The sequence below is a fragment of the Streptomyces sp. NPDC058001 genome, assembly GCF_042886315.1.
Lineage (GTDB): Bacteria > Actinomycetota > Actinomycetes > Streptomycetales > Streptomycetaceae > Streptomyces.
Genome location: NZ_JBHVQT010000004.1, coordinates 56,790 through 114,460, shown reverse-complemented (window position 1 = coordinate 114,460; position 57,671 = coordinate 56,790). Strand labels below are relative to the sequence as shown.

At 70.5% G+C, this 57,671-nt stretch carries 45 protein-coding genes and 1 tRNA gene (2 of these 46 cut by a window edge); 26 read left to right on the top strand and 20 right to left on the bottom strand.

Features of this window, described 5'->3' with window-relative positions:
- On the top strand, positions 1-645 hold the 3' portion of the coding sequence (locus ACFVT5_RS10260; protein ID WP_389883888.1) for a ubiquitin-like domain-containing protein. The gene continues 588 nt to the left of window position 1, outside the view; 645 of the gene's 1,233 nt are visible here — the last part of the coding sequence; its start codon lies beyond the left edge, outside the window; it ends in the stop codon at positions 643-645.
- Positions 646-724: 79 nt separating this feature from the next.
- Here the strand turns inward: ACFVT5_RS10260 and ACFVT5_RS10255 are convergent, their stop codons facing one another.
- Positions 725-1,618, bottom strand: coding sequence for a 4-(cytidine 5'-diphospho)-2-C-methyl-D-erythritol kinase (locus ACFVT5_RS10255; RefSeq protein ID WP_389883885.1), 894 nt, complete (start codon positions 1,616-1,618; stop codon positions 725-727).
- Positions 1,615-2,484, bottom strand: a complete 870-nt coding sequence (rsmA, locus tag ACFVT5_RS10250; protein ID WP_389883882.1) for a 16S rRNA (adenine(1518)-N(6)/adenine(1519)-N(6))-dimethyltransferase RsmA — start codon at positions 2,482-2,484, stop codon at positions 1,615-1,617. Before rsmA ends, ACFVT5_RS10255 begins: the two co-directional genes overlap by 4 nt.
- A gap of 691 nt (positions 2,485-3,175) precedes the next feature.
- Here rsmA and ACFVT5_RS10245 point away from each other — a divergent pair.
- The 7 genes from ACFVT5_RS10245 (at position 3,176) to galK (ending at position 13,528) form a co-directional block, all read left to right on the top strand.
- Complete coding sequence (locus tag ACFVT5_RS10245; protein ID WP_389883879.1) at positions 3,176-4,978, top strand: ABC-F family ATP-binding cassette domain-containing protein; 1,803 nt, start codon at positions 3,176-3,178, stop codon at positions 4,976-4,978.
- A gap of 266 nt (positions 4,979-5,244) precedes the next feature.
- Positions 5,245-7,113 carry a PQQ-binding-like beta-propeller repeat protein gene (locus ACFVT5_RS10240; protein WP_389883876.1) on the top strand — a complete coding sequence of 623 codons (1,869 nt, stop codon included), beginning with the start codon at positions 5,245-5,247 and terminating at the stop codon, positions 7,111-7,113.
- Positions 7,114-7,189: 76 nt separating this feature from the next.
- Positions 7,190-9,115: a PQQ-binding-like beta-propeller repeat protein gene (locus tag ACFVT5_RS10235; protein ID WP_389883873.1), complete on the top strand. Its 1,926-nt coding sequence runs from the start codon at positions 7,190-7,192 to the stop codon at positions 9,113-9,115.
- Between the two features lie 251 nt (positions 9,116-9,366).
- On the top strand, positions 9,367-10,068 hold the full coding sequence (locus ACFVT5_RS10230; protein WP_389883871.1) for a LuxR C-terminal-related transcriptional regulator: 702 nt from the start codon (positions 9,367-9,369) through the stop codon (positions 10,066-10,068).
- Between the two features lie 208 nt (positions 10,069-10,276).
- Positions 10,277-11,317 carry a galactose-1-phosphate uridylyltransferase gene (galT, locus tag ACFVT5_RS10225; protein WP_389883868.1) on the top strand — a complete coding sequence of 347 codons (1,041 nt, stop codon included), beginning with the start codon at positions 10,277-10,279 and terminating at the stop codon, positions 11,315-11,317.
- Entirely contained in the window at positions 11,314-12,270 is a 957-nt protein-coding gene (galE, locus tag ACFVT5_RS10220; protein WP_389883866.1) for a UDP-glucose 4-epimerase GalE, read from the top strand. Before galT ends, galE begins: the two co-directional genes overlap by 4 nt.
- Before the next feature lie 109 nt (positions 12,271-12,379).
- Positions 12,380-13,528 carry a galactokinase gene (gene galK / locus ACFVT5_RS10215; protein ID WP_389885214.1) on the top strand — a complete coding sequence of 383 codons (1,149 nt, stop codon included), beginning with the start codon at positions 12,380-12,382 and terminating at the stop codon, positions 13,526-13,528.
- Here the strand turns inward: galK and ACFVT5_RS10210 are convergent.
- Positions 13,512-13,967: a GNAT family N-acetyltransferase gene (locus ACFVT5_RS10210; protein WP_389883863.1), complete on the bottom strand. Its 456-nt coding sequence runs from the start codon at positions 13,965-13,967 to the stop codon at positions 13,512-13,514. The genes galK and ACFVT5_RS10210 overlap by 17 nt on opposite strands.
- A gap of 262 nt (positions 13,968-14,229) precedes the next feature.
- On the opposite strand from ACFVT5_RS10210, the gene ACFVT5_RS10205 reads away from it, so the two are divergent.
- Positions 14,230-14,985, top strand: coding sequence for a LuxR C-terminal-related transcriptional regulator (locus tag ACFVT5_RS10205; RefSeq protein WP_389883860.1), 756 nt, complete (start codon positions 14,230-14,232; stop codon positions 14,983-14,985).
- Positions 14,986-15,186: 201 nt separating this feature from the next.
- Here ACFVT5_RS10205 and ACFVT5_RS10200 read toward each other — a convergent pair whose 3' ends face one another.
- A complete protein-coding gene (locus ACFVT5_RS10200) occupies positions 15,187-15,684 on the bottom strand; it encodes a MarR family winged helix-turn-helix transcriptional regulator (protein WP_389883858.1) in 498 nt (165 codons plus the stop codon).
- A gap of 202 nt (positions 15,685-15,886) precedes the next feature.
- Here ACFVT5_RS10200 and ACFVT5_RS10195 point away from each other — a divergent pair, with 202 nt between their 5' ends.
- Positions 15,887-16,720 (top strand): trans-aconitate 2-methyltransferase, encoded by an 834-nt coding sequence (locus ACFVT5_RS10195; protein WP_389883855.1) that lies wholly within the window; start codon positions 15,887-15,889, stop codon positions 16,718-16,720.
- 32 nt (positions 16,721-16,752) lie between these two features.
- Here the strand turns inward: ACFVT5_RS10195 and ACFVT5_RS10190 are convergent, their stop codons facing one another.
- Entirely contained in the window at positions 16,753-17,673 is a 921-nt protein-coding gene (locus ACFVT5_RS10190) for a LysR family transcriptional regulator (protein WP_389883852.1), read from the bottom strand.
- A 100-nt stretch (positions 17,674-17,773) separates the two neighbouring features.
- On the opposite strand from ACFVT5_RS10190, the gene ACFVT5_RS10185 reads away from it, so the two are divergent.
- On the top strand, positions 17,774-18,775 hold the full coding sequence (locus ACFVT5_RS10185) for an NADP-dependent oxidoreductase (protein WP_389883849.1): 1,002 nt from the start codon (positions 17,774-17,776) through the stop codon (positions 18,773-18,775).
- Here ACFVT5_RS10185 and cutA read toward each other — a convergent pair whose 3' ends face one another.
- Entirely contained in the window at positions 18,776-19,120 is a 345-nt protein-coding gene (cutA, locus tag ACFVT5_RS10180) for a divalent-cation tolerance protein CutA (protein WP_389883847.1), read from the bottom strand.
- Between cutA and ACFVT5_RS10175 the strand changes: the two genes are divergently transcribed.
- The 3 genes from ACFVT5_RS10175 (at position 19,100) to ACFVT5_RS10165 (ending at position 22,445) form a co-directional block, all read left to right on the top strand.
- A complete protein-coding gene (locus ACFVT5_RS10175) occupies positions 19,100-19,264 on the top strand; it encodes a hypothetical protein (protein ID WP_389883845.1) in 165 nt (54 codons plus the stop codon). The two genes, cutA and ACFVT5_RS10175, sit on opposite strands and share 21 nt — an antisense overlap.
- A 152-nt stretch (positions 19,265-19,416) precedes the next feature.
- On the top strand, positions 19,417-20,316 hold the full coding sequence (locus ACFVT5_RS10170) for a hypothetical protein (RefSeq protein WP_389883842.1): 900 nt from the start codon (positions 19,417-19,419) through the stop codon (positions 20,314-20,316).
- The gene (locus ACFVT5_RS10165; RefSeq protein ID WP_389883839.1) at positions 20,313-22,445 is read left to right on the top strand and encodes a DNA methyltransferase; all 2,133 of its coding nucleotides are present in this window, start codon (positions 20,313-20,315) and stop codon (positions 22,443-22,445) included. Before ACFVT5_RS10170 ends, ACFVT5_RS10165 begins: the two co-directional genes overlap by 4 nt.
- A 321-nt stretch (positions 22,446-22,766) precedes the next feature.
- Here the strand turns inward: ACFVT5_RS10165 and ACFVT5_RS10160 are convergent, their stop codons facing one another.
- Together ACFVT5_RS10160 and ACFVT5_RS10155 are read right to left on the bottom strand one after the other, a co-directional pair.
- Positions 22,767-23,441: a TetR family transcriptional regulator gene (locus tag ACFVT5_RS10160; RefSeq protein ID WP_389883837.1), complete on the bottom strand. Its 675-nt coding sequence runs from the start codon at positions 23,439-23,441 to the stop codon at positions 22,767-22,769.
- Complete coding sequence (locus ACFVT5_RS10155) at positions 23,438-24,418, bottom strand: acyl-CoA desaturase (protein ID WP_389883835.1); 981 nt, start codon at positions 24,416-24,418, stop codon at positions 23,438-23,440. The genes ACFVT5_RS10160 and ACFVT5_RS10155 overlap by 4 nt, the downstream gene beginning before the upstream one ends.
- 286 nt (positions 24,419-24,704) lie before the next feature.
- Here ACFVT5_RS10155 and ppc point away from each other — a divergent pair, with 286 nt between their 5' ends.
- Complete coding sequence (ppc, locus tag ACFVT5_RS10150; RefSeq protein ID WP_389883832.1) at positions 24,705-27,437, top strand: phosphoenolpyruvate carboxylase; 2,733 nt, start codon at positions 24,705-24,707, stop codon at positions 27,435-27,437.
- 25 nt (positions 27,438-27,462) lie between these two features.
- Here the strand turns inward: ppc and ACFVT5_RS10145 are convergent, their stop codons facing one another.
- The 6 genes from ACFVT5_RS10145 to ACFVT5_RS10120 all read right to left on the bottom strand — a co-directional run bounded on the left by ACFVT5_RS10145 (position 27,463) and on the right by ACFVT5_RS10120 (position 32,353).
- The gene (locus ACFVT5_RS10145) at positions 27,463-27,960 is read right to left on the bottom strand and encodes a hypothetical protein (RefSeq protein ID WP_389883829.1); all 498 of its coding nucleotides are present in this window, start codon (positions 27,958-27,960) and stop codon (positions 27,463-27,465) included.
- A gap of 124 nt (positions 27,961-28,084) precedes the next feature.
- The gene (pth, locus tag ACFVT5_RS10140) at positions 28,085-28,699 is read right to left on the bottom strand and encodes an aminoacyl-tRNA hydrolase (protein WP_389883826.1); all 615 of its coding nucleotides are present in this window, start codon (positions 28,697-28,699) and stop codon (positions 28,085-28,087) included.
- A gap of 98 nt (positions 28,700-28,797) precedes the next feature.
- A complete protein-coding gene (locus ACFVT5_RS10135; protein ID WP_389883823.1) occupies positions 28,798-29,391 on the bottom strand; it encodes a 50S ribosomal protein L25/general stress protein Ctc in 594 nt (197 codons plus the stop codon).
- 214 nt (positions 29,392-29,605) lie between these two features.
- On the bottom strand, positions 29,606-30,580 hold the full coding sequence (locus ACFVT5_RS10130) for a ribose-phosphate diphosphokinase (RefSeq protein ID WP_389883820.1): 975 nt from the start codon (positions 30,578-30,580) through the stop codon (positions 29,606-29,608).
- Positions 30,581-30,717: 137 nt separating this feature from the next.
- On the bottom strand, positions 30,718-32,163 hold the full coding sequence (glmU, locus tag ACFVT5_RS10125) for a bifunctional UDP-N-acetylglucosamine diphosphorylase/glucosamine-1-phosphate N-acetyltransferase GlmU (protein WP_389883817.1): 1,446 nt from the start codon (positions 32,161-32,163) through the stop codon (positions 30,718-30,720).
- A 118-nt stretch (positions 32,164-32,281) separates the two neighbouring features.
- Positions 32,282-32,353, bottom strand: a tRNA-Gln gene (locus ACFVT5_RS10120).
- A gap of 311 nt (positions 32,354-32,664) precedes the next feature.
- Here ACFVT5_RS10120 and ACFVT5_RS10115 point away from each other — a divergent pair.
- On the top strand, positions 32,665-34,008 hold the full coding sequence (locus tag ACFVT5_RS10115; protein WP_389883814.1) for a sensor histidine kinase: 1,344 nt from the start codon (positions 32,665-32,667) through the stop codon (positions 34,006-34,008).
- Positions 34,009-34,079: 71 nt separating this feature from the next.
- Here ACFVT5_RS10115 and ACFVT5_RS10110 read toward each other — a convergent pair whose 3' ends face one another.
- Both ACFVT5_RS10110 and ACFVT5_RS10105 read right to left on the bottom strand, forming a co-directional pair.
- The gene (locus ACFVT5_RS10110; protein ID WP_389883811.1) at positions 34,080-34,655 is read right to left on the bottom strand and encodes an SUKH-3 domain-containing protein; all 576 of its coding nucleotides are present in this window, start codon (positions 34,653-34,655) and stop codon (positions 34,080-34,082) included.
- 65 nt (positions 34,656-34,720) lie between these two features.
- On the bottom strand, positions 34,721-35,221 hold the full coding sequence (locus tag ACFVT5_RS10105; RefSeq protein WP_389883809.1) for a YwqJ-related putative deaminase: 501 nt from the start codon (positions 35,219-35,221) through the stop codon (positions 34,721-34,723).
- Between the two features lie 298 nt (positions 35,222-35,519).
- Between ACFVT5_RS10105 and ACFVT5_RS10100 the strand changes: the two genes are divergently transcribed.
- The 3 genes from ACFVT5_RS10100 (at position 35,520) to ACFVT5_RS10090 (ending at position 40,260) form a co-directional block, all read left to right on the top strand.
- On the top strand, positions 35,520-36,506 hold the full coding sequence (locus ACFVT5_RS10100; protein WP_389883806.1) for an SMI1/KNR4 family protein: 987 nt from the start codon (positions 35,520-35,522) through the stop codon (positions 36,504-36,506).
- A gap of 7 nt (positions 36,507-36,513) precedes the next feature.
- A complete protein-coding gene (locus ACFVT5_RS10095) occupies positions 36,514-39,177 on the top strand; it encodes an SUKH-4 family immunity protein (RefSeq protein WP_389883803.1) in 2,664 nt (887 codons plus the stop codon).
- 198 nt (positions 39,178-39,375) lie between these two features.
- The gene (locus ACFVT5_RS10090) at positions 39,376-40,260 is read left to right on the top strand and encodes a cellulose-binding protein (RefSeq protein WP_389883800.1); all 885 of its coding nucleotides are present in this window, start codon (positions 39,376-39,378) and stop codon (positions 40,258-40,260) included.
- On the opposite strand, the gene ACFVT5_RS10085 is transcribed toward ACFVT5_RS10090, so the two are convergent.
- Positions 40,257-41,951, bottom strand: coding sequence for a cation acetate symporter (locus ACFVT5_RS10085; RefSeq protein ID WP_389883797.1), 1,695 nt, complete (start codon positions 41,949-41,951; stop codon positions 40,257-40,259). The two genes, ACFVT5_RS10090 and ACFVT5_RS10085, sit on opposite strands and share 4 nt — an antisense overlap.
- Positions 41,948-42,457: a DUF485 domain-containing protein gene (locus ACFVT5_RS10080; RefSeq protein ID WP_389883795.1), complete on the bottom strand. Its 510-nt coding sequence runs from the start codon at positions 42,455-42,457 to the stop codon at positions 41,948-41,950. Before ACFVT5_RS10080 ends, ACFVT5_RS10085 begins: the two co-directional genes overlap by 4 nt.
- 569 nt (positions 42,458-43,026) lie before the next feature.
- On the opposite strand from ACFVT5_RS10080, the gene ACFVT5_RS10075 reads away from it, so the two are divergent.
- The 4 genes from ACFVT5_RS10075 (at position 43,027) to ACFVT5_RS10060 (ending at position 51,197) form a co-directional block, all read left to right on the top strand.
- Positions 43,027-43,815, top strand: coding sequence for an ABC transporter ATP-binding protein (locus ACFVT5_RS10075; protein WP_389883792.1), 789 nt, complete (start codon positions 43,027-43,029; stop codon positions 43,813-43,815).
- Positions 43,812-46,379, top strand: coding sequence for an ABC transporter permease (locus ACFVT5_RS10070; RefSeq protein ID WP_389883789.1), 2,568 nt, complete (start codon positions 43,812-43,814; stop codon positions 46,377-46,379). Before ACFVT5_RS10075 ends, ACFVT5_RS10070 begins: the two co-directional genes overlap by 4 nt.
- Positions 46,380-46,752: 373 nt before the next feature.
- Positions 46,753-50,361, top strand: coding sequence for a transcription-repair coupling factor (gene mfd, locus ACFVT5_RS10065; RefSeq protein WP_389883786.1), 3,609 nt, complete (start codon positions 46,753-46,755; stop codon positions 50,359-50,361).
- Positions 50,362-50,435: 74 nt separating this feature from the next.
- Positions 50,436-51,197 (top strand): HNH endonuclease family protein, encoded by a 762-nt coding sequence (locus ACFVT5_RS10060; RefSeq protein WP_389883783.1) that lies wholly within the window; start codon positions 50,436-50,438, stop codon positions 51,195-51,197.
- Positions 51,198-51,319: 122 nt separating this feature from the next.
- Here ACFVT5_RS10060 and ACFVT5_RS10055 read toward each other — a convergent pair whose 3' ends face one another.
- Positions 51,320-52,108 carry a hypothetical protein gene (locus ACFVT5_RS10055; protein WP_389883780.1) on the bottom strand — a complete coding sequence of 263 codons (789 nt, stop codon included), beginning with the start codon at positions 52,106-52,108 and terminating at the stop codon, positions 51,320-51,322.
- Between the two features lie 198 nt (positions 52,109-52,306).
- Complete coding sequence (locus ACFVT5_RS10050) at positions 52,307-52,783, bottom strand: hypothetical protein (RefSeq protein ID WP_389883777.1); 477 nt, start codon at positions 52,781-52,783, stop codon at positions 52,307-52,309.
- A 218-nt stretch (positions 52,784-53,001) separates the two neighbouring features.
- Here ACFVT5_RS10050 and ACFVT5_RS10045 point away from each other — a divergent pair, with 218 nt between their 5' ends.
- From ACFVT5_RS10045 to ACFVT5_RS10035, 3 genes are all read left to right on the top strand, one after another.
- On the top strand, positions 53,002-55,236 hold the full coding sequence (locus ACFVT5_RS10045) for an N-6 DNA methylase (RefSeq protein WP_389883774.1): 2,235 nt from the start codon (positions 53,002-53,004) through the stop codon (positions 55,234-55,236).
- 265 nt (positions 55,237-55,501) lie between these two features.
- A complete protein-coding gene (locus ACFVT5_RS10040) occupies positions 55,502-56,209 on the top strand; it encodes a hypothetical protein (RefSeq protein ID WP_389883772.1) in 708 nt (235 codons plus the stop codon).
- A gap of 29 nt (positions 56,210-56,238) precedes the next feature.
- Positions 56,239-57,671, top strand: partial view of a protein kinase gene (locus tag ACFVT5_RS10035; protein WP_389885211.1) — the 5' portion only. 79 nt of this gene lie beyond the right edge of the window; only the first 1,433 of its 1,512 coding nucleotides appear in the window; the start codon lies at positions 56,239-56,241; the stop codon falls past the right edge of the window.

Genomic DNA, 57,671 nt, shown 5'->3' with positions numbered 1-57,671 from the left:
GTGATGGCGGACGGCCGGGAGCGCACCGTCCGCACCAACGCGGCGACGGTGGGCGAGGCCGTCGACGAGGCCGGGGTCGCGCTGCACGGCCAGGACACGACGTCCGTACCGGCGGACAGCTTCCCGCGCGACGGCCAGACCGTCACCGTGCTGCGCATCAAGGGCAGCCGTGAGGTTCGCGACGAGCCGATCCCGTTCGCGGTGACCCGCACCCAGGACCCGACGCTTTTCCGGGGCACGGAGGTCGTGGAGCGGCCGGGACGGCCGGGGATGCGCCGGGTCACCTACGCGCTGCGCACGGTCAACGGGGTACGGGACAAGCCCCGGCGAATCGGCAGCGAGATGGTCCGGGCACCCGACGCGGAGGTGGTGAAGGTCGGCACGAAGCCGTTGCCGGAGGGGGCCGACGGGTTGAACTGGAGGGCGTTGGCGGCGTGCGAGTCCGGGGGACGGCCGGGGGCGGTGGACCCCTCCGGCACGTACGGGGGTCTGTACCAGTTCGATACGCGTACGTGGCAGAGCCTCGGGGGACGGGGGCGCCCGCAGGACGCGAGCGCGGCGGAACAGACGTACCGGGCGAAGAAGCTGTACGTGAGCCGGGGCGCCGCACCTTGGCCCCATTGCGGAGCCCGACTGCACAGCTGACCGGTACTTGGGGTTGTGCCCACCCGTTCCGCCGTGCGGAACGCCTGCCCACAACGGGGACGGGGTGCGGGGCGGCCGGCTACAGGATCGTGGCCCCGGGGGCGGGGGACACGGTGGTGCGGGCGGTGCGGCAGGTGCCGGATGCCGTCAGGGCTTCGGCCACCGATTCCGCCGCGTCGGCGTCCCGTACCAGGAAGGCCGTCGTGGGGCCCGAGCCCGAGACCAGGGCGGCCAGTGCTCCCGCCGACCGGCCGGTGGCCAGGGTGTCGGCGAGCGCCGGGTACAGGGACACCGCCGCCGGCTGAAGGTCGTTGCTGAGGGAACCGGCCAGTGCCTCCGGGTCACCCTTGCGCAGGGCGGTCAGCAGGTCGGCGGACGCCGTCGGCTCCGGCACCGACCGGCCCTCGTGCAGCCGGTCGAACTCCCGGTACACGGCCGGCGTCGAGAGCCCCCCGTCCGCGAGGGCGAACACCCAGTGAAAGGTCCCCCCGGTCTCCAGCGGCTGAAGCTTCTCGCCCCGCCCGGTACCGAGCGCCGCCCCACCGACCAGAGCGAAGGGCACATCGCTGCCCAACTCGGCGCACAGGTCCAGGAGTTCGCCGCGCGAGGCGCCCGTACCCCACAGCGCGTCGCACGCGACCAGCGCGCCCGCCGCGTCCGCGCTGCCGCCCGCCATGCCCCCGGCCACGGGGATGTCCTTGGCGATATGGACATGGACGTCGGCGGGCCTGCCGTACCGGGCGGCCAGCAGGTCGGCGGCGCGGGCCGCGAGGTTCGTACGGTCCAGCGGGACCTGGTCCGCGCCGGGCCCCGAGCAGGTGACGCGCAGGGCGTCGGCCGGGGTGACCGTGACCTCGTCGTACAGGCCGACGGCGAGGAAGACGTTGGCGAGGTCGTGGAAGCCGTCGGGCCTGGCGGCACCGACGGCGAGCTGGACGTTGACCTTGGCCGGGACCCGTACCGTGACGCTCACGCCGCCGCCCCCTTGTGCTCGGCGATCCGGGCGAACTCCTCGACCGTCAGCGCCTCGCCCCGCGCCTGCGGGGAGACCCCGGCCGCGACCAGGGCGGCCTCGGCGGCGGGGGCGGAGCCCGCCCAGCCGGCGAGTGCGGCGCGCAGCGTCTTGCGGCGCTGGGCGAAGGCCGCGTCCACGACGGCGAAGACCTCCCGGCGGGACGCGGTGGTCTTCGGCGGCTCGGGGCGCCGTACGAGGGATACGAGGCCGCTGTCGACGTTGGGCGCGGGCCAGAAGACGTTGCGGCCGATGGCGCCGGCGCGTTTGACGTCGGCGTACCAGGTGGCCTTCACGGACGGGACGCCGTACACCTTCGAGCCGGGTGGGGCGGCGAGGCGGTCGGCGACCTCGGCCTGCACCATCACCAGGGTGCGTTCGATGGTCGGGAAGGTCTCCAGCATGTGCAGCAGTACGGGGACGGCCACGTTGTACGGGAGGTTCGCGACGAGTGCCGTGGGGGGTGGGCCGGGGAGTTCCGTGACGCGCATCGCGTCGCTGTGGACCAGGGCGAAACGGTCGGCCCGGTCGGGCAGACGCGCGGCGACGGTGGCGGGGAGGGCCGCGGCGAGGGTGTCGTCGATCTCGACGGCCGTGACGCGGGCGGCGGCCTCCAGGAGGGCGAGCGTGAGGGAGCCGAGGCCGGGGCCGACCTCCACGACCGTGTCTTCCGGGCGGACGTCCGCGGTGCGGACGATGCGGCGGACGGTGTTGGCGTCGATGACGAAGTTCTGGCCGCGCTGTTTGGTGGGGCGGACGCCCAGCGCTGCCGCGAGTTCGCGGATGTCGGCGGGCCCTAGGAGCGGGCCTGGATCGGTGCTGCTCACTGTGGCAGCCTATCCGTCACCCTTGTCTTCGAGGCCACCCGGCACCTGGGGCTGTGCCCACCCGTCCCCTGCCGGGCCACCCGGCACCCGGGGCTGTGCCCACCCGTCCCCTTCCGGGCCACCCGGCACCCGGGCCCTTGCCCAACCGCCTCCTTCCGGGGCACCCGGCACCCGGGCTCTGCCCACCCTCCCCCACTCTCGACTTCGCTCGAGCGGGAGGGACCCCCATCGCCCTGCGGGACGCCTGCCCACAGCGGTTGGGGCCTGCCGGGCCGGGCTGCGGGCCTTGCCGGCCCAGCGGTGTGGGCGGCCTGTCCACGGCGGGTGGGGTCTGATGCGCCGGGGCGTGGGCTCTGCCGGCCCAGCGGTGTGGGCGGCCTGCCCACTGCGGGTGGGGCCTGCTGCCCCGGGCTGCGGGCCCTGGCGCCCCGGGCTGTGGGGCCTGGCGTTCCAGCGGTGCGGGCCCTTGCCTCCCCCGCAGGGGGATTCCTGCCGCGGCAGCGGTGCCCCCGGCAGGGGAATCTTCTTCCGTCGCAGCGGTGATCAGCCATCGTGTTGAGGGTTCGGCGGAATTCGTGGTGGCGGAAGGTGTGTCCGGATGGGGGTCGGGGGGCCTCCCCCGTTGTCCGGTCAGGCTGTCCGCCAGGGCCGCGTAGGGTGGGTTGGTCCGATCCTCTCGTCAGGAGTACTGGTGGCCGTCAATCTGGTCAATGTCGAGGCCGTCAGCAAGGTCTATGGGACCCGCGCTCTGCTCGACGGGGTGTCGCTCGGGGTGTCCGAGGGGGATCGGATCGGTGTGGTCGGGCGGAACGGGGACGGCAAGACGACGCTCATCCGGATGCTCGCCAAATTGGAGGACGCCGACACCGGTCGCGTCACCCACAGCGGCGGTCTCCGTCTCGGCGTTCTCACCCAGCACGACTCCCTCGACCCGAAGGCCACCGTCCGGCACGAGGTGATCGGTGACCTGGCGGACCACGAGTGGGCCGGTTCCGCCCGGATCCGCGACGTACTGACCGGTCTCTTCGGCGGTCTCGGACTCCCCGGCTTCGAACACGGCCTGGACACCGTGATCGGCCCCCTCTCCGGCGGTGAACGGCGCCGTATCGCGCTGGCCAAGCTGCTCATCGAGGAGCAGGACCTGCTCGTCCTGGACGAGCCGACGAACCACCTCGACGTCGAGGGCATCGCCTGGCTCGCGGACCATCTGCGCGCCCGCCGCTCCGCACTCGTCTGCGTCACCCACGACCGCTGGTTCCTCGACCAGGTCTGCACCCGCATGTGGGACGTCCAGAAGGGCTCGGTCTTCGAGTACGAGGGCGGCTACTCGGACTACGTCTTCGCGCGCGCCGAGCGGGAGCGGATCGCCGCGACCGAGGAGGTCAAGCGGCAGAACCTGGTCCGCAAGGAGCTGGCCTGGCTGCGCCGCGGCGCCCCGGCCCGTACCTCGAAGCCCCGCTTCCGCGTCGAGGCCGCCAATGAGCTGATCAAGGACGTGCCGCCGCCGCGCGACACCTCCGAGCTGATGAAGTTCGCGTCCAGCCGGCTCGGCAAGACCGTCTTCGAGCTGGAGGACGTCACCGTTCAGGCGGGGCCCAAGCTGCTGCTGCAACATGTGACCTGGCAGCTCGGGCCCGGCGACCGGATCGGTCTCGTCGGGGTCAACGGCGCCGGCAAGACCTCCCTGCTGCGGGCCATGGCCGAGGCCGCCCGCAGCGAGGGCGAGCGGCAGCCCGCGGCCGGCCGGGTCGTCGTCGGCAGGACCGTGAAGCTCGCCTACCTCTCCCAGGAGGTCACCGAACTCGCCCCCGGACTGCGGGTGTTGGAGGCCGTGCAGCAGGTGAGGGAGCGCGTCGACCTCGGCAAGGGCCGGGAGATGACCGCGGGCCAGCTCTGCGAGACCTTCGGGTTCAACAAGGACAAGCAGTGGACGCCCGTCGGCGATCTGTCCGGCGGTGAGCGGCGCCGGCTGCAACTGCTGCGGCTGCTGATGGACGAGCCGAACGTCCTCTTCCTCGACGAGCCCACCAACGACCTCGACATCGAGACCCTGACCCAGCTGGAGGACGTCCTCGACGGCTGGCCCGGCTCGATGGTCGTCATCTCCCACGACCGGTTCTTCGTGGAGCGCACCACGGACCGTGTCTTCGCGCTCCTCGGCGACACCTCGCTCCGGATGCTGCCGCGCGGTATCGACGAGTACCTGGAACGCCGCAGCCGGATGACCGAGGCCACCGCCCCCGCCCCGGCGGCCCCCTCCGCCGCGCCGCGCGCCGCGTCCGCCGCCGACGCCCGCGCCGCCAAGAAGGAACTCCAGAAGCTCGAACGGCAACTGGACCGGCTCGCCGGCCAGGAGACCAAGCTGCACACCCGGATCGCCGAGAACGCCACGGACTTCGCCCAGGTCGCGAAGCTCGACGCCGAGCTGAGGCAACTCGGCGCCGAGCGCGAGGACTTGGAGACCCGCTGGCTGGAACTCGCCGACGACGCCTGAGTGGACGAGCTGACAGGCGCCTGAACACACACCTGCACCGACGCCTCGACAACCGCCCCGCCGGAGGCGCGACCCCTGCTTGCGGAGGACCCGTGAAGGGCCCGTAACAGCGGGATCACGGGCCGGTCCGCCCTTGGGAACAGGCGCTGACCGGCCCGTAACCGTCCCCCGCCCGGGTGATAGAAAGGGCGATCGAGACCAGACGGCGTACGACCACCGCGTACGAGCACGGCGTGGCGAAAATCAGTGATAAGGGGGAGGCGCTGATGACTCAGCCGCCCAACCAGCCGCCGCACGGCGGCTACGGGAGCCCGCAGGATCCACAGCAGGGCGCACCGCAGCCCCCGGGGCAGCCACCCCAGATGCCCGGTCAGCCGCCACAGGCCCCGCCGCCTCCCGCGCAGACCCCGCCGCCGCCCGGCCAGGCCCCGGGGACCCCGCCGGACGCGCAGCCGGGATACGGCTACCCGCAGGCCCCGGGCCCGTACAACCAGCCGCAGCAGCCCGGCCCGTACAACCAGCCGGGCCCCTACGGCCAGTCGCAGCCCGGCCCTTACAGCCAGCCCGGCCCCTACAACCAGCCGGGTCCCTACGGTCAGCCGCAGCAGCCCGGCCCGTACGGGCAGCCGCAGTACGGGTATCCGCCGCAGCAGACCTACCCCGGCGGACCCGGCGCTCCCGGTGGGGCGCCCGGTGGCCGTAACCCCTTCAAGGGCAAGCCCGGACTCGTCATCGCGGCGGCCGTCGCCGGTCTCCTCCTGGTCGGCGGCACCGTGTGGGCCGTCGTCGGCACCGGCGGAGGGGACGACGGCAAGAAGAAGCCCGAGGCCGACAAGTCGACCGACCCCAAGCCCACCGCGTCCGCGCCGGTCAACCCGGGTGACGGCGAGGGTGACGGCACCGCCAAGCCCGAGGACCTCAACGCGGGCCGCCAGGCGGGCGAGTCGAAGGTCCTCTGGTACAAGGAGGCCCCGAAGGTGCCCGGTTCGGGCGCCGACGCACCCGGAATGTGGATCACCGACACGGTCGCGGTGAAGGCCGCGTACAAGGAGATCTCCGGGTACACCATCGAGGGCGGGCAGCCCGCGTGGCCCACCATCAAGCTGCCGCAGAAGATCTGCGCGGCCACCCAGGGGAAGACCTCGGCCGACAAGATCATCGTCGCGTACAAGAGCGGGGTCAGCGACAGCGCCAAGTGCAACCAGGTCGTCGAGATCGACCTCACCACCGGTGAGAAGGGCTGGACGGAAAAGCTCGGTGAGGGCGCCCTGTTCGACAGCGCGCTCACCATCAACCTGTCCCTCGTCGGCGACGACACCCTGGTCATCGGCCGCTCGCTGTCCGGCGTCGCCTACAAGGCGAGCACCGGCGCGGAGATGTTCAAGATCGAGAAGTACGGCAACGCCTGCTTCCCCAGTGCCTTCACCAGCGGCACCAAGCTGCTGTCCGTGGCGTCCTGCGGCGCCGGCACCGACACCGAGCACGACGAGGTGAAGGAGCTGGATCCGGCCACCGGCAAGACCAAGTGGACCAAGAAGATCCCCAAGGGCTGGAAGCTTGCCCGCATCTACTCCCTCGAACCGGTGGTGCTGTACCTCACCAACGAGGAGAAGAAGCAGTGGAACATCAGCACCCTCAAGAACGGTACTGACCAGGTCCGTTCGCAGGTCGACGTGGACGAGAAGTTCGCCCCCGAGTGCGGCTGGGCGATCCTCGACCGCGCCCTCCAGGGCTGCCTCGGCGTCGCGTCCGACATCAACACGCTGTATCTGCCGACCGAGGCGAAGAGCGGCGCCAACGAGATCGTCGCGATCAACCTGGAGACCGGCAAGGAGAAGTGGCGCGCCAAGCCCACCGGCGACCGCACCACGTTGCCGCTGCGGGTGGAGAACGGGCAGCTCATCAGCTACGAGCCCGCCACCTACGACCAGGGCGGCACGGTCACCTCGACCCCCACGGGCTCCGGCGACCACACCCCGAAGAAGCTGCTCCAGAACCCGGCGGGCACCGTGAAGATCGAGCGGGGCTTCTTCTCGAAGGCCGTCGACTACGTGGACGGGCGCTTCTACATCTCCACCACATCGCTGACCAGTTCGTCGGGCCAGTCCAAGCTGATGCTCGCGTTCGGGAAGTGACCGTGCGCCCGCTACTTCGCCCGCCCTTCCCCGAGCCCGCCCGGACTCCAGAGCCCTCCGTAGAGGTAGAGACGTCATGACGCAGCCGCCCCCGCCGCCCAACGAGCCGCCGTCCGGCGGGTTCGGCGCGCCCCAGGACCCGCCGCCCGGTGGTTTCGGCGCACCTCAGGACCCGCCGCCCGGTGGGTTCGGGGCGCCGCAGACGCCACCGCAGGGCCCGCCGCCGGACTTCGGCAAGACCCCGCAACAGCCCCCGCAGCAGCCGGGTTACGGCTACCCGGGTCAGCCGCAGGGGACCCCGCCCGCGCAGCCGTACGGTCAGCCGCCGCAGGCACCTCCGCCGCCCGGGCAGTACCCGGGCACCCCGCCCGCCGGTCAGCCGGGCCCGGGTTACGGCTACCCGGGCGCCCCCGGCCAGCCGCCCCCGCAGCAGCCCGGCTACGGCTATCCGGGCCAGCAGCCCCCGACCCCGCCCTACGGCGCGTACCCGCCGGCCACCGTGCCGTCGGCGCCCAGCGGCGGAGGCGGCGGTTCGGTGTTCAGCAACCCGATCACGCTGATCATCGGCGCCGCGGTCCTCGTCATCGCCCTGATCGTGGGCGCCGGCGTCTGGTACGCGTCCTCCGGCGACGACACCAAGAAGTCGGCGGACTCGTCGGGCGGCAGCAAGGGCGGCTCCGACGACGGCGGTGACGGCGGCGACAAGGACGGCGGCTCGACCGGAGGCGGCGGCGCCAAGGAGAAGGCGCCGTCCAACCCCGCGTCGAAGGTGCTGTTCCAGGTCCCGCAGCCCGAGGTGAAGGACAAGAACGACAGCATCACCGTCGAGGGCTCCTGGCTCACCGACACGGTGTACGCGAAGAGCGGCATCGCCGAGATCGTCGGCTACGACCCGGACACCGGCAAGAAGATCTGGACGACCCCGCTGACCGGACCGGTGTGCGCCACCAGCCGCCACACCACCAAGGACAACCTGACCGCGATCGCCTACCAGCCCGAGATGCCCACCAAGGCGAAGCGCTACACCGGCTGTACCGAGGTCTCGGCGCTCAACCTCGACACGGGCGAGCTGCTCTGGACGAAGTCCGGCAAGTCGGGCGACCAGAAGATCAACGTCAGTGAGGTCACGGTCGCCGCCAACACGGTCGCCACGGGCAGCACCAGCGGCGGCACGGCCTGGAACATCACCGACGGCAAGCTGCTGTGGAACCCGAAGGTGGGGGACACCTGCTACGACTCGGGGTACGCGGGCGGCGACGCACTCGCGGTGGTCCGCAAGTGCGGCAGCTACGACGCACGGCAGCTGGAGATCCAGAGCCTCGACCCGACGACCGGCAAGCCGATCTCCACGTACAAGCTGGCCACCGGCATCGACTACGCGAGCATCGTCTCGACCCGGCCGCTCGTCGTGGCCGCCGATGTCGGTGACTCGGCGGGTGACGGCAGCAGCATCTCCGACTTCTTCTCGATCGACTGGAAGAACGGCAAGCTCCGCTCCAAGATCTCCGCGCCCGGCGACCGGTACGCGGCGCGCTGCGGGGCGACCGAGGTCGAGCAGTGCACGATGCTCGCCGTCGGCAACGACCGTCTCTACATCCCGACCGAGGAGCACGACGGCTCCGAGCAGTTCAAGAACACCAACGAGATCGTCGCGTTCGACCTGGCCACCGGCAAGCTGACCGGCCAGCGCGCCGACGCGGGCGACGGCTACACGCTCACCCCGCTGCGGATGGACGGCGGCAATCTCATCGCCTACAAGTCGCCCCCCTACGACAAGGGCGGCCAGATCGTCAGCATCTCGGGCGACAGCTTCAAGGAGACGAAGCTGATGGAGAACCCGTCGACGGAGTCGGTGCGCGATGTCGAGCGCAGCTTCCTGCCGTCGTACGCCGAACTCCTCTACGGTGACGGCCGGTTGTTCATGAGCGCGGTCTACGCCCAGAGCTCCACGTCCTCCTCGGGCCGGGACCGCTATCTCGCGATCGCCTACGGAGTCCAGTAACAGCCCCCGGCCGACAGGCCGGTGCCCCTGTCCCCGCGCCTCGCGCACGGCGGACAGGGGCACCGGCCGTTCTGCGGGGCATACCTCTCATGACGCGTCATGACTCGCAAAGGGCGGGGATTTCGGTATTCCTGGGGGCTTCTCATCGGTAAGGGAAGCGCGATGTCGAACAAGCGTGTAGCTTCCGGTTGACGAGGGGCGGGGGGCTCCAGATCCGTGGGGGATCGGGCGGGAAGCTGGGGGGTTTGTCCATGGGTGTGCGGTTGATGGTGGTCGACGATCACCGTCTCCTCGCCGAGGCGCTCGCCTCGGCACTGAAACTGCGCGGGCACCGGGTGCTCGCGGCGGCGGCGCCGGCCGCCGGGGCGGCGGATCTGGTGATCGCGCGGGCGCCCGAGGTGTGCCTGCTCGGCACCGCGACGCCCGCCGAACCGGGCACGTTCGACCCGGTGATGAAGATCAAACGGGAACGGCCGCAGGTCGCGGTCGTCGTCCTGGGCCCGGTGCCGTCCCCGCGCGGGATCGCGGCGGCGTTCGCGGCCGGCGCCTCCGGTTACGTACGGCACGACGAGCGTATAGAGGGTGTCGAGCGCGCCATCGTGAAGGCCCGCGCGGGTGAGGCGGCGGTGGCGCCGGGTCTGCTGCAAGGGGCCTTCGGTGAGCTGCTGAACCCGGCCGCGCAGCCCGACGACGAGGGGCAGCGGCTGTTGCAGATGCTGACCCCGCGCGAGGTCGAGGTCCTGGTCCGGGTCGCGGACGGCGAGGACACCCGGGTGATCGCGGCCGGTATGGGCATCGCCCCGTCGACGGCGCGGACGCATGTGCAGCGGGTACTGATGAAGCTGGGCGTGGGCTCCCGCCTGGAGGCGGCGGCACTCGCGGCCCGTACGGGGCTGCTGGACCGCGCCGGACCGTTGAACGGGACGGGTCCGCTGGACGGGGCGGGGCCGTAGCGCGGGGTCGCCGCGCTGGTGCCGACCTCCTGCGCTTGTGCCGACCTCCTGTGGGTGTTTGTCGCCCATGGGAGGTCTTTTTCATGTGCCGTGCTGTTCGATTGTGATCGAGCTGGGCGTCTACGCGCATGCCCATTGACGAAGCTGTTGCCTTGTGGTTTGTTATGTTCGGTTCTGTTGAGTGGGTGGGTAGGGTGAGGAGCCCGGAGTGAAGAAGACCTCGACCCGGCTGGCCGACGGTCGTGAACTCGTCTACTACGACCGGCGCGACGACACCGTGCGCGACGCCGTCGACCGCCGGCCCCTCGGCCCCATCGCCACGCACTCCGAGATCCGCCACGACCGGCTGCTCGGCGACCGGGTCGCCGTCGCCTCGCACCGCCAGGCGCGCACCTACCACCCGCCCGCCGACGAGTGCCCCCTCTGCCCCAGCCGGGGCGACCGGCTCAGCGAGATCCCCGACTCCGCCTACGACGTGGTCGTCTTCGAGAACCGCTTCCCCTCACTCGCCGGCGACTCCGGCCGCTGCGAGGTGGTCTGCTTCACCTCCGACCACGACGCCTCCTTCGCCGACCTCACCGAGGCGCAGGCCGCCCTCGTCCTCGACGCCTGGACCGACCGCACCGCCGAGCTGTCCCATCTCCCCGCCGTCGAGCAGGTGTTCTGCTTCGAGAACCGGGGCGAGGAGATCGGCGTGACCCTGGGTCACCCGCACGGGCAGATCTACGGCTACCCCTTCACCACCCCGCGCACCGCCCTGATGCTCCGCTCCGCCGACGCCCACCGCGCCACCACCGGCCGCAACCTCTTCGACGACGTCCTCGCCGACGAACTGGCCGACGGCTCCCGGATGGTCCTGGAGAGCGAACACTGGGCCGCTTTCGTCCCGTACGCCGCGCACTGGCCCTACGAGATTCACCTCTACCCCCGGCGCCGGGTGCCCGATCTGCTCGCGCTTGACGACGCGGCACGCACAGAGTTCCCCCAGGTCTATCTGGAACTCTTGAGGCGCTTCGACCGGATCTTCGGGGACGGTGCGCCCAGGACCCCCTACATCGCCGCCTGGCATCAGGCGCCGTTCACGGGGGAGCGGGGCGAGTTCGCCCTTCACCTTGAGCTTTTCACCATCCGCCGCACTTCCGGCAAGCTGAAGTTCCTCGCGGGCTCCGAATCCGGCATGAGCGTGTTCATCAACGATGTGCCGCCGGAGGCCGCGGCCCAGCGACTGCGAGAGGTAGCGAGTACATGAGTGGGAAGTACCTGGTCACCGGTGGCGCCGGATATGTCGGCAGCGTCGTCGCGGCGCACCTGCTGGAGGCCGGACACACGGTGACGGTGCTCGACGACCTCTCCACCGGCTTCCGCGAGGGCGTCCCCGCGGGCGCCGAGTTCATCGAGGGCCGCGTCCAGGACGCCGCCAAATGGCTGGACTCCTCCTACGACGCCGTACTCCACTTCGCCGCCTTCTCACAGGTCGGCGAGTCCGTCGCCCGCCCCGAGAAGTACTGGGACAACAACGTCGGCGGCAGCATGGCCCTCCTCACCGCGATGCGCGAGGCGAACGTACGCACCCTGGTCTTCTCCTCCACCGCCGCGACCTACGGGGAGCCCGCCGGCACCCCGATCAGGGAGACCGACCCGACCGCGCCCACCAGCCCCTACGGCGCGTCGAAGCTCGCCGTCGACCACATGATCACCGGCGAGGCGGCGGCCCACGGACTCGGCGCGGTCTCGCTGCGGTACTTCAACGTCGCCGGTGCCTATGGCGAGTTCGGTGAGCGGCACGACCCCGAGTCGCACCTCATCCCGCTCGTCCTCCAGGTCGCCCAGGGCCGCCGGGACGCGATCTCCGTCTTCGGCGACGACTACCCGACCCCCGACGGCACCTGCGTACGCGACTACATCCACGTAGCCGACCTCGCCGACGCCCATCTCCTCGCACTGACCGCCGCGACCCCCGGCGAGCATCTGATCTGCAACCTGGGCAACGGCAACGGCTTCTCGGTCCGCGAGGTCGTCGAGACCGTCCGCGAGGTCACCGGGCACCCGGTCCCCGAGGTCGTCGCGGCCCGCCGCGCCGGGGACCCGGCGGTCCTCGTCGCCTCCGCCGACAGCGCCCGCGCCCGTCTGGGCTGGAACCCGTCCCGCGCGGACCTCGCCGGGATCGTCGCCGACGCCTGGGCGTTCGCCCGGCGGAAGTAGGAAGTAGCAGGGGGTAGCAGTGACATCTGCCGAGTCCGTCGAGCCGTTCGAGTCCGTCGAGCCGTTCGACAGCGCGGAAGGCGCCGCAGCCGCAGCCGCAGCCGCAGCCGTGGCCCAGGGCTTCGAGGAGCTGTACGGGAGCGTGCCCGAAGGAGTCTGGGCGGCGCCGGGACGGGTCAATCTGATCGGCGAGTACACGGACTTCAACGAGGGGTTCGTGATGCCGCTCGCGCTGCCGCACACCGCCCTCGCCGCGGTCTCCCGGCGCACGGACGGCGTCCTGCGTCTGCACTCGGCGGACATCGAGACGCCCGTCGCCGAACTCGACGTCGACACCCTCGCCCCGCTGTCCGACGGGGGCTGGGCCGCGTACCCGGCGGGTGTCGTCTGGGCGCTGCGGCAGGCCGGGCATACGGCGGTCACCGGCGCCGACATCCATCTCGCGTCGACCGTGCCGACCGGCGCCGGACTGTCGTCGTCGGCGGCCCTGGAGGTCGTCACCGCGTTCGCCCTCAACGATCTGTACGCGCTCGGCCTCGCCCCGGCCGAGCTGGCGGTCCTCGCCCAGCGCGCCGAGAACGACTTCGTCGGGGTGCCCTGCGGGGTTATGGACCAGATGGCGTCCGCGTGCTGCGTGGACGGGCACGCCCTGCACCTCGACTGCCGTGATCTGTCCACCCGGCAGGTCCCCTTCGACCTCGCGGCGCACGGGCTGCGGCTGCTCGTCGTGGACACCCGGGTGCGGCACGCCCTCGGCGACGGGGCGTACGCGGAGCGGCGCGCGGGGTGCGAGGAGGGCGCACGGCAGCTCGGCGTATCGCATCTGCGGGACATCGACCACGCGCGCCTCCCGGATGCTCTTACGCGCCTGGAGGACGAACGGGTCCGCCGCTATGTCCGTCATGTCGTCTCCGACGACCATCGCGTGGAGCGGACCATCGCCCTCCTGGACGCCGGTGACATCCGTGCGATCGGCCCGGTCCTCACCGAGGGCCATGCCTCGCTCCGCGACGATCTGCGCATCTCCTGCCCGGAGTTGGACCTCGTCGTGGCCACCGCAGGCTCGGCGGGCGCGCTGGGCGCGCGGATGACGGGCGGCGGCTTCGGCGGCTCGGCCGTCGTCCTGGTCGAGTCGGGTGACGCGGACGCGGTCACCAAGTCGGTCCTGGACGCGTTCGCGGCGGCCGGGTTCCGGACGCCCCGAGTGTTCCCCGCGGTGCCCTCGGCGGGTGCTCGTAGGGTCAGCCGAGCCGTTTGACCAGCGTGAACTCCGTGACCCCCGGCGGATAGTCGGGGATCACGGACACCGCTTCGTACCCGAGCGACCGGTAGAAACCGGGCGCCTGGAAGTCCCACGTCGACACCCGCGCGCTCACACAGTCCCGCTCCTCGCGCGCCCTGCGCTCCACATCCGCGAGCAGCCGCGTCCCGAGGCCGGTGTCCCGGTACCGGGCGTCGACCCAGAGCAGATTCACATGCAGCCAGCGGGCCCAGGTGTGCGTCTCGCAGCCGCCCGCCAGCGCACCGTCCTGGTCCAACGCCCATGCCTGGAGCGGCAGTTCACGCTCGGCGTCGGTGCCCCGCAGCGCGCGGAGCGCGGCCGACTCCGCCGTATTCGTCTCCCCCAGGAGGGAGCGCAGAAGATCAACCCGCTGTTTGTCGACTTCTGTCTCGATACGAAACATACGGCTCACCATAAACGCCCTGGCCAATCAGTTCTGCAAATCACCTTCCGCTCTCGTCCCCCGCCCGTACCCTGTTGGTCGAACACCGGTGGGGGCCGGTGTCGATCAGGGGGCGAGACAGCCGGGTACGACACCCGGGGTGGGGGTAGCAGTCCCAGCACGGCGGCGGCCGTGCGGCTGCGGTGACCCGCTTCCGGACCTTCAGGGGTCCGGGGGATCCATTCCGGGCGCCGTACCCGTTCCGGTCGCCCCCCGGCCAGTGGGGGGTTATCACATGGTTCGCATCCGAGTTCTGGTCGTAGACGACCATCGCATCTTCGCCGAGTCCCTGGCCGCGGCCCTTGCCGCGGAGCCGGACGTCGACGTGTCCGCGGCGGGCAGCGGCCCGGCGGCACTGCGCTGTCTGGAACGGGCGGCGGCCGAGGGCCGCAGATTCGACGTACTCCTCGTCGACGCCGATCTGGGGGCCACCGCCGTCGGCGTGGCCGCCGGCCGGCGGCCCGCGGTCGCCGTCGCCGACAGCGCGGCGGACGGTCTCGTGGACGGCATCTCGCTCGTCGCCGGGGTCCGACAGGGGCAGCCCGCCGTACGCAGCGTGGTGCTCGCCGAGCGGGACGATCCGCGCCGCGCGGCGCTCGCCCTACAGGCGGGCGCGTCCGGCTGGGTCGCCAAGGACTGTTCGCTGTCCCGGCTGCTCACCGTGATCCGCGGGGTGCTGCGCGACGAGACACATCTGCCGCCGGCGCTGCTCACGGGCGTGCTGCGGGAGCTGACGGCGGCCCGCAAACACCGCACCGAGAGCGAGCGCCTTGTGGAGTCGCTGACCCCGCGCGAGCGGGAGGTGCTGCGCTGCATGGTCGCGGGTCTGGGCCGCAAGGCGGTCGCCGAGCGGCTCTTCCTGTCCCCGCACACCGTGCGGACCCATATGCAGAACGTACTCGGGAAGCTCGGGGTGCACTCCACGCTCGCGGCGGTCGCACTGGCCCGGCGGGCCGGGGTGGGCCCGGCGGACCTGGAGGCCGCGTCCTGAGGGATACGGGTGGGGGGCGGCCGGGTACGTACGGGCGGCGCCCGGATACGTGCTGGCGGTGGCCGGGTACGCGAGGGGTGCGCCCGGGTTCGCGAGGGGTGCCGCCGGGTGCGTGCGGGAGCCGGCCGGATACCTGCGGGCGGCGGCCGGGTGTGTGCGGGCGGCGCCCGGATACGTGAGGGAGGCGGCGGGGCAGCGGTCTCAGCCCGGGATGTTGTCGAACGGCGCGGTCAACTGGCGTAGCAGCGCGGCCAGTTCACCGCGCTGTGCCTTGGACAGCTCGGCGAGGATGGCCCGCTCCTGGTCGAGCAGCCCCGACAGGGCCTGATCGGCGCGGTCCTGCCCCTCGGGAGTCAGCCGTACGAGGACACCGCGCCGGTCGCTCGGGTCCGGCAACCGCTCCACCAGGCCCTTCTTCGCGAGCCTGTCGATCCGGTTGGTCATCGTCCCCGAGGTCACCAGCGTCTGCGTCAGCAGTTGGCCCGGCGAGAGCTGATACGGGGCGCCCGCGCGGCGCAGCGAGGTGAGGACGTCGAACTCCCAGGGCTCCAACTGGTGCTCGGAGAACGCGAGACGTCGGGCGCGGTCGAGGTGCCGGGCGAGTCTGCTGACCCGGCTGAGCACTTCGAGCGGTTCCACGTCGAGGTCAGGGCGCTCCCGGCGCCACGCTGCGACCAGCCGATCGACCTCGTCCTCCATGAAGGTCAGTGTAGTTGGTCTGTCGACATGAAGTCTCTTGACGTCAAGATAATATGCGGGTGACGATGGCGGTGCGACGGCTCACCCTGGGAACCAGAGGGTTTCCGTGCCGGGGTTTCCGAGCCGGAGTTTTCGTGCCGGGGTTTTCCGTGCGGAGGTTTCCGTGCGGGGGCTTCCGTGCGGGGAAGCAGGAGGTCTCACGATGCCCACGCCCACCAGGCCCACCACGCCCACGCCCGTCTGGGATCCGCGCCAATATCTGCGGCACGCGGGACATCGTGCCCGGCCCTTCGTCGATCTGCTCGCCAGGGTGCCGGAACTGCCCTCAGGCGCTCGGATCGCCGATCTCGGGTGCGGGCCCGGTACCGTCACGCGGCTGCTGGCCGAACGGTGGCCCGACGCCGACATCATCGGCTTCGACACCTCGTACGAGATGCTCGACCGGGCCCGGAGCCTCGCGGGACCGACGCCCGGCGGGGGATACCTGGACTTCGACCACGCCGACGTCGCCGAGTGGACGCCCGCGCCGGACGAGCCGTACGACCTGATCGTCAGCAATGCCACGCTCCAGTGGGTACCCGGGCACGCCGACTCCTTCGCCCGCTGGGTGGCCGGCCTCGCACCCGGCGGGACCTTCGCCTTCCAGGTCCCGGGCAACTTCGGGGCGCCCAGCCATGCCCTGATGCGGGAGTTGGCGGAGTCCACCCGATGGCGGGAGCGACTGGCCGGGGCCCTGCGCCACGACGACGCGGTACTCGCCCCCGCCGACTACCTGGACCGCCTGGTGACGCTCGGCTGTGAGACCGACGTCTGGGAGACGACGTACCTCCACCTCCTGGAGGGCGAGGACCCGGTGCTCGACTGGGTCAAGGGCACGGGCCTGCGACCGATCCTCACGGCCCTGGACGACGACCCGGCCGCCCGCGACACCTTCCTCACGGAGTACGCGGCACGACTACGCGAGGCATACCCTCGCGGCGACCGGGGGACGGTCTTCCCGTTCCGCCGCCTGTTCGCGACGGCCCGCACACCGTGACCTCCCGCCCTCCGATCAGGCCCCACCCCTGATCAGGCCCCGCCGCTGGGAAGGCTCACACCGTGGGGGGCCGTCGTCGCCCGCAGTTCCCTCACCAAGGCGCGCACGGCGGCGGATCCGGCCAGTTCGGAGGTGGTGACATAGCCGATCTGGCGGGTCGGGCGCTCGGGGCCGAGATCAGTGATCCCGACCGAGTCCGGTGCTCCGACCAGGGAGAGCGCGGGCATGATCGCCATTCCGTGACCTCCGCTCACCAAGGAGAGCACCGCTCCGTCGTCCTCGGCCTCGACGGTAGCCCTCGGGATCCAGTCCTGTGCGGCCCACCAGTCGCGGGTGTACGAGCCACAGTTCTCGGCCCAGTCGACCAGCGGCAGCGAGCGCGGAGCGGCATGACCCGTCGCGTGCACCAGGGCATACGGCTCTTCGATGAGTCGGCTCGCGACCAGACCCGGCGGAAGCGGCGTCGACCCGCCCAGCGTGGCGATGGCTATGTCGGCTTTCCCGGCGGCCACTTCGCCCGCGGTGCCGCGCCCCACCTCGCGTACGATCCGCACCCGCGGCTCGATCCCGGGATGCCGGGCGCGCAGTCGCCGCAGGACGGGCGGCAGCAGGTGGAGAGCAGCGCTACGGAAAGCCGCGATCCGCAACGGCCCCTCCGCCGCGTCGGACCGCGCCGCACCGCGCGCCTCGGCGGTCAGGACGTCCAGCAGGCGCAGGACGCGGCGGGCGTGCGCCACGGCCTTCTCTCCGGCGGGGGTGGCGCGGGCGCCGGTCCGGCCGCGTTCGAAGAGGACGGCACCGATCTTGCGCTCGCTGCCGCGAACCGAGTGGGAGACCGCGGACTGGGTCAGACCGAGTGTGTCGGCCGCCGCCGAGAACCCGCCCGCCTCCGCGACCGCCACCAGGACGCGCAGTTCCCGGGGGGCGAGATCGGAGTCGGTCGTGCGGGCCACGGGGCGCTCACCTCACGGTATGAGAACTGCTCATGGAACGGTGCGTCGCATGAGTCCAACCGGCTGCCCAAGTGGCGCATTCCCGCCCTACGGTCCGGGCATGAACGAGACCGCGCTCACCGTGCACCAGACCGCCCGCCCCCACGGCTTTCCCACCGCCGGGCACTTCACCTTCGTCGAGTCCACGCTTCCGGACCCCGCGGCCGGCGGCGCGCTCGTGGAAAACCTCTACTGGTCCGTCGACCCCTACCACCGCGAAATGATGGACGCCGTGCCCGGCGGCTTCGCGCTCGACGCACCGCTGGAGGGTCGCACCATCGGGCGGGTGATCGCCTCGCGCACGCCTCGGCTGGCCGAGGGCGAGATCGTGTTCCACCGGCAGGGTTGGCGCACGCACGCGGTGGTCACGCCCGAGGAGATCCGGCGGCTGCCCCGCTTCGACGGGGTGCCCCCGACCGCGTACTTGAGCACCCTCGGCGGCACCGGCCTGACCGCCTATGTGGGCCTGACCCGGATCGCTCGGCTCCAGGAGGGCGAGGACCTGTTCGTGTCGGCCGCCGCGGGCGGGGTCGGCACGGCGACCGGGCGGTTCGCCAAACTGCTCGGCGCCGGACGGCTCGTGGGCAGCGCGGGCTCGGCGGCGAAGGCCGCCCACCTCACACGGGAGGTGGGCTACGACGCCGTCTTCGACTACCACGACGGGCCCGCCGCCGACCTGCTCGGCAAGGCCGCGCCGGACGGCATCGACGTGTTCGTCGACAACGTCGGCGGCGAGCAGTTGGCCGCGGCGGTGGGAGCGCTGCGCGAGTTCGGGCGCATCGTCCGCGTCGGCACGATCAGCCAGTACAACACCCCCGACGCGCCGTCGCCGCGCTTCAACTACGCGGACATCGTGGAGAAGAGCCTCCGCATGGAGGGCTTCCTGGTCAGCAACTACCGTGACGTACAAGAGGAGTTGTACGAGTTCGCGGTACCGCATCTGCGGAGCGGCCGGCTCGCTCCGGACGAGACGGTGGTCGACGGTTTCGAGCACATCGTGGACGCGTTCCTGGGAATGCTGCGCGGCGAGAACATCGGCAAGATCATCGTACGGGCGAGCTGATCAGCCCTGGGCCGATTCCTCGCGTACCCACGTCAGATAGGCGTCGCTCCCGTGGGTGATGGGCGTGGCGATGATCTCCGGCGTGTCGTAGTCGTGCGCGCTCAGGATGTACGCCTCCAGGGCCGGGTACCGCTCCACGGTCGTCTTGTAGAGCACCCGCCACTCCTGATCGGTCCGTACCGCGCCCTCCCACCGGTAGACGCTGCTGATCGGCCCGTCGACCTGCGCACAGGCAGCCACCCTGGCCACCACAGCCCCACCGGCAAGCGCGGCGGCCTTCTCAGCGGCATCGGTCGTGGTCAGAACGGCCAGATACTCACCCACGTGTCGATCTCCTTCACACATATACGACTGCGGGGACCGTACCTCTGGACCGCGCACCGCTCCCGGCGCAAGGACTACGAACCCCACTCCCTCATCGACATCCTCACGAACGGGAACACCCGGCCCGACGGCAAGACCGGCTTCGCCTCGAACGCCCAGTACTGATCTCCGAGGAAAGTCGCTGGCGGGCAGGAACGAGAGCACCTGACTGCCGCGATCTGGCGCGTTGCTTGCACGGCTTCACGAGCTTTGACGCCCAAGTGGGACAGGTTGCCACGCACTGGTGATCAAGCCCGTACCTCACCGGGAGCGCCAAAGTGGCGACCCGAAGCGGGATCATCGAGAACGACTACCCTGCTTCTGACCGTGGGCTGCTCGCTGGCCCTCACCACGAGACATGCCGGGTGTCGATCTTGACCACGTTTAGCTCCTCGCCGTGCACAGACGCTTTTGTGGCCTTTTGTGAAGCGATGAAACAAGCAATCTTGATCAAGCGTGTGAGTCGGTCCGACAAGGAATTCCACTTTCAGAATTGGGTGGGAGACCGCCTGATTGAGAGTGGGCTTCAGTATGATTCTGCCGGGCGCAACAGCTACCCGGACTATACGCTCGTGCGCCACCCTGAAGGGTTCGAGGTAAAGGGTCTCAAGTGGCCTGGCCGAGAGGCAGACTACGACAGCAATAGTCGAGTTCCCACCGGCGAACACAATGGGCGCACTGTCTATTATGTCTTCGGGCGTTATCCTGCGGTCACTGACGAACCTGAATATCCGGTCGTTGACCTAGTCGTATGTCATGGCGATTTCCTGAATGCGGATCATTCGTACATCCACAAGAATAAGAGCTTCCGTGGATTTGGCTCCTACGGAGACCTCCTCGTTCGGGATCGCAAGATGTACGTTGCGCCTACGCCGTTCGCCTTGGCCAGCGGAACCACTGGGCAGGCGACACTGGTAGTCCCCGCCGGACTGCAGCTGAGTGATGATCGTCTCGAACAGGTTGGCGAACTTCTACGAGTCGAGGCCGATCGTGTGGTTGTCAGCTACTCCTTTGATCTACGGACAAATGAACTTAAGCCAGAGTTTGCACCCAACCCCTCGGCGGGCAGGGAGCATCGATTCGCGGCCTTCCGGCTCAAGGGGATGGGTAGCGGCACTGTCAAGATGAATGACATCAGGAAGATCAGCCAACAAATCGTGATCGGCGACGAAGAATGACGCTTTTTGATATCGAACTTCGAGCCGATCCGGGAGTTGGCGACGTTCGCACCGGAATCCCGAAAATCACGGCGCTTGAAGCGGACTTCCCCGCGTCTGTCCTGAGTCGCATCGGGGAACACGAATCATGGCGTAAAGAGGTTCATCGACCAGCCACGAGCACACACAAGTGGTGGGCCAAGCGTCTGGGCAGCATCTTCCGTGGAATCTTGACCTCGGCGGTTTCCGAGGACTATTCATCCGCGCTCGCCGCCTATGAGTCGGCGACGAGGCTCGATGGGCTGACGGTTTTCGATCCGTTCTCAGGATCGGGGACAACTGTGGTTGAGGCGGCGAAGCTGGGAGCCCGTGCCGTTGGGTGGGACATCAACCCCGTCGCAACACTTGTGCAGCGCCAGGCGGTCCAGCGTTGGGATATGGCAGAGCTGGAGCGAGCCTATAAGTTGATCGAGGAGCGCTGTCGACTTGAGATTGACCGAGTGCATAGAACGGCCCTGGGCGAGAGCGTACTGTATTACTTCTGGGTGAATATTGTCGCCTGCCCGGAATGTGGTGTTGACACTCGTCTGTTCTCAAGTCATGTGTTCTCTCAGAACGCCTACCCGAAGCGTGTGCCGGCGGCTCAAATTGTGTGCCCGACTTGCCTCGATGTTGTCCCTGGTAGGTATGATTTTGACGTCCTGACATGTAGTAATGGGCATAGAGTTGAGCGGGAAGGCGCCGTTACGCGGAACCTTATGACCTGCCCAAGGGGACACACTTCAAAGGTCTTGGACGCGCTTGCGGGTAATGCGCCACGTTCTGAAATGTACGCCAAGATCGTGCTGGGTGCTGACGGTAAGAAGAGATATGAACCCATCGTAGATCATGATCAGGCGCTCTATTTGGAGTGCTCCGATCTCTTGGCGCAGCAGTCTTCGGAGGTCGTTCTTCCTGGCGGCGGTCTGGAAGATGGGCAAAACACGAGACAAGCTATCCGGTGGGGATTCACCAAGTGGCGACAGTTCTTCAACGATCGCCAGTTGTATTCGCTGGGATTGCTCGGGGCGGCGATTCGCGATCTCGATGCCGGAGCAGCAGAAAGGGAAGCGCTAGCAACGCTTTTCTCTGGAACCCTTGAATTCAACAATATGTTCTGCTCGTTCAAGGGCGAGGGGACTGGTGCCGTACGCCACATGTTCAGTCATCATATTCTGAAGCCCGAGCGAACGCCTCTCGAAGCCCACCCGTGGGGCACGCCGGCATCCTCGGGGTCTTTCTCGACTCTTTTCAAGAGTCGATTGGTTCGTGCGCATGCCTACAAAAAATCTCCCACTGACCAGGTCGTCCTGGATGACAAAGTGAACCGTGTTTCCGGGCTGTCGTTGACCACAGAGGCAACCCTGGCTGATTCATGGCCTGCGGGAGGGATGAAGCGTGGCCTCGTCTATCTGCGGACCGGTGACTCCTCACGCACCGATCTACCTGATGAGTCAGTCGACTTGGTGGTAACTGACCCTCCGTATATGGATAATGTTCATTATTCGGAGTTGGCAGACTTCTTTCATGCTTGGCTGCGAGAGATCGTTCCCTTTTCTGGCTACCCTGACAGTGTGACGACGCGCAACCTGGGCGAGGTACAGAGTGTCACGCCGGAGGGATTTGGGCGAGCGATTTTTAGGGTTTGGTCAGAATGCGCTCGCGTTCTGAAGCCTGAAGGGATTTTGGCCTTTACGTTTCATCAGGCCAGAATTTCTGGCTGGGTATCACTGGTGGAGGCGCTTGCCGAGGCTGGTCTCGTTGTGACCGCAGTGCAGCCGGTGAAGGGCGAAATGGCCACCAGTATTACCAAAAACGGCTCCGAGCCGTCGAACCTCGACTCGATCGTCGTCTGCCGCAAGCGTGAGAGCGGACTTGGTTTGAAGGATCCCCGTATCGCTGCTGAAATTGGCGAACGGCAACTTTCCGTCTTGAAGGCTGACGGAGTAATCGTTGGGAAGGGGGACATTCGTTCCGTGATTCGGGGCTACGTATTGGCCACTTATGCGAGTGATCCGTCAAATACAGATATCGCTTCTCTCGCTTCCTTGGCCGACGAATTGGCCGACGAGCAGGTTGCTCGGCTATCTGCCGAACCTGACGGCGAGTAGCCCGGTGCACCGCAGAGTGTCCAGGGGCGAAACCGGCGATGACGCGACCTCCCGGGCAGAGCGGGTTCCTCTCCCGTCGTCCACCGGCGAGCTGCCGGCGATGCCCGAACCGTGGCGGCCCACCGAACGGTTCCACCGGCCCTGAGGACACAGGGGACTGCCACCCACCGACCCCCACCCGGTTCGTGACACCGGACGCCAGACCCGCGGGGCGCCCCGCACGGACCAGTCGCGCCGCATGCGTCCCGTCGGGTGAATCACCGGCCAGGTGTCCGTGCTCGCCGTAGGCGTCGGGTGGTCCGGAAACCGAGACCCCGGGGGCTACGACTTGCGGTGGCCTATCAGGCGGGGCTTTGGTTCCAGGCCGTCCAGGCCGTGCCAGGCCAGGTTCACCAGATGGGCCGCCACCTCGGCCTTCTTCGGCTTGCGGACGTCCAGCCACCACTGGCCCGTCAGCGCGACCATCCCGACCAGCGCCTGCGCGTACAGCGGCGCCAGCTTCGAATCGAAGCCCCGGCTCTTGAATTCCCGGCCGAGGATGTCCTCGACCTGCGTTGCGATGTCCGAGATCAACGAGGCGAAAGAGCCCGTGGACTGGGCCACGGGCGAGTCACGGACGAGGATGCGGAACCCGTCCGTGTATTCCTCGATGTAGTCCAGGAGGGCGAAGGCGGCCTGTTCGCACAGTTCCCGCGGGTGCCCCGCGGTCAGCGAACCCGTCACCATGTCGAGCAGCCGCCGCATCTCCCGGTCCACCACGACCGCGTACAGACCCTCCTTGCCGCCGAAGTGCTCGTACACGACCGGCTTGGACACCCCCGCCTTCGCGGCGATCTCCTCCACCGACGTGCCCTCGAAACCCTTCGCCGCGAACAGCGTGCGACCGATCTCCAGCAACTGCTGGCGGCGCTCCGCACCGGTCATCCGGGTGCGGCGCGCACGCCGCGGCTTCTCATTGCTCGGGGTGCTGGAGTCGGTCGCCACACCGTCCATCATGCCGCGTCGGCGGACACGCTCTTGCGGCGGGAGTCGATACGGGACTGCGAGGGCCAGCGCACATCCGTCGCCCAGCCGAGCTGCTCGCACCAGCGGATGATCCGCGCCGACGAGTCGATCTGCCCGCGCATCACCCCGTGCCGCGCCGACGTCGGGTCCGCGTGGTGCAGGTTGTGCCAGGACTCACCGCAGGACAGCACCGCGAGCCACCACACGTTGCCCGAGCGGTCCCGGGACTTGAAGGGCCGCTTGCCCACCGCGTGACAGATCGAGTTGATCGACCAGGTGACGTGGTGCAGGAGGCCGACGCGGACCAGTGAGCCCCAGAAGAAACCGGTGAACGCGCCCCACCACGACATCGTCGCCAGACCGCCGATCAGCGGCGGCAGCGCCAGCGAGACCACCGTCCACAGCAAGAACTGGCGGGACACCGCGCGGATCGCCGGGTCCTTGATCAGATCCGGCGCGTACTTCTCCTGCGAGGTCTGCTCCTCGTCGAACAGCCATCCGATGTGCGCCCACCACAGGCCCCTCATCAGGGCCGGCAGGGTCTCACCGAACCGCCACGGCGAATGCGGGTCACCCTCCGCGTCGGAGAACTTGTGGTGCTTACGGTGGTCCGCCACCCAGCGCACCAGCGGCCCCTCCACCGCCATCGACCCGGCGACGGCCAGCGCGATCCGCAGCGGTCGCTTCGCCTTGAACGAACCATGGGTGAAATACCGGTGGAAACCGATCGTGATGCCGTGGCAGCCGAGGTAGTAGAAGAAGACGAGCAGGCCGATGTCCAGCCAGCTCACCCCCCAGCCCCACACCAGGGGAACCGTGGCGATCAGGGCGAGAAAGGGGACGGTGATGAACAGCAGCAGCGCGATCTGCTCGATCGACCGCTTCCGCTCACCTCCCAGCGTGGCGGAGGGAACCGGCGTATCGGTCGCCTCGGAGGCGTCATCGATCACTTCGGGGCTGGTGGACATGCGGCGTCCCTGTCGGGTCGAGGGGGTGAGGCGGAAGCACGCGGTCACGGCTCCCTACGGTTCCGTAACCTACGGCATCGTAAGTATGGCAGCGGACCACGCGGCGGCAAGAGGCCCAGGAACCGCGCGTCCCGCCCGCCGCCCGGCCACCTATCCTTGAACACGGTCGGACAGCGTGGTCCGCTCTGTTACTTCCCGGGTCCGCGGGACGTCAGTCACGTCACCACCCGCCAGGAACCGGAATTCATCTCCCGGACGTGCTTCAACACTGCAAGGAGCCGCACCTGTGAGCAGTGCCGACGACCCGACCACGACGACCAGCCCCGAACTCCGCGCCGACATCCGCCGACTGGGTGACCTGCTGGGCGAGACCCTCGTACGCCAGGAGGGCCCCGAACTGCTTGAACTCGTCGAAAAGGTGCGCCGACTGACCCGCGAGGACGGCGAGGCCGCCGCCGAGCTGCTCGGCGGCACCGAACTGGAGACCGCCGCGAAGCTCGTCCGCGCGTTCTCCACCTACTTCCATCTGGCGAACGTCACCGAGCAGGTCCACCGAGGCCGGGAACTGCGCGCCCGTCGCGCCGCCGAGGGCGGACTCCTCGCCCGTACCGCCGACCGCCTCAAGGACGCCGACCCCGAGCACCTGCGTGACACCGTCCGGCACCTCAATGTGCGTCCGGTCTTCACCGCGCACCCCACCGAGGCCGCCCGCCGCTCCGTCCTCACCAAGCTCCGCCGGATCGCCGCCCTCCTGGAGACCCCGGTCATCGAGGCCGACCGGCGGCGCTACGACACCCGCCTCGCCGAGAACATCGACCTCGTCTGGCAGACCGACGAACTCCGCGTCGTGCGCCCCGAACCCGCCGACGAGGCCCGCAACGCCATCTACTACCTGGACGAGCTGCACGCCGGCGCGGTCGGCGACGTCCTCGAAGACCTCACCGCCGAACTGGAACGCGTCGGCGTCAAGGTCCCCGACGACACCCGCCCCCTCACCTTCGGCACCTGGATCGGCGGCGACCGCGACGGCAACCCCAACGTCACCCCGCAGGTCACCTGGGACGTCCTGATCCTCCAGCACGAACACGGCATCAACGACGCCCTCGACCTCGTCGACGAACTCCGCGGCTTCCTCTCCAACTCCATCCGTTACACCGGCGCCACCGAGGACCTCCTCACCTCCCTCCAGGCCGACCTCGAACGCCTCCCGGAGATCAGCCCCCGCTACAAGCGCCTCAACGCCGAAGAGCCCTACCGGCTCAAGGCCACCTGCATCCGCCAGAAGCTCGTCAACACCAAGAGCCGCCTCGCCCAGGGCATCCCGCACGAGAACGGCCGCGACTACCTCGGCACCAGCGAACTCCTGCGCGACCTCACCCTCATCCAGACCTCGCTCAGGCAGCACCGGGGCGCCCTGTTCGCCGACGGCCGGATGAACCGCACCATCCGCACCCTCGCCGCCTTCGGCCTCCAGCTCGCCACCATGGACGTACGCGAACACGCCGACGCCCACCACCACGCCCTCGGCCAGCTCTTCGACCGACTCGGTGAGGAGTCCTGGCGGTACGCGGACATGCCGCGCGAGTACCGCACCAAGCTCCTCGCCAAGGAACTCCGCTCCCGCCGCCCCCTCGCCCCCACCCCCGCGCCCCTCGACGCCGCAGGCGAGAAGACCCTCGGCGTCTTCCACACCGTGGGCCGCGCCCTGAAGGTGTTCGGGCCCGAGGTCATCGAGTCGTACATCATCTCCATGTGCCAGGGCGCCGACGACGTGTTCGCCGCCGCCGTCCTCGCCCGCGAGGCCGGACTCCTCGATCTGCACGCCGGCTGGGCGAAGATCGGCATCGTCCCCCTCCTGGAGACCACCGACGAACTCCGCGCCGCCGACGTCATCCTCGACGGCATGCTCGCCGACCCCTCCTACCGACGCCTCGTCGCCCTGCGCGGCGACGTCCAGGAGGTCATGCTCGGCTACTCCGACTCCTCCAAGTTCGGCGGCATCACCACCAGCCAGTGGGAGATCCACCGCGCCCAGCGCCGCCTGCGCGACGTCGCCCACCGCTACGGCGTACGGCTGCGCCTCTTCCACGGCCGAGGCGGCACCGTCGGCCGCGGCGGCGGCCCCTCGCACGACGCGATCCTCGCCCAGCCCTGGGGAACCCTCGAAGGCGAGATCAAGGTCACCGAACAGGGCGAGGTCATCTCCGACAAGTACCTCGTGCCCGCACTCGCCCGCGAGAACCTCGAACTGACCGTCGCCGCGACCCTCCAGGCATCGGCGCTGCACACCGCGCCCCGCCAGTCCGGTGAGGCACTCGCCCGCTGGGACGCCGCCATGGACGTCGTCTCCGACGCCGCCCATTCCGCGTACCGCCGCCTGGTCGAAGACCCCGACCTGCCCGCCTACTTCTTCGCCTCGACCCCCGTCGACCAGCTCGCCGACCTCCACCTCGGCTCCCGTCCGTCCCGCCGCCCCGACTCCGGCGCCGGACTCGACGGCCTGCGCGCCATCCCCTGGGTGTTCGGCTGGACCCAGTCCCGGCAGATCGTCCCCGGCTGGTTCGGCGTCGGCTCCGGCCTCAAGGCACTACGCGAAAACGGCCTCGACACGGTGCTCGACGAGATGCACGAGCACTGGCACTTCTTCCGCAACTTCCTGTCCAACGTCGAGATGACCCTCGCCAAGACCGACCTGCGGATCGCCCGGCACTACGTCGACACCCTCGTCCCCGACGAGCTGAAGCACGTCTTCGCCACCATCGAGGCCGAACACGCCCTCACCGTCCGCGAGGTCCTGCGCATCACCGGCGGCGAACAACTCCTGGACACCCACCCGGTCCTCCAGCAGACCTTCGCCATCCGCGACGCCTACCTCGACCCGATCTCCTACCTCCAGGTCGCCCTGCTCGCCCGCCAGCGCGCCGCCACCGCACGCGGCGACGAGCCCGACCCGACGCTCTCCCGCGCCCTGCTCCTCACCGTCAACGGCGTCGCGGCCGGCCTGCGCAACACCGGCTGACCACCCGGCCGCCCCGCGAGGACGGTCAGATCGTGGCGACGGCCGCCGCCAGGAGCACCCCTCCGGCGGCGGCCGTCACCCACGCCGTACGCGGCATCCGCAGACCCCCCGCCACCACCACGGCGGCGAGCAGCAGCCCACCGCCCAGCGGCGCCCACGCCCGCAGCAGCCCGGTCGGACCCGTCCGCACCACCTGGTCCGAATCCGGCTTCACCGTCACCGCGATCCGGTCGCCCTTATGCGCCCCCACCGACTGGTCGAGCACCACCCGCTCCCGCGCCGACGACCCCGCAGAGCCCGGCGCGTACGACCCCGTACACGCGTCGGCATCACACCGCGCCACCGTCATCGTGCCGCGCTCCCGGCCCTTCGTGAGCATCACATGCTGCGCCGTACCCCACGACGCCCACACCCCCGCGATCAGCAGCAGCACCGCGACCGACCCCATCACCACCCGCTGCCCCAGCAGCAACAAAGGGTGACCGGTGTGACGTGTGCGCCCTGCGTGACTGGTGGCCGACATGGCGGCGATCCTTGGCCATGACATGCCACCTGGTCAACCGCAGCCGATGAGATGTCAGGAGTTGTACGAACTCCAGTGGTACGGGCTTCAGTTGTACGGACTCCAGTTGTACGGGTTCTCCGGGTCAGGAGTTGTACGCGCTCTGCGCCCGCTCCAACCCCTCCGACACCAGACACTCCACCGCGTCCGCCGCCCGGTCCACGAAGTAGTCCAACTCCTTGCGCTCCGCCGACCCGAAATCCTTCAGTACGAAGTCCGCCACCTGCATCCGCCCCGGCGGACGCCCGATACCGAACCGCACCCGGTGATAGTCGGCGCCCATCGCCTTCGTCATCGACTTCAGACCGTTGTGCCCGTTGTCGCCGCCGCCCAGCTTCAGACGCAACGTGCCGTAGTCGATGTCCAACTCGTCGTGCACCGCCACGATCCGCTCCACCGGCACCTTGTAGAAATCCCGCAGCGCCGTCACCGGACCACCCGACAGATTCATGTACGCCATCGGCTTCGCGAGAACCACCCGCCGGCTCCCCGGACCCGGCGCACCGACCCGCCCCTCGACGACCTGCGCCTGCCCCTTCGTCGCCCGCTTGAACCGGCCGCCCATCCGCTCCGCGAGCAGATCCGCGACCATGAACCCCACATTGTGCCGATTCATCGCATAGCCGGGCCCGGGATTGCCCAGCCCCACCACCAGCCACGGACCGTTCACACCCGTCGCACCTGCCGCACCCGTCGTCATCCGGAAAAGTCTCCTCAGAACACGGCAGCCGCCGCCCCCGAAGGAGCGGCGGCGACCAACAGCACCGTCAGAAACGGAAAGGAATACCGAACGGAGGATCAGACCTCGGCGGTCTCGGCACCCTCGCCCGCACCCTCCTCGGGCGCCTCCTCCGCCTGCGCGGCCAGCACCTGCAGAACGACCGTGTCGTCCTCGACGGCCAGCTTCGTCCCGGACGGCAGCGCGATGTCCTTCGCGAGGATGGACGCACCGGCCTCCAGACCCTCGACCGACACCGTCAGCTGCTGCGGGATGTGCGTCGCCTCGGCCTCGACCGGCAGCGAGTTCAGCACGTACTCCAGCAGATTCCCACCCGGGGCCAGCTCACCCTCGGCGACCACCGGGATGTCCACGCCGACCGTCTCGCCGCGCTTCACCAGCAGCAGGTCCACATGCTCCAGGCTGCCCCTCAGCGCGTCACGCTGTACGGCCTTCGGGATCGCCAGCTCGGTCTTGCCCTCGATGTCCAGCGACAGCAGCACATTCGACGTACGCAGCGCCAAGTGCAGTTCGTGACCCGGCAGCGTGATGTGCACGGGGTCTGTGCCGTGACCGTACAGAACCGCCGGAACCTTGCTCTCACGGCGGATACGACGTGCCGCACCCTTACCGAACTCGGTACGGGTCTCGACGGCGAGCTTCACCTCGGACATAAGCACTCCTCGTAACAGAGAAAACGGACGATGGTCGGTCACCCGGCCAAACGACTGGCCTGCTACGAAGAGCGCGTCGATAACGGAGCGCCACACACAGAAGTGCGGCCTCCCTCGCCGAGCAACTTCACCAGCCTACTCGGCGGACAGGCCGCACTCCAAAAGGATCACTCACCGACCACCAGGGCGGCCGGCCACGCTGTACGCAGCGCTCCTACTGCTCGTCGAAGAGGCTCGTCACCGAACCGTCCTCGAACACCTCACGCACCGCGCTCGCGATCATCGGCGCGATCGACAGCACCGTGATCTTGTCCAGCTCCAGCTCGTGCGGCGTCGGCAGCGTGTCCGTGAACACGAACTCGCTCACCTTGGAGTTCTTCAGCCGGTCCGCCGCCGGACCCGACAGCACACCGTGCGTCGCCGTCACGATGACGTCCTCCGCGCCATGCGCGAACAACGCGTCCGCGGCGGCGCAGATCGTGCCACCCGTGTCGATCATGTCGTCGACCAGGACACACACCCGGCCCTTCACATCACCGACGACCTCATGGACCGTGACCTGGTTCGCGACATCCTTGTCGCGGCGCTTGTGCACGATCGCCAGAGGCGCGCCCAGTCGGTCGCACCACCGGTCCGCCACCCGCACCCGGCCCGCGTCCGGCGACACCACCGTCAGCTTCGACCGGTCCACCTTCGCGCCCACGTAGTCCGCCAGGATCGGCAGCGCGAACAGATGATCCACCGGACCGTCGAAGAAGCCCTGGATCTGATCCGTGTGCAGATCGACGGTCAGGATCCGGTGCGCCCCCGCCGTCTTCATCAGATCCGCGATCAGCCGCGCTGAGATCGGCTCACGCCCACGGTGCTTCTTGTCCTGCCGCGCGTACCCGTAGAACGGCACGATCACGGTGATGCTCCGCGCCGACGCCCGCTTCAGCGCGTCGATCATGATCAACTGCTCCATGATCCACTTATTGATCGGCGCCGTGTGGCTCTGAATCAGAAAACAGTCCGCACCCCGAGCCGACTCCTGATACCGCACATAGATCTCACCGTTGGCGAAATCAAACGCCTTCGTCGGAACGATCCCCACACCCAGCTGGTGCGCGACCTCCTCCGCCAACTCGGGGTGAGCGCGGCCGGAAAAGAGCATCAACTTCTTCTCGCCGGTCGTCTTGATCCCGGTCACAGCAAGTCTCCTCGACATGAATCTCGCCGCTGCACCCGCCCGCGTCCCGCACCGACGAGCCAGCCGAATTGTCTGCCCCCAACCAGCGGAAGGAGCGCTCTATCACCGTACGCCGACTCCGGCGCACCCAAATCCGGTCAGCTTTCGCCCGCCGACTCCCGCGACGCCACCTCGGCCGCCTTCGCCGCCGCGCTCCCCGGACGCTTCCGAGCCACCCAGCCCTCGATATTCCGCTGCTGACCACGGGCCACGGCCAGCGAACCCGGCGGCACATCCTTCGTGATCACCGACCCCGCAGCCGTGTAAGCACCGTCCCCAATAGTGACCGGTGCCACAAACATGTTGTCCGAACCGGTCCGGCAGTGCGACCCCACGGTGGTGTGATGCTTGTCCTGACCGTCGTAATTCACAAACACACTTGCCGCACCGATATTCGAGTACTCACCAATCGTCGCATCCCCCACATACGACAGATGCGGCACCTTCGTACCCTCACCGATCACGGCGTTCTTCATCTCCACATACGTCCCGGCCTTCGCCCTCGCACCCAGCCGCGTCCCCGGCCGCAGATACGCGAACGGACCCACACTCGCCCCCGCACCCACCACCGCCGAATCCGCCACCGTGTTGTCCACCCGCGCACCCGCCCCCACCGATGTGTCCCGCAGCCGCGTGTGCGGACCCACCTCGGCACCCTCACCGAGATGCGTCGCACCCTCCAACTGCGTCCCCGGATGCACGACCGCGTCCCGCTCGAACGTCACCGTCACATCCACCCACGTCGACGCCGGATCGATCACCGTCACACCGTCCAGCATCGCCCGCTCCACCAGCCGGTCATTGAGGATCCGCCGCGCCTCGGAGAGCTGCACCCGGTTGTTGATCCCCGCGATCTCCCGGTGGTCCACGGCCACCGACGCACCCACCCGGTGCCCCGCCTCCCGCAGAATCCCCAGCACATCCGTCAGGTACTCCTCACCCTGACTGTTGTCCGTACGCACCTTCCCCAGCGCGTCCGCGAGCAACTGCCCGTCGAACGCGAAAACCCCGGAATTGATCTCCCGGACCGCCCGCACCGACTCACTCGCGTCCTTGTGCTCCACGATCGCCGTCACCGCGCCCACCGCGTCCCGCACGATCCGGCCGTACCCCGTCGCGTCCGGCACCTCCGCCGTCAGCACCGTCACGGCGTTACCGTCCTGGGCGTGCGTGGCCGCCAGCGCCCGCAGCGTCTCGCCGCGCAGCAGCGGCGTGTCCCCACAGACCACGATCACCGTGCCGTCCACGGCGCCGCCCAACTCCTCCAGGCCCATCCGGACCGCGTGCCCCGTCCCGTTCTGCTCGTGCTGCACAGCCGTACGGGTCGCCGGGTCGACGGCGGCGAGATGCTCGGTCACCTGCTCACGGGCGTGCCCCACGACCACGACCAACTGCTGGGGGTCCAACTCCCGCGAGGCGGCGAGCACATGCCCCACGAGGGACCGCCCGCAGATCGCGTGCAGGACTTTGGGTGTGGCCGACTTCATACGGGTGCCCTCACCCGCTGCGAGAACGACGACGGCGGCCGGGCGAATGGCGCTCACGGGTTTGCCCTCCGGCTTTCGGTACTTCGGGTGACGGACATCCGCAGGATACCGGGGCGTACCGGGCCGGAAACGGGGACGGGCCCCGACCTCAGGGTCAGGACCCGAACGCATGCAGCTCCCCCGCCAGGACTTGAACCCGGACTTAAGGCACCAAAAGCCTCAGTGCTGCCAATTACACCACGGGGGACTATAAATACGACCTAATTGGACATACCGGTCAGGCCGTCATGCTGCACCAGACACTATGCCGCACCACCAGCCTTCGATGCGACGGTATAGGTCAGCGCCCTGTCGGCGCCTCGCAGGATACGGACCTGGCAGGTCCTGTACCCACAACGAGATCGAACGCTTCGAGCGGCCCGGTTCGGCCTGTATCCGGTCGTACGTCCAGCCCTGGGCGCGTAATGCGCGGGTGCGGGGATCTGTTGCGGTGGGTGATGTCGCATTCACTGGAAACTCGCCAGAAAAGCGGCGGGTGGCGCCCGTACGCTGGGGGGCATGACCAGGACGGGGGAAGACCACTCGGCGGCCTTGACCGGGCCGTGGTGGTGGGCGCGGCGGAGAAGCGTCGTGCTGGACGTGGGGCTGGCGGTCGCGTCGGCGGCGGAGTGCGGCGCGGAGGGCATCGCCTTCGCGGGGGACGCGGGGCTGCCGGTGCCGGTGGGGCTGTTGTTCGGCCTGCTCGCGGGTTCGGTGCTGCTGCTGAGGCGGCGCTGGCCGATCGCGGTGGTGCTGGTGTCGATCGCGGTGACCCCGGCCCAGATGGGTTTCCTGATGGGCGTGGTGGGGCTGTACACGCTCGCGGCGTCGGAGTTGCCCCGGCGGATCATCGGGGCGCTGTCGGGGATGTCGCTGGCGGGTTCGCTGATCGTGACGTTCGTGCGGGCCCGGCAGGACATGGCGAGCGGCAGTCTGACGGTCGGCGAGTGGTTTGTGCCGTTCCTGTCGATCACGACGGCGCTGGGGATGACGGCGCCGCCGGTGCTGCTGGGGCTGTATGTCGGGGCGCGGCGGCGGTTGATGGAGAGTTTGCGGGAGCGTGCGGATTCGTTGGAGCGGGAGTTGCAGTTGCTCGCGGAGCGCGCGGAGGAGCGGGCGGAGTGGGCGCGGGGTGAGGAGCGGACCCGTATCGCGCGGGAGATGCACGATGTGGTGGCGCACCGGGTGAGTCTGATGGTGGTGCACGCGGCGGCGTTGCAGGCGGTGGCGCGGAAGGATCCGGAGAAGGCGGTGAAGAACGCGGCGCTGGTGGGGGACATGGGCCGGCAGGCGTTGACGGAGTTGCGGGAGATGCTCGGGGTGCTGCGGGCGGGGGAGAGCCTGTCGGTGCCGGACGCGCGGTCGGCGCCGGTGCCGCTGGCGGCGGTGGGGTTCGCGGCGGCTGCTGCGGCCTCGCGCGCGGTGGACGGGCCCGGGGAGGGCGGCGGGCATGGTTCCGGTGCGGGGATTGAGGGGCCGTCGCTCGCGGATCTGGACGAGTTGCTGGGGCAGTCGCGGGTGGCGGGGATGGCTGTGGTGCTGTCGGTGGAGGGTGAGTTGCGGGCGTATGCGGCGGAGGTGGAGCAGACGGCGTTCCGCGTGGTGCAGGAGGCGTTGACCAATGTCCACAAGCATGCGGCGGGCGCCAAGACGTATGTGCGGGTCGCCCACCGGTTGTCGGAGATAGCGATGCAGGTGGAGAACGAGCCGCCGCCGGAGGGTGATCCCGAGCGGGCCCGGTTGCCGAGTGGGGGCAACGGTCTGGTGGGGATGAAGGAGCGGGTGAGCGCGCTGGGCGGGGCTTTTGTGTCGGGGCCGACGGATGCGGGGGGGTTCCGGGTGTCGGCGGTCATTCCGACGTGACCGGTCTTCCGACGTGACCGGTATGGCGACGTGACTGGTCTTCCGGCGTAGCGCCCTCGCCCTGCGGGGTGTCAGCCCGCTGTCGTGAGGCGGGTCGGGCGGGCGCCGGTGAGCAGGGTGCGCAGGGCGGTGTCGATGTCGGGGCCGAGGTACCAGTCGCCGGTGTGGTCGAGTCCGTAGACGCGGCCTTCGGTGTCGATGGCGAGGAGTGCCTGGTGGTCGCCGGGTGCGGGGGAGCCGGTGGAGATCTCTTCGCCGAGTGGGCAGACCTCGGTGCCGAGCGCGCGGCCGAGGTCGGCGAGGGTGCGGGCCATGTGGAGGCCGCGCAACGGGTCGAGGCGCAGCGGCGTGGGCGCGATGGGGCGGCCGGGTCCGGGCGGTAGGGGTGTCGGTGTGATGTGGAGGCCGCCGAATTCGGCCCAGGCTTCGACGGCGGCGGGGAAGACGGCGTGCAGGTGTCCGCCGGGGGTGGTGTGGGCGCGGAGGGTGTCGGCCCAGTATTCGGCCTGTTTGATGTCCCAGCGTCCGGGCTGCCAGCCGGCGGTGCGCAGGGCGGTGTCGACGGGGGCGGCGAAGCGGGTACTGGCGGTGTGGTCGCCGTGCGTCGACTGCCGGTCGGTGTACGGGTGTTCGTGGTCGGGGTGCATCGGCTCTCGTTCTGTCGTCGTCCTCGGGGGCTGCCTCGCGCGGGGCGGGCGGGGGCGAGGGGGGTTCAGCCCTCGGGTGCCGGGGCGACGACGCGTACGCCGAAGTGGGCCGTGAGCGCGGTGCAGGCGCGGCAGGGGTGTGCGAAGGCGCCGTGCAGGGGGTCGCCGTCCTCGCGGATGCGGCGGGTGGTGAGTTTGGCTTGTTTGAGTGCCTTGCGGGCTTCGCCGTTGGTCATGGGTTTTCGGCGGGCGCGTTTGGAGCGTTCGGCGTCGGCGGTGGTGAGGTGCCGGGATATCAGGACGGCCTCGGCGCAGCGTCCGGTGAAGCGGTCGCGCCGGTCGCCGGTGAGGGTGTCGAGGAAATCCTGTACGAGTGGGTGGAGGGCGGGGGCCTGGTCGGCGCGGACCGCGGTGCCGGTGAGGGTGGTGCCGCGTACGGAGAGGGCGGCGGCGACGCTGGGCAGGATGCCGTCGCGGCGATGGGTGAGGACGGGTGCGTGGGCGGCGTCGGTGCCGCTCCAGCCGACCCGGGGGTCACCCGGTGTGCCTGTCTGTGCCGTGGTCATGAGTGGTGGTTCCCTCCCCGCCGGCGGGCGTTGGCCGGTGTGGGGGCCGCCCCCGGGCGTGGGGACAGCCTGCCAAATGGGGCGGGTGGTGCGGAAGCGGGGGGACGTCGACACGCGGGGTCTTCGGCGCACGGTCACGGCGGGGTGACCGCTGGTCACGGAAGTGGAGGCCCGGTGACCGGCGGTGCCGTACCGCTTAGGCTGTGGCCTGTCCGTAGCTTCGGGTGTCCGTCCACGGCTTCGGGTGCAGTCGGTCGCCGAGCAGATCCATTCGAGAGTGCCGCAGGGGGCAACCGCCATGACGACAGGTCGGCTCGGGCAGCGAGCCGTGCCGCCGAACGCGGCCTACGCCGGTCAGGTCGTGCATTTCCCGGATCCGGTGCGGGCCGCCCGGCATCCGCGAGGGGTGCGGATCGACGAGCGTGGCTATCCGGAGTTCTCGTCGTACGCGCGCGCGGCGGCGGAGATCGCGGAGCCGCCGGAGGGTTTCGGCGTCGACGAGTTGCGGCTGACGGACTATGTGTCGGCGAACGCGGCGATGGCGGCGGCGGGGCACTCGCTGTGGGACACGATCCCCTCGGTGTCGACGCCGCACGGCTGGACGTGGCACCACGCACCGGGCACGCGGCGCCTTGAGTTGGTGCCCGTCGAGGTGAAGGCGCTGCTGCGGCATCACGGTGGTCTGGCGACGGCCGCGGTCGACCAGGACAAGCGCGGGACGCGTCCCTTGCAGGAGACGCGCCCGGCGCACTTCGGGCTGCCGAGGTCGTCGGTCGCGGTGACCGAGCAGCAAGTCCTGGGTGTGGAGGAGGACTTGGGGTACCGCCTGCCGGGCGCGTACCGGTCCTTCCTGAAGGCGGCGGGCGGGTGCGCCCCGCTGGGTGCCGCGCTGGACGCCGAGTTGGGCCTCCTGGTGGACCAGCCGTTCTTCACGGTGCGGGACGAGGCGGCGGTCAACGACCTGGTGTACGTGAACAAGTGCCTGCGGGACCATCTGACCAAGGACTATCTCGGCGTCGGGTTTGTGCAGGGCGGTCTGCTCGCGGTCAAGGTGCGGGGGGATCGGGCCGGTTCGGTGTGGTTCTGCGCGTATGACGACGCGCGGGATCAGGACGGCTGGTCGGTCGCCGAGCGGGTGGGTCTGCTGTTGCCGTGCGGGGAGGACTTCGACGCGTTCCTGGCGCGGCTCGCGGGTAATCCGCCGGAGTTGGAGACCGTGGCCAATCTGATGGTGGACGGCGGTTTCGCGCGGTCCGTGCCGGTGGACACCGCGACGGGGGAGTGAGTGGCTGATGGTGACCTTCGCACAGGCGCAGGAGCGCGCCGAGGAGTGGATCAACGGGGATGTGCCCGGGTATCAGCATCGTGAGGTGCGGGTACGGGAGTTCGAGCTGGGGTTCGTGGTCTGGGCGGAGGACCGTGCGGACGGTCCTCGGTCGGACGGCGGGCGGCAGCGGCTGGTGATCGCCCGGGACAGCGGCGAGGCGACGCTGTGGCCGGGCCTGCCGGTGGGTGAGGTGATCCGGCGGTACGAGGAGGAGTACGGGGTCGCGGAGGACGGCCGGGGTCCGGGCGCCGGGGCCGCGCGGCCTCCGGAGCGGATCGATCTGAATCAGACGTCGTTCCTGTTGAGCCCTCCGGAGTGGCTCCAGGAGGCGGCGGACAAGCTGGGGATTCCGGACCGGCGGGGGGAGGCTGCTCCTGCCGGGGGTTCCGGTTCTGTTTCTGTTTCTGGTTCCGTGTCCGGTGCGGGTGCGGGTGCGGGTGCGGGTCCGGGTGCGGCGGACAGTGGGGCGACTCCCTGGCCGGCGGCGGCGTCCGGCGGGCCCGCGCATGAGCCGACCGCGCAGGACGGGATGCGGGCCGGGTCGCCGGGTGCGCCGGCCGGGGCCACCCCGTGGGCCGGGACGGACACGGCGCCCGATCCGGGCGAGGACCGTTCGGTGCCGCTGCCCGCGACGGTGTTCGCGCCGCCGGTGCAGCTCTCGGACGAGGACGACATGCCGCCTCCGACGACGTCGCCGGAGGCGCAGACGGCGCTGATGTCGGGCGGCAGCGGGCTTCCGCCGACGGCGGTGGCGCCGGCGCTGCGGGGTCCGCAGGTACCGGGTGCTCCGCAAGTACCGGGTGCGCCGCAGGTACCAGGGGCTCCGCAGGTACCAAGTGCTGGGCAGGTGCCGGGTGCGCCGCCGCCGGGTGCGTCGGCTTACGGGTATCCGCAGGGTTCCGGTGGGGTGCCCGGTCCTGGTGCGCCGCCGCCGGTTGCTCCGGGCGGTGCCGGGGCGCAGGACATCGCCGAGGCGGCGACGAGCAAGGCTCAGGTGCCGCCCCGGGGTGCGCGCGGGGGCGGCGCGGTGGCTCCGCCGCCGCCGGGTGCGCCGGGGACGCCGGGTGCTCGGCCGGGGGTTCCGCAACCTCCGGGTGCGCCGGGTGTTCCGGGTGCCGGGCAGCCGCCTGCCGGTCCGGGTGCGCATCATGCGGCGACGATGTTGGCCGGTCCGAATCCGGGGGGTCCGGGTGCGCCTCCGCCTCCGCCGGGTGCCCCTGGGGTTCCGGGTGCCCCGGGGGTTCCGGGTGTCCCCGGTGCCGGGCAGCCGCCTGCTGGTCCCGGTGCGCCTCCGGGTGGTGTGCATCATGCGGCGACGATGTTGGCCGGTCCGAATCCGGTCGGTCCGGGTGCGCCTCCGCCTCCGCCGGGTGCGCCGGGCGTTCCGGGTGCCCCGGGGGTTCCGGGTGTCCCCGGTGCCGGGCAGCCGCCTGCCGGTGGTCCGGGTACGCCTCCCGGTGGTGTCCATCACGCGGCGACGATGCTGGCCGGTCCCAATCCGGTCGGTCCAGGTGCGCCCCCGCCTCCTCCCGGCGCCCCCGGCCCGTTGCCGGGTGGTCCCGTACCGGGTGGTCCCGTACCCGGTGGTTCCCTGCCGGGTGGTCCCGTACCGGGTGCCCCCGTCGCGTACGGCTATCCGCAGCCGCCGGTCGGGCAGCCGACCGTCGGACCCGGCTACCAGGCCGTGCTCCGGTACCGGGCGGCGGACGGGTCCGAGCAGCAGCTCATCCGGCGTTCGGCGCCGGGGACCCCGCACCCGGAGTGGCAGATCCTGCACGAGCTGCGCGGCATGAACGTGCCGCCGCAACAGGTCCTTGAGCTGCACACGGAGCTGGAGTCGTGCGAACTGCCGGGCGCGTACTGTGCCCGGATGATCCGGGAGACCTGGCCCCAGGCCCGTATCACGAGCATCGCCCCGTACGGCAGGGACCATGCGTCGCGGCAGCAGGGTATGCGTCAACTGCTCGCGCATCAGGGCGAGTTGCACCAGGTCGCGGACGGTCCCGCGCGGCCCGCTCCGGTGCGGGCGCCGCTGCCGCAGGTGCATCCGGCGCCGCCGCTGCCGCCGGAGGGCGTGGCGCAGGAGCTGGCTGCGGCGTTCGGGCCCGCGGTGTTCCGTTTCGACCAGCGCGCGGTGTCCCGGCAGGGTGTGCCGGAGGCCGTCGCGGTGACGCTGGTGTGGGCGGGTCTGCCGGCCGACTTCGGGCCGTTCTTCTGGGCGCAGGCGCAGCCGGGCCGTCCGGTGCCGACGCTGGCGGAGCTGGCGCAGGAGCGCGGGGTGCAGCCCGCTTCGGACGCGGGCTCGTATCTGGTGATGGGCAGTGACTTCGGGCGTGCGATCTGTGTCCAGTACGGCACGGCGCACATCGTGGCCGTGCCGGTGGAGGCCGGTCCGGGCGGCGCCCCGGTGCCGCCGCAGTTCGTGAACACGGGGCTGCCCGAGTTCGTACGGTGCATGGCGCTGCTCGGGCGGATGTGGCGGCTGCGGTTCGGGCTGAACCAGGAGCAGGCGGGCCGTTGGACCGTCGACTTCCAGGCGCAGTTGGCCGCGCTGGACCCGGCGGCGCTGGCGTCCCCGGAGAGCTGGTGGTCGGTGCTGCTCGAACAGATGTGGGACGGCTTGTTGTAACCCGTCCGTCGCGTGTGCTGAGGCGTCCGGTCCCGGGTGAGGGGCCGGGCGCCTTTCTGCGTCCACCTCCTGGGAAGGAGTGTCACGTTACGGGCACTTGCTCACCATCCGTCAGGATATGCGGACATGCGTCATGGCCCGGTGCCGTGCGCGCGTCCGCCCTGCCGGCTTGGTGCGGCTTCGTGGAGGGAGACAAGGGTGAGCGGTGCATCGTCGGCGCCTCACGACTTCGTGACCGTACGGGGCCGTGGCTACCGTCCCGATCAGGTGGAGTGGTACACCGCCGCGCTGTCCCGGGCGCGGGACGAAGCCTGGGAGCGGGCCGCCCGGCTCACGGTCCTCGCCAACCGGATGGAGACGGAGGCGGAGGGACTGCGCGAGGCGGTGGCGCAACTGGCCCCGCAGACGTACGAGTCGCTGGGGGAGCGCGCGCGGCGGCTGTTCGCGCTGGGCGCGGAGGAGGCGGACGCGGTCGGGACGGCGGGCCGTGACGAGGCGCGGCGGATCGGCGACGCGGCGCGGGACGGGGCGCGCGCGGCGCGCGACGAGGCGGGGGCGTACGCGGACGGGGTGCGGGGCGAGGCCGAGGAGTGGGCGCGGCAGCGGGCGCTCGCGGACCGGGCGGAGGCGGACGGGATCCGGATCGCGGCGCGTTGTGAGGTGAAGGAGCGGCGGGGCGAGGCGATGACGGCGCTGCGCGACGAACGGCGGCGCGCGGCGGGGCTGTTGGCCGAGCAGGAGGCGGAGCACGCCGCGCGGTGGGAGGCGGCGGAGCGGGGGTACGCGGAGCGCGCGGCGGAGGTGGACGCGGCGCACGCGGAGCGGGTGGCGCGGGCGGACGCCGAGGTGGACGAGGCGCGGCGGGAGTTGGTGGCGGCGGAGGGGTCGGCACGGCAGGGGCAGGAGGAGGCGCAGGCGCGGGGCGAGGTGCTGCTGGCCGACGCGCGGGCGACGGCGGAGAGGATCGCTCGGGAGACGGAACGGGTGCTGCGCGAACACGGCGACCTCTGGGACGAACTGCACACCCAGATGACCCAGGTCCGCACCAGCCTCACCACATTGACGAGCGGCACACCGGATTAGTTCCGGCCGGACGTCGCCTGGCTCCCGCTCCCTGTCTCCCCGTCGCCGCTGGTCCCCACCCCGGTCCCTGCCCCCGTTTCCGCCCCGGCGAGCAGCAAGCCCTCGACCGCCTCGTACTCCCTGCGTTGGGTGTCGGCCGTGTGGCGGGAGGAGAGGACGGTGCCGAGCCAGCCGAGGGCGAATCCGGCGGGGATGGTGACCAGTCCTGTGGTGGTGAAGGGGAAGAAGGTGAAGTCTTGGTCGGGGAACGCGGCGAGCGGTGAGCCGGAGACCAGGATGGTGCCGGGCAGCAGGACCAGGACGGCGAGAGTGCCGCCGATGAGGGTGCACAGCAGTCCCGCGCGCGTGTAGCGGCGCCAGAACAGGGTGTAGACGAGCGCGGGTGCCAGAGCCGACGCGCCGATGCAGAACGACAGTGTCACCAGGGGTTGCAGGCTGCGGTGCTGCACGAAGGTGGCGAGGAAGATCGCGACGGCCCCGATCCCGACGGCGCACACGCGCGCGAGTGTCATCTCGCGCCGTCCCGTCATCTCCCGCCGCCCCGAGGGTCGCCGCGCGCGGTGCGCGAACACGTCGTGCGCGAGGGAGTTGGCGCACGCCAGGATCATCCCGGCGACGGAGGCGAGCAGCGTCAGGAAGATCGCCGTGGTCACCGTCGTGAACAACAGGGTCTCCACCGTCGAGACGTCCACCCCGAACACGGCACGGGAGCCCAGGAGGTACGCGGTCTGGCCCTGCGGGTCGGCGCCCAGTACGGCCGAGCGGCCGATCAGCGCGATGGCGCCGAAGCCGATGATCGACATGATCAGGACGAAGCCGGCCACCGAGGACACCGCCCAGGACATCGAGCGGCGCACCTCGCGCGCGTCGCGCGCGGTGTACATCCGCATGGTGACGTGCGGCAGACAGGCGCCGCCCAGGACGACCGTCAGCTCCGAAGTGATCATGTCCAGGCGGGGGTTGGCGCCGCCGGCGAACTGGAGCCCGGAGTGCAGGAAGGCGTCCCCGAGCCCGCTGATCCTCGCGGCGGCGGTGAGCAGCGCTCCCGGGTCCCAGTCGAACCGGTTCAGCATGAGGACGGCGATGACGGTGCCGGACCCGAGGAGCATCACGATCTTCATGATCTGGATGAGCGCGGTGCCCTTCATCCCGCCGATCACCGCATACGTGATCATGAGTGCGCCGAGTCCGACGACGACGCCCGTCTTCAGGCCCTGGCTGTCGAAGCCGAGGACGAACCCCATCAGGTCGCCCGCGCCCGCGAGTTGGACCAGCATCAGCGGCAGCAGGGCGGCGAGGGTGACGGCGCAGGCGGTCATCCGGACCGCACGGCCCGGCATCCGGCGCGCGAGGACGTCGCCCATGGTGAACCGGCCCGCGTTGCGCAGCGGTTCGGCCATCAGGAACATCAGCAGCATCAGCGACAGCGCCGTACTGAGCGCGAGGACGACGCCGTCGTACCCGGCGACCGCGATGACGCCGCTGGTGCCGAGCACGGTCGCCGCGGAGATGTAGTCGCCCGCGATGGCCAGGCCGTTGCGCATCGGCGACAGCGTGCCGTACCCGGTGTAGAACTCGCCGATGCCGTCCCGGTCGGGTCCGGTCATCACACACAGGAGCAGGGTCAGGGTGACCACGGCGGTGAACGCCATCAGGGACATCGCCTGCGCGGAATCGCTGAATCCGTTCATCGGTCGCGTTCCTGTCGTCGTCGCCGCTGCCGCCCGTCGGCCTCGGTGTGACAGCGCAGCCGTTCCGCGAGCGGGTCGACGCGCCGCCGGGCCGTGTACTCGTACAGGGCGATCGCCAGGCAGGTGACGGGGAGTTGGCACACGCCCAGGAGCAGCCCGGTCGTCATCCCGCCGAAGGCCGTGCGGGTCATCGAGTCGGGCGCGTACGCGGACAGGACGAGGAAGAGGGTGAAGTAGCCGAGCGCGGTGAGGGTCGCGACCCGGCGCTGCCAGCGGTACGCGCCACGCAACCGCCGCAGTTCGCCCCGGCGGTCGGACCGCTCGGCCGGCCGGCCGACGTGCGCCGGCAGCCTCGGGGGAGCCGCGGGCGCCGGGGGGAGGGGCTGTCGCGGGTACGTCGTATACGACGGGGACGAGTCGTGCGAGGGGGTGAAGGCGTGCGGCAGATGCCGGGCGGCGGCGGGAGGTGGGCGGTGCGGCCGGTACGGAGGCAGGTCTGGGGACATCCCGGAATCTCCTAGCGCGGGTGAGCGGGGGAGGAGCGGGTGAGCGAGCACGTTACTCGCAGGTATCCGGGCGGTGGGGAGTTTTCCACAAACTGGATGGTCGGTATGTGGAAAAGCTTCGGTGGGGTTGATCCTCACGCGACGGGAGGGTGAATCCTGGCCGGGCCGAGGGCGGGCGCCGCGACGGGTGGATGTCGAGGGGTGGAGGAACCCCGAGGACCGGTCCATCGGCGGGTGGAGAACCCCTAGGGGGTCCTCCGTATCAGGGACCGGGGCGGGTTCGTCCCGGCGGAGGAGGAGGCGGGGCGGGGTCGGTCTTTAACCTGGTCTTACGCGGTCGGGGCGGTGAACCGCACCTCGGGGGGTGGGGTTTTCCCCAGGGAAAGACTGCGCTCTGCACCAGGGTGCTGGACCACCGTCCGGCACCAGACTGAAGGCAGTTCCGCACAGTGCGTCCGCCCGGCGCACCGGCGCATCCGCGCTCCGGGCGACCACGCATCGACGCGTCCGCGTATCCACACCGGGTGGGCAGACGTCGCTTCTTCGCTGACCGACATAGGAGACTTACCGTGACAACGGCTGTGACCATTCCCAGGCACGGGGGCACTGGAGGGCGTACGGCCGTGGCCGCAAGGGCACGGCAGGTCGTCAAGGCGTACGGGGCGGGGGAGACCCGCGTTCTCGCCCTGGACCATGTCGATGTGGACATAGCGCGGGGGCAGTTCACCGCGATCATGGGCCCGTCCGGCTCCGGCAAGTCGACGCTGATGCACTGCCTCGCCGGTCTGGACACGGTGACTCAGGGCCAGATCTATCTGGACGAGACCGAGATCACCGGGCTCAAGGACAAGAAGCTGACACAGTTGCGGCGCGACCGGATCGGCTTCATCTTCCAGGCGTACAACCTGCTCCCGACGCTGAGCGCGCTGGAGAACATCACGCTGCCGATGGACATCGCGGGCCGCAAGCCCGACCGTCCGTGGCTGGACCGCGTCGTCCAGACCGTCGGCCTCGCCGACCGCCTGAAGCACCGGCCGAACCAGCTGTCGGGTGGTCAGCAGCAGCGCGTCGCCGTGGCCCGAGCCCTGGCCGCCCGGCCGGAGATCATCTTCGGTGACGAGCCGACCGGAAACCTCGACTCGCGGGCCGGCGCCGAGGTGCTGGGCTTCCTGCGCCGCTCGGTGGACGAGCTGGGCCAGACCATCGTCATGGTCACGCACGACCCGGTCGCCGCGTCCTATGCCGACCGGGTGCTGTATCTCGCGGACGGCCGCATCGTCGACGAGATGCTGCGGCCCACCGCCGACGCCGTGCTCGACCGCATGAAGGACTTCGACGCCCGGGGGCGCACGTCATGACCGTGTTCAAGACCTCCGTGCGCAACTTCTTCGCGCACAAGGGACGCATGGCGCTGTCCGCGGTGGCCGTGCTCCTGTCGGTCGCGTTCGTCTGCGGCACCCTGGTGTTCACGGACACCATGAACACGACGTTCGACAAACTCTTCGCCGCGACGGCCTCCGATGCCACGGTCAGCCCCAAGTCGGCCTCGGGTGCCGGTGAGGCGGGACAGTCCGGCAAGCCGGAGTCGCTGCCCGCCTCCGTCGTGGAGAAGGCGCGCGGCGCGAAGGGCGTGAAGTCCGCCGAGGGCGCCGTCAGTTCGATGAACGTGACGGTCGTCAACTCCAAGAACGAGAACATGGGCTCCACCACCGGCGCCCCGACCATCGCCGGCAACTGGACGCGGAACGACCTGCGGTCCATGGAGATCACCTCCGGGCACGCCCCGCGCGGCCCGACCGAGGTCATGGTCGACGCCGACACCGTCGACAAGCACCACCTGAAGCTCGGTGACGAGCTGCGCACCATCTCCGTCACCGGCGACCTCACCGCGAAGATCAGCGGCATCGCCACCTTCAAGGTCACCAACCCGGGCGCCGCCGTCGTCTACTTCGACACCGCGACCTCGCAGCGCGAACTGCTCGGCGCCACCGACCGGTTCACCCAGGTCAATGTCACCGCGGCGGCGGGCGTGAGCCACACCGAGCTGAAGCAGAACGTCGCCTCGGCCCTCGAAGGCCCCTACAAGGTGCAGACGCAGCAGGAGACCGCGGACGCCAACCGCGACGACGTCGGCTCCTTCCTCGACGTGATGAAGTACGCCATGCTCGGCTTCGCCGGAATCGCGCTCCTCGTCGGCGTATTCCTGATCATCAACACCTTCTCCATGCTGGTCGCCCAGCGCACCCGCGAGATCGGCCTGATGCGCGCCATCGGCTCCTCGCGCCGCCAGGTCAACCGCTCCGTCCTCATCGAGGCCGTGTTCCTCGGCATCGTCGGATCCCTGCTCGGTGTCGCCGCCGGCGTCGGACTCGCCGTCGGGCTGATGCAGCTCATGGGCTCCATGGGCATGGACCTGTCGACCGACGACCTCACCGTCAAGTGGACGACACCCGTGATCGGCGTGGTCCTCGGCGTCGTCGTCACCGTCCTCGCCGCCTATCTCCCGGCCCGCCGCGCGGGCAAGGTCTCCCCGATGGCCGCCCTGCGGGACGCCGGTACGCCGGCGGACGGCAAGGCCGGTGTCGTGCGCGGGGTGATCGGTCTGGTCCTCACCGGCGCCGGAGCCGCGTCGCTCTACGCCGCGGCGACCGCGGACAAGGCGAGCGAGGGTTCCCTCGTCCTCGGCCTCGGCGTGGTCCTCACCCTCATCGGGTTCGTCGTCATCGGCCCGCTCCTCGCGGGCGGAGCGGTCCGGGTCATCAGCGTGGTCGTGCTGCGCTTGTTCGGCCCGATCGGCCGGATGGCGGAGCGGAACGCACTGCGCAACCCGCGCCGCACCGGCGCCACCGGCGCCGCCCTCATGATCGGCCTCGCCCTGGTGGCCTGCCTGTCCGTGGTCGGCTCGTCGATGATCGCCTCGGCCACCGACGAACTCGACAAGTCGGTCGGCGCGGACTTCATCATCCAGGGCCAGCAGCGGATCGTCCCGCAGGCCGAGAAGCGCATCGAGTCGACGCCGGGCCTGGAGCACGTCACCCGGTACAAGATCGTCGACGCCACGTTCACCGCGCCGGACGGCTCCGTCGAGAAGAGCGATGTCTCGGCCGTCGACCCGACGTACGCGAGTGACCTGCGCCGCACCACGACCGCCGGCGAGCTGTCCGCGGCGTATGGCGCGGACGCCATGTCGATCGGGAACAAGTACGCCGCCGCGCACAAGATCAAGGTCGGCGACCGGATGACCGTCGCCTTCAAGGGCGGCGAGACCGCGAAGCTCAAGGTCGCGGCGATCACCGACGACGACGTCACCATCGACCAGGGCGCGCGGTACGTCAACATCACGACCGTCGAGAAGTACGTACCGGCCGACAAGATCCCGGCGAACGACATCATGTTCGCCAAGGCCAAGGACGGCCAGGAGAAGACGGCGTACGCCGCGCTGAAGTCCTCGCTGAAGCCCTACCCGCAGTATCAGGTCCGCGACCAGACGGACTTCAAGCAGCAGCTCAAGGACCAGATCGGCCAGCTCCTCAACATGGTGTACGGGCTGCTGGCGCTGGCGATCATCGTGGCGGTCCTCGGTGTGGTGAACACCCTGGCCCTCTCGGTGGTCGAGCGGACCCGTGAGATCGGTCTGATGCGCGCCATCGGCCTCTCCCGCCGCCAGCTGCGCCGCATGATCCGCCTGGAGTCGGTGGTCATCGCCCTCTTCGGCGCCCTCCTCGGCCTCGGCCTGGGCCTGGGCTGGGGCACCACGGCCCAGAAGCTCCTCGCCCTGGAGGGCCTGGGCGTCCTGGACATCCCCTGGCCGACGATCATCACGGTCTTCATAGCCTCAGCCTTCGTCGGCCTGATAGCCGCCCTGATCCCGGCCTTCCGAGCAGGCCGAATGAACGTCCTGAACGCCATCGCAACCGAATAAGCCACGGGGGAACCGGGGGAGGCGCCCGGCGCCTCGGGGCAACCCGAGGCGCCGGGCGCCATTGCACGCCCACCCACTTCGTACCTGCGCACCTGTTGTGGGCAGGCGTTCCGCACGGCGATGGGGGTCCCCCCTGGACGGAGCTTGTCGGAGTCCTTGGGGGAGGGTGGGCACAACCCCATGTGCCGGGCACCCGGAAAGGAGAGGGCAAGCCATCCAACCCGTGCGGCAAGCAGGCACCCCGCACCGGAAAGGCCCCCGGCACCGGACGATGCCCGGTCAGCCGACGGCACGTCGTACGCTGGGGACCCCCGGCCCGTCCCACGAGTCGGGCCGTTCGCGTTGCCCCACCGAGCCGGGATGGAACCCCTTCATGAGCCTGCACGGCCTGCTCGACGCCGTCCGCGAGGACCCCGCACTCACCGAAGCGGTGCGGGCGGCCCAGGACGGCAACCGTATGCACGTCGACCTGGTGGGCCCCCCGGCCGCCCGTCCCTTCACGGTGGCCGCCCTCGCCCGCGAGGCACACCGCCCGGTACTCGCCGTCACGGCGACCGGCCGTGAGGCCGAGGACCTGGCGGCGGCCCTGCGCTCGCTGCTGCCCCCGGACGGGGTGGTGGAGTACCCGTCGTGGGAGACGCTGCCGCACGAGCGGCTGTCGCCGCGTTCGGACACGGTGGGCCGCCGGCTCGCGGTGCTGCGCAGGCTCGCGCACCCCCGCGCCGACGACCCGGAGACGGGCCCGGTGTCGGTGGTGGTCGCCCCGATCAGGTCGGTGCTCCAGCCGCAGGTCAAGGGCCTCGGGGACCTGGAACCTGTAGCGCTGCGGACGGGACAGCAGGCCGACCTGAACGAGATCGTGGACGCCCTCGCGGCAGCCGCGTACGCCCGGGTCGAGCTGGTCGAGAAGCGCGGTGAGTTCGCGGTCCGCGGCGGCATCCTCGATGTGTTCCCGCCGACCGAGGAGCACCCCCTGAGGGTGGAGTTCTGGGGCGACGACGTCGAGGAGATCCGGTACTTCAAGGTCGCCGACCAGCGGTCCCTGGAGGTCGCGGAGCACGGACTGTGGGCGGCGCCGTGCCGGGAGCTGCTGCTGACCGACGAGGTGCGCGGGCGGGCGGCGGCGCTGGCCGAGGCCCACCCGGAGCTGGGCGAACTCCTCGGCAAGATCGCCGAGGGCATCGCCGTGGAGGGCATGGAGTCGCTGGCCCCGGTCCTGGTGGACGACATGGAGCTGCTGCTCGACGTGCTGCCGGTGGGCAGCATGGCGGTGGTGTGCGACCCGGAGCGGGTGCGGACCCGGGCGGCGGACCTGGTGGCGACGAGCCAGGAGTTCCTTCAGGCGTCCTGGGCGGCGACGGCGGGCGGCGGCGAGGCCCCCATCGATGTCGGCGCCGCGTCGCTTTGGTCGATCGCGGACGTCCGGGAGCGGGCGCGCGAGCTGGGGATGATGTGGTGGTCGGTGTCGCCGTTCGCGGCCGGTGAGGCGGACGCCGACCTGGGCACCGGCGGGGCGGGCGCCGACCCCGTGGAGATCGCCCTGGCCCGCGCCGACGGGGACACCCTGAAGCTCGGCATGCACGCACCGGAGTCCTACCGGGGCGACACCGCGAAGGCGCTCGCCGACACCAAGGGCTGGCTCGCCGACAGCTGGCGTGTCGTCTTCGTCACCGAGGGCCACGGCCCCGCGGCCCGTACGGTCGAGGTGCTCGGCGGCGAGGGCATCGCGGCCCGCCTGGTCGCGCGGGACGGCGAGCGGGGCGACCTCGCCGAGCTGACGCCGTCGGTGGTGCAGGTGGCGTGCGGCTCCGTCGAGTACGGGTTCGTGGACCCGGCGCTGCGGCTCGCGGTCCTCACCGAGACCGATCTGACCGGGCAGCGCACGGCGGGCAAGGACGGCCGGCGGATGCCCGCGCGGCGCCGCAAGACCATCGACCCGCTGACGCTGGAGACCGGCGACTACATCGTCCATGAGCAGCACGGCGTGGGCAGGTACATCGAGATGGTGCAGCGCACGGTGCAGGGCGCGACGCGCGAGTACCTGGTCGTGGAGTACGCGCCCGCCAAGCGCGGCCAGCCCGGTGACCGGCTGTACATCCCGACGGATCAGCTGGAGCAGATCACCAAGTACGTCGGTGGTGAGGCGCCCACGATGCACCGGCTCGGCGGCGCCGACTGGACGAAGACGAAGGCCCGCGCGAAGAAGGCCGTCAAGGAGATCGCGGCGGACCTGATCCGGCTCTACAGCGCGCGGATGGCGGCGCCCGGACACGCCTTCGGACCGGACACGCCGTGGCAGCGCGAGCTGGAGGACGCGTTCCCGTACGCGGAGACGCCCGATCAGCTCACGACGATCGCCGAGGTCAAGGAGGACATGGAGAAGACGGTTCCGATGGACCGGCTGATCTGCGGCGACGTCGGGTACGGCAAGACGGAGATCGCGGTGCGCGCCGCGTTCAAGGCGGTGCAGGACGGCAAGCAGGTCGCCGTACTCGTACCGACGACGCTGCTGGTGCAGCAGCACTTCGGGACGTTCGGCGAGCGGTACGCGCAGTTCCCGGTGAATGTGCGGGCGCTGAGCCGGTTCCAGACGGACACCGACGCGAAGGCGACCCTGGAGGGCCTGCGCGAGGGCTCCGTCGACATCGTCATCGGCACCCACCGGCTGTTCTCGTCGGAGACCAAGTTCAAGGATCTGGGCCTGGTCGTCGTGGACGAGGAACAGCGGTTCGGCGTCGAGCACAAGGAGCAGCTGAAGAAGCTCCGCGCCAATGTGGACGTACTGACGATGTCCGCGACGCCGATTCCCCGGACGCTCGAAATGGCCGTCACCGGTATCCGTGAGATGTCGACGATCACGACGCCGCCGGAGGAGCGGCACCCGGTGCTGACGTTCGTCGGGCCCTACGAGGAACGGCAGATCGGCGCGGCCATCCGCCGTGAACTGCTGCGCGAGGGCCAGGTCTTCTACATCCACAACCGGGTCGAGTCGATCGACCGGGCCGCCGCGCGGCTGCGCGAGATCGTGCCCGAGGCGCGGATCGCGACCGCGCACGGCCAGATGTCGGAACAGTCCCTGGAACAGGTCGTCGTGGACTTCTGGGAGAAGAAGTTCGACGTCCTGGTCTCCACGACGATCGTCGAGTCGGGCATCGACATCTCCAACGCCAACACCCTCATCGTCGAGCGCGGCGACAACTTCGGCCTCTCCCAGCTCCACCAGCTGCGCGGACGCGTCGGCCGGGGCCGCGACCGGGGATACGCGTACTTCCTGTACCCGCCGGAGAAGCCGCTGACGGAGACCGCCCACGAACGCCTGGCGACGATCGCGCAGCACACCGAGATGGGCGCCGGCATGTATGTCGCGATGAAGGACCTGGAGATCCGCGGCGCGGGCAATCTGCTCGGCGGCGAACAGTCCGGGCACATCGCGGGCGTCGGCTTCGACCTGTACGTACGGATGGTCGGCGAGGCCGTCGCGGACTACCGGGCGTCTCTGGACGGCGGCGTGGAGGAAGAGCCGCCGCTGGAGGTCAAGATCGAGCTGCCCGTCGACGCGCATGTCCCGCACGACTACGCGCCGGGCGAGCGGCTGCGCCTCCAGGCGTACCGCTCCATCGCGTCGGCCACCACCGAGGACGACATCCGCTCGGTCCGTGAGGAACTCACCGACCGGTACGGCAAGCTGCCCGAGCCCGTCGAGAATCTGCTGCTCGTCGCCGCGCTGCGGATGCTGGGGCGCGCCTGCGGGGTCGGCGAGATCGTTCTCCAGGGCGCCAACATCCGCTTCGCGCCGGTGGAGTTGAGGGAGTCGCAGGAGCTGCGTCTGAAGCGGCTCTACCCGGGTTCCGTCATCAAGCCGACCACGCATCAGATCCTGGTCCCGCGCCCCAAGACGGCGAAGGTCGGCGGCAAGCCGCTGACGGGACGTGAACTGCTGGCATGGACGGGGGAGTTCCTGACTACGATCCTGGGGTCGTAGTCAGTGCCCCGCCGTACGACCGAAAGGTGTCCGGCGGGGTGACACAGGGATCGTAGGGAAACGGGGGGAGCGCGATGACGCTTGAGGTCGTCGGTGCGCACATACGGGGACGGACGCGCAGGGTCGCGGGGACGGCGGCGACGGCCCTGACGGTCGCGCTGCTCACCGGGGCCGCGAGCTGCTCGGTGTCGGTCGGCAATGGTTCATCGGCGCCCGGGGCCGAGGGCGAGGCGGGCTCCGCGCTCGCCGCCGTGGACGAGCTGACGGTCAAGGGCCGCGCGCCGAAGACCGGCTTCGACCGGGCCCGGTTCGGCAGCGCGTGGGCGGACACCGACTCCAACGGCTGCCCCACCCGTGACGACATACTCAAACGGGACCTGGACGGGGTGAAGTTCTCCGACGGCGACTGCACGGTCGTCTCCGGGACGCTGACCAAGGACCCGTACACGGGCAAAGAAGTGACGTTCCGGCGGGGCGCCAGCAAGATCGACATCGATCACGTCGTGGCGCTCTCGGACGCCTGGCAGAAGGGCGCCCAGAAGTGGGACGCGAGCAAGCGCATAGCCCTCGCCAACGACCCGCTGAATCTGCTGGCCGTGGACGCGGGCCCCAACCGCAGCAAAGGCGACGGCGACACGGCGACCTGGCTGCCGCCGAACAAGGCGTACCGCTGTGACTACGTGGCCCACCAGGTCGCCGTGAAGAAGAAGTACGAGCTGTGGGTGACGACCGCCGAGCGGGACGCTATGCGGAAGGTCCTGTCGGGCTGCCCTGACCGTGCGCTGCCGAAGGGCGGCAATCCGACGCAGGCGCCGTCCCGGTTCAAGGCGCGGTGACGAGGGCGCCCCGATGAGGCCGGCGACCTGATGACGACGGCGCCCCGGACGCCGTAGGGCATCCGGGGCACTGTCGTCATGCGGGTGGTGCGGTCGTACGGGTCGTAGGTGGGTGGTGCGGGTCAGCCCAGCTTGTCGATGTCGACGACGTCCTTGTCGGCGGGCGCCTTCGCCGGCACCGGCTTGTCGTAGTCGGTGAAGGTGATGGTCTCGCCCTTCTTCCCGGCGGCGTTCTCGACCTTCAGCAGATACGGCTTGCCCTCGGTGGCGACGTAGATGGTGTAGCGGTCCTTGCCCTCGCTCTCGGAGAGCGAGAAGGCGGGCGCGCCGTCGACGGTCGTCTCCTCACCCTTGCGGGCGGCCGAGTGGATGTCGTCGAACTCCTTCAGCACGGTGTCCAGATCGCAGAAGTCGGCCATGTCCTTGGCGTCCTCGCTGGTCGCGCTCATCTTGACCCAGCGGTCGGCGAGCATGTCCACCACGGCGTCGGTCTCGTCCTTGGGCTGCCCCTTGCCCTGGGCGCGCAGGAACTCCTCGTCGTACTTCATGTAGACGGTGTCGCTGTTCTTGATCAGCTCGACCGTGCCCTCGCCGTTCATGCCCATGGTCCCCGCGCACTGGCCCTTGCGGTCGAGGGCCATGTCGAGCGAGATGGTGCCGCCGCCGTCGTCGGGGACGTCGCCCTTGATGGTGAGCGAGGTGGCGGCCCGGGTGGCCTTCACGGCCTTGTCGACGATCTCCTGCCCCGACAGATCGGCGAACGCCGCCTTCTTCGTGGGGCTGGGCGTCGAGCTGGTGGACGTGGACTTCTTGGACGAGTCGGATCCGTCCTTGGTCCCGGTGCCGCACGCGGTCAGCGCGGTGGCGGTGACGGCGGTGAGGCAGAGGGCGGCGATGGTGGAGCGGCGCATGGGAGTTCCCCCCAGGGAGTGCGGTGGTGAGTGTGGGGTGTGGGGTGGGGTGACGCGGTGTCCGGTGGCGGGCCCGGGGTTACGGGGCCGGTCGGCGGGGGCCGAATCGGCGGGGGCGGGGCGGGCGACGGCCGGGAAGGTGTGCTCGCCGTGGCTCAGAAGGTGCCGTGGCTCAGGTGGTTCAGAAGGTGCCGTGGCTCAGAAGTTGCCGTTGCCGAGCATCTCGCCGTCGGCGTCGTACACGGTGACCAGGCCGTTCTTGCTGGTCTTCCAGTCGGCGAACGAGGAGGCGATGAGCTGCGAGGGAGCCTGGCCCTTGCCCATGATTCCGCCGGTGTAGTCGGTGTAGATGTCGACGCTGTCGAGGATGTCGTTCTGCTCCTCGGCGCCCTGGATCTTGGTGATGTGACCGGCGGCCTCCTTCTCCTTGGCCGTACCGTTCTTGTTGACGAAGTCCTTGAACTGGTCGGCCTGGGACCCCTTCTTCTCGCCCTTGTCGGCGGCGTCCTCGGCCTTCTTGTCGTCCTTCTTGTCCTTCGCCTGGCCGTCGGAGCCCGAGGTCACGGAGGAGGACTTGTCGTCCTTGGCACTGTCGTCGGCGGCGCTGCACGACACCGCGCCGATGATCGTGATCCCGACAACGGCGCCGAGCGCGAGCTTCGACTTCATCCCCATGGCTGTGTCCCCTCCCGAGTGGCGACCGCCGTTTTCGGCGGCCGTTCGTTCGCTGGGTCAATAAGAACAGATGCTGTGAACCGAGTCAACACGGTTCACGGTGAATCGGCGATTCACGCCGTGAAGAGGCCGGTCTTGCCTTGCTGGGTATGCTCATCGCCACAACAGCAGCCCTGGCCCGAGCAGGCAGGCCACGGCAGTCGCGAGGGGAGCGGTGCGTGCAGGACAACGCCACGGAGGTGACCGCCGCCGGGATCGCGCGGCTCGCGGGGGTCGGGCGTGCCGCCGTCAGCAACTGGCGACGCCGGCACACCGACTTCCCGCGCCCCGTGGGCGGCACCGAGACCAGCCCCTCCTTCGCCCTCACCGAGGTCGAGGACTGGCTGCGCAGGCAGGGGAAACTCGCCGAGGTGCCGCTGCGCGAGCGGATCTGGCAGCAGCTCGCCGGACACCCCGCGGGACCCGTCACCGCCCTGGTGCACGCGGGCTGTGTGCTGCTCCTGGTCCGGGACCGGCCGACCGACTGGCTGGAGATGGCCGCCGTGTCCGACGCGCGCGTGGCGGAACTGCTCCCGCCGGCGCTGGCGAAGGTACTCGCGGCCCGCTTCGGTTCACAGCAGGCTGTGAACACCCCGCCCCCCGCGGCCCAGGGTTCGGCCTCCCCGCTCCCCGGCACCCTCGCCCTCGCCGTCCCCTCCGCCGCCGAACTCGCCCCCTCCGTCCCCCTGCTGCGCGGAGTCGCCGAGCTGGCGGCCGAGCTGGGCACCCGTCACACGTACGAGTTCCTGCTCGGGCGCCACCTTGACGCCAACCCGCGCCAGTACACGCTCACCCCGGCCGGCCCCGCCGAGCTGATGGCGGAGCTGGCCGGTGACGCCCGTACCGTGCTCGACCCCGCCTCCGGCACCGGAGCGCTGCTGCGGGCCGTCCGCGCGCCCGCCGCCGTGTACGCGCAGGACGCGGCGCCCGAACTCGCCGCGCTGACCGCCCTGCGGCTCGCCCTGCACACCGACGCCGAGGTGCACGCGCGCGTGGGCGACACCTTGCGCGCCGACGCGTACCCGAAACTCGCCGTGGACGCCGTCCTGTGCCACCCGCCGTTCAACGAACGCAACTGGGGCCATGACGAACTCGCCTACGACACACGCTGGGAGTACGGGTTCCCCGCCCGTACCGAATCGGAGCTGGCCTGGGTCCAGCACGCGCTCGCCCATCTGCGGGACGGCGGCACCGCCGTCGTACTGATGCCGCCGGCCGCCGCGTCCCGCCGCTCGGGGCGCCGGATCCGCGCCGATCTGCTGCGCCGGGGCGCCCTGCGGGCCGTGATCGCGCTGCCCGCGGGCTCGGCACCCCCGTACAACATCCCGCTGCACCTGTGGGTACTGCGCCGCCCCGCGCCCGGCGCGCACCCCGCGCAGCCCGAACTGCTCCTCGTGGACACCGCCGAGAGCGACACCGAGGCACGCGCCCGCGCCGACTGGCAGGCCGTGCGCACCGCCGTCCTGAACGCCTGGCGGCCCTTCGAGCAGGGCGACGCGGCGGCCGAGGTGCCGGGCCTGAGCCGGTCGGTGCCGGTCATCGAACTCCTCGACGACGACGTGGACCTGGCGCCCGCCCGGCATCTGCCGCCGCCCGCCGCCGGGGGCGGCGCCGAGGAACTGGCCACCGTCCGCGCCCGCCTCGGCGACACCCTGCGGCTGACCAGCGACCTCACCCCGGCGCCCCCGCCCGTCCCGGCCGAAGCACCCCGCGCCGCGTACTGGCCGACCACCACCGTCGGCGAACTCGCCCGCGCGGGCGCGCTGGTGCTGCGCACATCGACCAGCGCGGGCATCGGCCACGCGCGCGGTGCTTCCGGCGGCTCCACAGGCAGCGGTACGGGTGGTTCCGGCGACCCCACACGCGGCGGTACGGGAGGTTCCGTCGGCCCCGCGGAAAGCGGTACGGGTGCTTCCGGCGCCGACATCGCGCGCGTGCCCGTGCTCACCGATCACGACGTCCTCGCCGGAGCCGCGCCGTCCGGAGCGCTGCCGGAGGGCGACGCGGGCGAGGACACCGTGCTGACGGAACGCGGCGACGTCGTCGTGCCCGTACTCGGCGGCGGCGCCGTCGCGCGCGTGATCGACGAGACCACCGAGGGCGCCGCGCTCGGCCGCAACCTCACCCTGCTGCGGCCCGACCCGGCCGCGCTCGACCCGTGGTTCCTCGCCGGATTCCTCCGCGGCACCGCCAACAACCGCCAGGCCAGCAGCTACGCGTCCACCGCGACCCGGCTCGACGTCCGCCGGCTCCAGCTGCCGAGGGTCCCGCTTGACCAGCAGGCGCGGTACGGCGAACGGTTCCGTACGCTCGCCGCGTTCGAGGACGCGCTGCGGCTCGCCGGGCGCCTCGGCGAACAGCTCGTACGCGGTATGCACGACGGCCTCACGGACGGCACGGTCACGCCCGACTGAGCCCTCGACCGAATCCCCGACCGTGCCCCCGCCCAAGCCCTCGACCGCCCCCGCCGGGCACCGTCACCGGACCCGGCCAAACGGACCCGTGGCCTCCGGGAACTGCGGGGAACGGGCGGGCGTGATCAGTACGGCAACGGTTCGGTACCACCCGGGACCGCATGTCCGAGTCGGCCTATACGCTCGGACTCCGCACCGCACGTCCGACCACGAACAGGTGCCCCGTCGCGCGACCTCGGGGCACCCGACACCTTACGGAGCAGCCATGCACGGCCACGGCCTCGCGCCGCCGCAGCGCCGCCCCTCGACCGCGCTGCTGGTGGTCCTGCGGGTGATCTTCGTGGCGCTCGCGCTGGGGAGCATCGGCTTCCTGGCCTGGGGCACGATGCTGCGGATCGCGATCGTGACCCGCAAGCGGCGGGACTGGGTCCTGTTCTTCGCCTCGCTCGCGGCGCTCGTCGCCGCCTTCGGGCTCCTCGTCGCGGACGGCACCGACGACCTCAGCACCTGGCGCGGCGACGCCGGTATGGGCCTCCTGCTGCTTTCGGCGTTCGGCGGCGCGGTCTACTTCCTGTACTCGGACTTCCACCACTTCCGGGTGCCCCCGCTGCCGTACGGAGTAGTCCCGCTGCCGCCCGTGCCGGGCCCGATATCGCCGACGGCGGGGTACGGCTACCCGCAGCAGCTCGGCACCCCGCCCCCGGTCGCCGTTCCGCCACCCCTCCAGCAGCAGATCCGGCAGTCCGGCGGGCAGCCGGTGCCCGGTACGCCCCCGCCCTTCGCGGCGCCGCACTTCGCCACGCCCCCGCCCATGACCCCGGCGCCCGTCCCGCAGCCCCCACCGCAAGCGCAGCCGCAGCGGCCCGCGCCCGCGCGGATCGACCAGGTCCGCGCGGAGCTGGACGAGTTGAGCGACTATCTGCGCAACCAGGACCGTGACCAGAGCGGCGGCGGGCAGGAGGGCGGCCGGTGACCGCGCGCGTCGTCGCCGAGCGGTACGCCCTGTCCTCGCTCATCGGCCAGGGCGGCATGGGCCAGGTCTGGACGGCCTACGACCAGCGGCTCGACCGCCGCGTCGCGGTCAAGCTGCTGCGCCCCGACAAGGTCGCGGGCCCCGACAGCCAGGACGCCGACGAACTGCGCCGCCGCTTCGTGCGCGAGTGCAGGGTCACCGCCCAGGTCGACCACCCCGGCCTGGTCACCGTGCACGACGCGGGCAGCGACGTCGAAGAGCTGTATCTCGTCATGCAGTTCGTGGACGGCGCCGACCTCTCCGACCATCTCGCCGAACACGACCCGTACCCGTGGCAGTGGGGTGTCGCCGTCGCCGCGCAGCTGTGTGCCGTGCTCTCCGCGGTGCACGCCGTCCCGATCGTGCACCGCGACCTCAAACCGCGGAACGTGATGGTGAAGCAGGACGGCACCGTCACCGTCCTCGACCTCGGTGTCGCCTCCGTCATGGACACCGACACCACCCGCCTCACGCACACCGGATCCCCCATCGGCAGCCCCGCGTACATGGCGCCCGAGCAGGCCATGGGCGGCGCGGTCGGCCCGTACACCGATCTGTACGCGCTCGGGGTGCTGCTGCACGAACTGCTCAGCGGGGACGTGCCGTTCGCCGGGTCCACCGCGCTTGGCGTCCTGCACCGCCATCTCTACGAGCCGCCGCTGCCCGTGCGCCGGCTGCGGCCCGAGGTCCCCGACGCCCTCGAATCGCTGGTCCTGCGGCTCCTCGCCAAGGACCCGCAGCACCGCCCGGCCAGCGCCCAGGAGGTGTACGAGGAGCTGTTGCCGCTGCTCCCCGCGCGCGGCACACCCACCCGCGGCCCGCTCGACCCCACGCGCCCGTTCCTGCGCCCGCACGCCCCCTGGCCCGACCGCGCGGTCACGCCCGCGCCGCGCCCCGAGGCGGCGGTCGCCCCGCCCGCCGGGCGCCCCGACGTCGCCGCCGCCGTGGACGAGGTCAAGCGGCTGCTCGGCGAGGGCCGCATCACGCAGGCCGTCGACATCCTCGGCGCGATCCTCCCGGCCGCCGCCACCCAGCACGGCGAGCACTCGCCGGTCGTCCGCACCCTGCGCAAGCAGTACGCGGCCACGCTGATGGACGACGGCCAGTACCGGCGCGCCCTGCCCGAGCTGCGCCGCCTCGCCGACGAGCGGGCCGCCGAGTCAGGGCCGGCCGACCCGCAGTCGCTGCGCTTCCGGTACGACGCGGCGCAGTGCCTCGAACAGCTCGGCGAACCGGCCGCCGCGCTCACCGAGTACCGGGCGCTGCTGCCGTACTACGAGAACCGGTACGCGGAGAATCCGTACACCGCCGCCGACCCCGATCTGCCGCTCGACATCCGGCGCCGGATCGGCCATCTGCTGCTCGCCCTCGGTGACCGGGCCGCCGCGCACGACACGCTGGTGCGGCTGCTGCACGACGCCGA

Excerpts from the sequence above, each read along its gene's own strand:
- ACFVT5_RS10240 (WP_389883876.1), top strand. The coding sequence starts at position 5,245 with ATGACTCAGCCGCCCAACCAGCCGCCGCACGGCGGCTACGGGAGCCCG.
- ACFVT5_RS10235 (WP_389883873.1), top strand. The coding sequence starts at position 7,190 with ATGACGCAGCCGCCCCCGCCGCCCAACGAGCCGCCGTCCGGCGGGTTC.
- ACFVT5_RS10230 (WP_389883871.1), top strand. The coding sequence starts at position 9,367 with ATGGGTGTGCGGTTGATGGTGGTCGACGATCACCGTCTCCTCGCCGAG.
- galE (WP_389883866.1), top strand. The coding sequence starts at position 11,314 with ATGAGTGGGAAGTACCTGGTCACCGGTGGCGCCGGATATGTCGGCAGC.
- ACFVT5_RS10210 (WP_389883863.1), bottom strand. The coding sequence starts at position 13,967 with ATGGTGAGCCGTATGTTTCGTATCGAGACAGAAGTCGACAAACAGCGG.
- ACFVT5_RS10205 (WP_389883860.1), top strand. The coding sequence starts at position 14,230 with ATGGTTCGCATCCGAGTTCTGGTCGTAGACGACCATCGCATCTTCGCC.
- ACFVT5_RS10200 (WP_389883858.1), bottom strand. The coding sequence starts at position 15,684 with ATGGAGGACGAGGTCGATCGGCTGGTCGCAGCGTGGCGCCGGGAGCGC.
- ACFVT5_RS10195 (WP_389883855.1), top strand. The coding sequence starts at position 15,887 with ATGCCCACGCCCACCAGGCCCACCACGCCCACGCCCGTCTGGGATCCG.
- ACFVT5_RS10185 (WP_389883849.1), top strand. The coding sequence starts at position 17,774 with ATGAACGAGACCGCGCTCACCGTGCACCAGACCGCCCGCCCCCACGGC.
- cutA (WP_389883847.1), bottom strand. The coding sequence starts at position 19,120 with ATGTGTGAAGGAGATCGACACGTGGGTGAGTATCTGGCCGTTCTGACC.
- ACFVT5_RS10165 (WP_389883839.1), top strand. The coding sequence starts at position 20,313 with ATGACGCTTTTTGATATCGAACTTCGAGCCGATCCGGGAGTTGGCGAC.
- ACFVT5_RS10160 (WP_389883837.1), bottom strand. The coding sequence starts at position 23,441 with ATGATGGACGGTGTGGCGACCGACTCCAGCACCCCGAGCAATGAGAAG.
- ACFVT5_RS10155 (WP_389883835.1), bottom strand. The coding sequence starts at position 24,418 with ATGTCCACCAGCCCCGAAGTGATCGATGACGCCTCCGAGGCGACCGAT.
- ACFVT5_RS10145 (WP_389883829.1), bottom strand. The coding sequence starts at position 27,960 with ATGTCGGCCACCAGTCACGCAGGGCGCACACGTCACACCGGTCACCCT.
- pth (WP_389883826.1), bottom strand. The coding sequence starts at position 28,699 with ATGACGACGGGTGCGGCAGGTGCGACGGGTGTGAACGGTCCGTGGCTG.
- ACFVT5_RS10135 (WP_389883823.1), bottom strand. The coding sequence starts at position 29,391 with ATGTCCGAGGTGAAGCTCGCCGTCGAGACCCGTACCGAGTTCGGTAAG.
- ACFVT5_RS10115 (WP_389883814.1), top strand. The coding sequence starts at position 32,665 with ATGACCAGGACGGGGGAAGACCACTCGGCGGCCTTGACCGGGCCGTGG.
- ACFVT5_RS10110 (WP_389883811.1), bottom strand. The coding sequence starts at position 34,655 with ATGCACCCCGACCACGAACACCCGTACACCGACCGGCAGTCGACGCAC.
- ACFVT5_RS10105 (WP_389883809.1), bottom strand. The coding sequence starts at position 35,221 with ATGACCACGGCACAGACAGGCACACCGGGTGACCCCCGGGTCGGCTGG.
- ACFVT5_RS10100 (WP_389883806.1), top strand. The coding sequence starts at position 35,520 with ATGACGACAGGTCGGCTCGGGCAGCGAGCCGTGCCGCCGAACGCGGCC.
- ACFVT5_RS10095 (WP_389883803.1), top strand. The coding sequence starts at position 36,514 with ATGGTGACCTTCGCACAGGCGCAGGAGCGCGCCGAGGAGTGGATCAAC.
- ACFVT5_RS10085 (WP_389883797.1), bottom strand. The coding sequence starts at position 41,951 with ATGAACGGATTCAGCGATTCCGCGCAGGCGATGTCCCTGATGGCGTTC.
- ACFVT5_RS10080 (WP_389883795.1), bottom strand. The coding sequence starts at position 42,457 with ATGTCCCCAGACCTGCCTCCGTACCGGCCGCACCGCCCACCTCCCGCC.
- ACFVT5_RS10070 (WP_389883789.1), top strand. The coding sequence starts at position 43,812 with ATGACCGTGTTCAAGACCTCCGTGCGCAACTTCTTCGCGCACAAGGGA.
- mfd (WP_389883786.1), top strand. The coding sequence starts at position 46,753 with ATGAGCCTGCACGGCCTGCTCGACGCCGTCCGCGAGGACCCCGCACTC.
- ACFVT5_RS10060 (WP_389883783.1), top strand. The coding sequence starts at position 50,436 with ATGACGCTTGAGGTCGTCGGTGCGCACATACGGGGACGGACGCGCAGG.
- ACFVT5_RS10055 (WP_389883780.1), bottom strand. The coding sequence starts at position 52,108 with ATGCGCCGCTCCACCATCGCCGCCCTCTGCCTCACCGCCGTCACCGCC.
- ACFVT5_RS10050 (WP_389883777.1), bottom strand. The coding sequence starts at position 52,783 with ATGGGGATGAAGTCGAAGCTCGCGCTCGGCGCCGTTGTCGGGATCACG.
- ACFVT5_RS10040 (WP_389883772.1), top strand. The coding sequence starts at position 55,502 with ATGCACGGCCACGGCCTCGCGCCGCCGCAGCGCCGCCCCTCGACCGCG.